The organism is Pseudomonas tremae (genome assembly GCF_001401155.1).
GTDB classification, from domain to species: domain Bacteria; phylum Pseudomonadota; class Gammaproteobacteria; order Pseudomonadales; family Pseudomonadaceae; genus Aquipseudomonas; species Aquipseudomonas tremae.
On sequence record NZ_LJRO01000041.1, the window covers coordinates 1 to 57,405 of the forward strand.

A 57,405-nucleotide genomic window follows, 5' to 3' on the forward strand; every position below is an offset into this window, starting at 1 on the left:
CTCACCGTCGGCGCTTCGGTCCCGCCGATACGATAATCCTCGCCTTCGGTGGGCACGCTGTCGATGAAAGAAGTTACCAGACCGTTTGGCATGACGCAGTGCGAATACGTCTGGAAAGGCTGCTCGGGCGGATTGCCAAGCACCAGGCCAGAAGCGTTCATTGGCCGGTAAGGACCGAACAAATGTTCGCCGACAAAACCGTACACCCCGTCTGGCCCTGTAACACCATCGGCATACGTAAACTTGTGGCTGATGGTGAACAAGTAATACTTGCCGTCTTGAAACACGTAATGCGGACGTTCGGTCTGATCGTTTACGCCGACCGCTGTTACCAACGGCGGAAGTAGTTCCCACTCTTCACCACTGAGATCCTTTGCGACCGCCAGACCGATACAGCCCACCTGGAATCTGGCACCCCCCACGTCTTCATAACCCGGTGGCACAGGGCCAAGTTCGGCAACCCCTACTGTATGCGAACCGCGTTCACCGGCGACATTGCCTTCGAACACCATGTACAACTTGCCGTCATTGGGATCAATAAACGGACTGGGGTCGCGAAAGTTCCAGGTCGAGTTCTGCGCTTCGGTTTGATAATACGTGCCGTCGGCGTCGAAAAGAATCTTGACGTCGGTAAAGTCTTTCAACTCCACGCCTTTATCAGAGGTAACAATACGACCGCGAACTTTGGCAATCGCTGCGCCAGGCGTGACGCATGTGTAATAAAGATCAATATCGCCCTTGTCATTCAACAGTATGGGTGTGCCCGCCCACTCTCGTGTTGTGGGCGATACACCCTCGGCCATTACACGGCCACCAAAGATCCAGTCCTTGCCAGTACGCGAGTACCAGTAGCACATGCGTGCGCGGCCATGTCGATCTTCCCAGTCGCGCTTGATGTCATAGCGACCGTCGGGCCCCAGGTACTGAGGGTCGTCAGGATGGCGGTCCGCCGTCAGGGTGATGATCACTGACCAGCCGTTGACCGAAACCACCGTGCCGTCGAGCTCTCGCAGCGGCATGGTATCCCAGATAAATACCGTATCACTCATGACCGGAAAGTCCGGGCTGACCAGTGGCTGCGTGGTGGTCGGGTCATTTTCATTGACCTTCAGCGCATCGGCACGGGACCAGACAGTGGGTGCGTAATTGATGTTACTCATGATGATGTATCCTTTATTGGCGCCTGTAATGAAGCGCGAAGAAGAGGACATCCCGACGTACATGGGCACTGCCGGGGTGCATCTGACATCGGCCTTTCAGTTCGTTAATAAGGAAAAGCCGAGATAAAGCGCGAGTATCCGATTACTTTTTTCAAAGTAAGCATTTATCGACATTGAACGACGGCCCGAAAGTAAAGACTGTCGCGGTGAAGAGCACAATCATCTGTTACGGATGAGCCGTTTCATCAGCGGCAGAACGGATGCTGTCAGAGATAACGCACAAAGTAAATTAAATATTTGAGACGTTATTAATGTATACCGTGATCCGACAGTGAATTAATAAATCTTCACATTTATTGATCACCTCTATTAACCGCATCATACAAAGACATCGAAACAGCATCACAATGACAGCACTTATTGTTTTAAATAGTGGCACACTAAATAAATACCGAATCTGTTGAACTTTAATACACCCTACAAGGACCCCACTCTCCAGCCGGGATCAATTCAAGGATATCGACCTGCACTAACCACAAAAACCCTGACTCGGCGACACGCCCTTTTTTGCAGCGTGCTGGCCGGCTATCGCTCGATTCAAGGTCATTTGGGCAGGTCTGTCGCAGCTATTGAAATGATTCAACCCCTTACACCGCGTGACGCCGAGCCGGTTGCAAGCGCATTGGCCCGCCTATTGCTATGTCTATCACACCGATAGCCAACGGCGGCTATCACGCTTACGACAAAGACGTTGCTCATCTCTTTCCGCTCCGGTGGACTGAGGGGCGACGTCTTTTGCGTTTTGGCCCCGGCGAAGGGGCCGGTGGAGTCGCCGTAAACCGGAACACTCCACCACAACGTCTGGAAAAAACGTGTCGTGGCCATGACCCGACTGACCCGCTGGCAGATGATGAGGTGCACACATGGATACAAACTTCTGGAAGGCCGGCCACAAACCGACCCTGTTCGCAGCCTTTCTGTATTTCGACCTGAGCTTCATGGTCTGGTACTTGCTCGGCCCGCTGGCGGTACAAATTGCCACTGACCTGCAGTTGACCACTCAGCAACGCGGCCTGATGGTGGCCACGCCTATTCTGGCAGGCGCCGTGCTGCGTTTCTTCATGGGCCTGCTGGCCGACCAGTTATCGCCCAAGACAGCTGGCATCATCGGACAGGTGATTGTCATCGGCGCTCTGTTCGCGGCCTGGCAATTGGGCATTCATACCTATGGCCAGGTGCTTTTGCTGGGCCTGTTCCTTGGCATGGCGGGCGCCTCATTCGCCGTCGCGTTGCCCTTGGCGTCGCAATGGTATCCGGCACAACATCAAGGCAAGGCAATGGGCATCGCCGGCGCAGGCAACTCGGGCACCGTGCTGGCCGCGCTGATTGCGCCGGTACTGGCCGCCAGTTTCGGCTGGGGAAATGTGTTCGGTCTGGCGTTGATCCCGTTGGTGCTGACCCTCATCGCATTCACCCTGATGGCACGCAACGCGCCGGAGCGCAGCAAGCCGAAGTCCATGGCGGACTACCTCAAGGCGCTGGGCGACCGTGACAGCTGGTGGTTCATGTTCTTCTACAGCGTCACGTTCGGGGGGTTCATTGGCCTGGCCAGCGCCCTGCCCGGCTACTTCAACGACCAATACGGACTGAGCCCGATTACCGCCGGGTACTACACCGCCGCCTGCGTGTTCGGTGGCAGTCTGATGCGCCCGCTGGGTGGCGCGCTGGCCGATCGCTTTGGCGGGATCCGCACACTGACCGTCATGTATGCAGTGGCTGCCATCGGCATTGCGGCAGTCGGTTTCAACCTGCCAAGTTCGTGGGCAGCACTGGCTTTGTTCGTCGCGGCTATGCTTGGACTGGGTGCCGGTAACGGCGCTGTCTTTCAGCTGGTGCCCCAGCGCTTTCGCAAGGAAATCGGCGTGATGACCGGCCTGATAGGCATGGCCGGCGGTATTGGCGGTTTCCTGCTGGCTGCCGGCCTGGGCACCATCAAACAGAACACCGGTGATTACCAACTGGGGCTGTGGCTGTTTGCGGGCCTGGCAGTGCTGGCCTGGTTTGGCCTTATGAACGTCAAGCGTCGCTGGAGAACCACCTGGGGTTCGGCTGCCGTGACAGCAGCTCGGGTCTGAACTGCCAATGACGCTGCAACTGCGGTGTGCCGAGTTCAGCGCCAGCGGTCCGCGAGCGGAGAATCAGGACGCCCTGCGCTTGGTCACTCCGGTTGCGGCGCTGGCGGCCAGCAAGGGCTATCTGTTTGCCCTCGCCGACGGCGTCAGCCAATGCGCCGATGGTGCGCTGGCCGCCCAGTCGACACTACAGGCGCTGGCACTCGATTATTATTCGACACCCGAAACATGGGGCGTGGCCCAATCGCTTGATCGCCTGCTGCTGGCGCAGAATCGCTGGTTGCTGGCCAACAGCCTGATGACGACGCTTAGCGCCCTGGTGCTGCGCGGGCGACGCTTCACCCTCGCCCACGTCGGTGACTGCCGGGCCTATCGCTGGCACGCGGGGTCGCTCAAGCGCATCAGTGAAGATCATGTCTGGGAGCAGCCCGACATGCAGCACGTGCTCAAGCGCGCGCTCGGCCTGGATCAGTATGTGGTGATGGATTATCTCGACGGCGAACTGTGCGAAGGCGAACGTCTGTTGCTGGTCAGCGATGGCGTCTGGGCGACACTCGGCGATGCCAGCATCCGCTCGATTCTTGGCGAGCAGGAAGACCTCGACGCAGCTGTGAAGACCCTGGTCAGTGCGGCACACCTGGCAGGTAGTCAGGACAATGCCAGCGCACTGCTGATTCAGGTCGACAGCCTGGGCGAAGATGACCTTGGCGATGCGTTGCTGCAGTTGCAACAGTGGCCGCTGCCGCCCGTGCTCAAGCCTGGCCAGCTGTTTGAAGGCTGGAGCGTTGCCAGCGTACTGGCGCAGTCCCGCCAATCGTTGCTGTATCGGGTACACGACATTCATGGCCAGCCTTGGTTGCTGAAAACCCTGCCCGCCAGCCGGCACGACGAAACCGGCGCCGGTCAGGGCCTGTTGCTTGAAGAGTGGTTCCTGCGCCGGGTTGCAGGACGCTTCTTTCCCGAACTTCACCCGCTTGCAGAGCGCCAGCATCTGTATTACGTGATGCGCGAGCACTGCGGGCGCACGCTGGCCGAGGTGTTTGCCGCCAGCGGCCCTGTGCCGCTGGCCCAATGGCAAGGTCTGGCGACCCGGCTGTTGCGGGCCACCGGCCTGCTGCACCGGCGCAATATCATTCATCGCGACATCAAACCGGAAAACCTGTTGTTGAGTGACGACGGTGAATTGCGCCTGCTGGATTTCGGCCTGGCATTCTGCCCCGGCCTTTCAGCTGCCAGCGCCGAAGATCTGCCTGGCACGCCGAGCTACATCGCGCCAGAAGCGTTCAATGGCGCAGAACCCGACCCGCGGCAGGATCTGTATGCCGTCGGCGTCACCTTGTATTACCTGCTGACAGGCCACTATCCCTACGGCGAGATCGAAGCGTTTCAGCATCGACGCTTCGGCCTGCCGATTCCCGCCGCTCGCTACCGGCCCGATCTGCCGCAATGGCTGAGCCAGAGCCTCGACAAGGCGCTGCAAGCCGACCCGGATCAGCGCTATGAAACCTCCGAGCAATGGCTGCTGGAACTGGAGCAGGCGGAACATCGCCCGGTCGTGGCGCGTCCACGCCCATTGCTCGAACGCGAACCGCTGAAGGTCTGGCGGACGCTGGCGCTAGTTTCGCTGCTGGTCAATCTGCTCGCAGCCATCTGGCTCATGCACCATCCTTGAATTGAATAAGGTGCCTTGATCCAGAAGCCGCCCTGCTTCTGTGCAACGCGCTTCAACCCAGTGCAAGAAATACCTGTCACGCTCGGCCAAAAACCCCAGCCCCACTAGCGCCCGATAGTTGGCACAAGCGCTGCATGGTCTTTTTTCAGATGATTTATAACGCGCAGCCTTCAACGATGAAGGATGCGTTTCCCGAGATAACGGGACCGGACAAAGGCGTCCCTGTCAGGCAACTGACGGGACGCCTTTTTTTGTTTGCGCACACTGTGTCGAGCGCGTTCTGGCGACTCGGAGGCAAGATGAAAAAACTCAAACTGGTGATGATTGGCAACGGCATGGCCGGCGTGCGCACCCTCGAAGAGCTACTGAAGTTGAGCGAAAACCTTTACGACATCACGGTCTTTGGCGCCGAACCGCACCCCAACTACAACCGTATCCTGTTGTCCCCGGTATTGGCAGGCGAGCAGAACTTCGAAGACATCGTGCTCAACGACCTGGACTGGTACGAAACCAATGGTATCCAGTTATTGCTCAACCGCCGGGTAGTGAAGATCGATCGCATAAAACGCCTGGTGATCGCCGACGATGGTACTGAAGCGCGTTACGACCGGCTGCTCATCGCCACCGGCTCGCGGCCTTTTATCCTGCCTATCCCCGGCAACACGCTGCAAGGCGTCATCGGTTACCGCGACATCAGCCATACCCGGCAGATGATCGACACCGCCGTCACGCACAGGCGTGCAGTGGTCATAGGCGGCGGCCTGCTCGGACTGGAAGCTGCCAACGGTCTGAGCCTGCGCGGCATGCAGGTTACGGTCATTCACAACGGGCAGACCCTGCTGGAACGCCAACTGGACAAGACCAGCGGGCTGATGCTTCAAGCAGCACTGCAACGGCGCGGCCTGAGCTTTCGCCTCGATGAGCAGACCGAGGCTTTGCTGGGTGACGATCAGGGCCGTGTGCGAGCGGTGCAGTTCAAGAACGGCGATGTGATAGATGCCGACCTGGTGGTCATGGCCGCAGGCATAAGGCCCAACACTGAACTGGCCGAACAGGCCGGGCTGCCTTGTAATCGGGGGATTCTGGTCAACGATACGTTGCAGACCTATGACCCGCGCATTTACGCGATTGGCGAGTGCGTCAGCCATCGCGGTATTGCCTATGGCCTGGTTGCCCCCTTGTTCGAACAGGCCCGAGTCTGCGCCAATCACCTGGCACAGCTGGGTTTTGCGCGCTATCCCGGTTCTGTCACCTCGACCAAGTTGAAAGTCACCGGGATTGATCTGTTTTCAGCCGGCGACTTTCTCGGCGGCGAAGGCACGGAAAGCATCACGCTCTCCGACCCCATCAGCGGTGTCTACAAAAAACTGGTGATCAAGAACGACATTCTGGTCGGCGCCTGCCTGTACGGTGACACTGCAGACGGCAGCTGGTACTTGCAGCAGATTCGCGATGGCCAGGGTATTGCAGCGATCCGCAACCACCTGATGTTCGGCCAGCCCGCCGCTACCGAGCCTGCTTGCGCATGACCAGCCTGGCCATTCCCTCCAGTCAGATCACAGCGTCCACGTGCTGCTATTGCGGGGTCGGCTGTGGCGTGCTGATCGAACATGACGGTCAGAAGATTCTCGCTGTCAGCGGCGACCCGACGCATCCGGCCAATTTCGGCAAACTGTGTAGCAAGGGCTCCAGCCTGCACCTGACAGGCGACATCGACGCGCGTGCGTTGTACCCGGAACTGCGCCTGAGCAAGGAACTGGCGCGCGGCGTGACTGACTGGGACACCGCACTGGATCACGCTGCCAGCGTGTTCGCAGAATGCATCCGCGAGCATGGCCCCGACAGCGTCGCGTTCTATATTTCGGGCCAGTTGCTGACCGAGGATTACTACGCCTTCAACAAGTTGGCCCGCGCGCTGATCGGCACCAACAACATCGACAGCAATTCGCGGCTGTGTATGTCGTCGGCAGTCGCCGGCTACAAACGCAGCTTGGGAGCCGACGCGCCCCCCTGCAATTACGAAGATATCGAACAGAGCGATTGCGTGATGATTGTCGGCAGTAACATGGCCTACGCGCACCCGGTCCTGTTCAGGCGCTTGGAAGAAGCGAAAAGCCGCCGACCGCACATGAAACTCATCGTCATCGACCCACGACGCACCGACACTTGCCAGCTCGCAGACCTGCACCTGGCCATTCAGCCGGGTACCGACGTCGCGCTGTTTCACGGCATCCTGCATGTGTTGATGAACGAGCGCCTGATCGACCCGAGCTTTATCGCCGCGCACACAGAAGGTTATGAGGCGTTGGCCACGCTGGCAGGTGAATACCCGCCCGACTACGTAGCGACTCTCTGCGGCATTACTCAGGACCAGCTGTATACCTGCGCACGCTGGATTGGCGAGTCGCCGAGCTTTTTATCGTTGTGGTGCATGGGCCTGAATCAATCCACCGCGGGCACTGCCAAGAACAGCGCGCTGATCAATCTGCACCTGGCAACCGGGCAGATTGGCCGTCCCGGCGCAGGCCCTTTCTCACTGACTGGTCAGCCGAATGCGATGGGCGGACGCGAAACCGGCAGCCTGTCCAATCTACTGCCTGGCCATCGCGACGCTGCCAACCCCGCCCATCGTGCCGAGGTTGCCGCGTACTGGGGCGTCGACAGCCTGCCGGCCAATCCCGGCCTGTCCGCCATCGAACTGTTCGAGCAACTGCAGAACGGCAAGATCAAGGCATTGTGGATTGCCTGCACCAACCCGGCACAATCTCTGCCCGATCAGAACAAAATCCGCCAGGCGTTGGAAACCTGTCCGTTCGTAGTGCTTCAGGAGGCGTTCAAGACCACCGAAACCGCGCGCTTTGCCGACCTGCTGCTGCCCGCAGCCAGCTGGGGCGAGAAAGAAGGCACCGTCACTAACTCGGAGCGACGCATTTCCAACGTGCGCAAAGCCATTCAAGCGCCCGGTGAAGCGCGCCCGGACTGGGCGATCACTGTAGATTTCGCTCAGCGCCTGCAGAAGCGCCTACAGCCAGACGCCCCTGCACTGTTTGATTTTCCGACCCCAAAAGCGTTGTTCGACGAGTTCAAAGGGCTGACTGTCGGGCGTGACCTGGACCTTTCAGGGATAAGCCGCGAACTGATCGACCAGCAAGGCCCGCAACAGTGGCCTTATCCGACGGGCGCCCGCGAGGGTACATCCCGGCTTTACACCGATGGCATTTTCCCGACCGCTTCGGGTCGTGCGCAATTTCTGTCAGAACCCTATGTCGCCGCCCGCGAGCTGCGCGACGCAGAATACCCGCTGACACTCAACACTGGCAGGCTGCGCGATCACTGGCACGGCATGAGCCGCACCGGCACCGCCGCCCGACTGTTTGGCCATGTCAGCGAAGCAACACTGGGCCTCAACCTGCAGGACATGCAAGATCATGAGGTGCAAACCGGTGATCTGGTCAGGCTTATCAGCCGCCGCGGCGAATTGTTGCTGCCAGTCAGTTGCGATGAAAACCTTTTGCCTGGGCAGGCCTTCTTACCCATGCACTGGGGTGACCGGTTCCTCAAGGGTGGCGTGAATATCCTCACCCAGCCAGCGTTCGACGCAGTTTCGAAACAACCGGAACTAAAACACTCCGGGGTGAGAATCGAAAAGGCCAGGCTACCCTGGCGGTTTTTCGCCCTGATCGAGGGCAATGTACAGCAGCGCATGGAACAACTGCGGCCGCTGTGCAATGGGTTCGCTTACCTGAGCATGAACCTGACGGGGCGCGATCGGCCTGCGCTGATCGTGAACGCCGCCAGCAGCGTAGCGCCAGACCCGATGCTGTTGCACGAAATCGATCGTGTGCTGGGCCTCGACGCCGGACCGGTCATGGCTTACGACGATCCTCGGCAGGCTATTGGCAAGCGGATAAGAATCGACGATCAGCGCATCACTGGCGTCCGTCTGGCCGGTGAAACACTTGCTCGACACTGGCTGCAGACACTTTGGCTGGAAGAGCGTGTAGACGACTCCGTGCGGCGCTGGCTGCTGGCACCATTGAGCAGCCAGCCTGGCAAAGACGCGTCGCAACATCGTGACAATACCTTGTGCAACTGCATGAACGTCAGCCAGCGCAGCGTGATGGGCGGCATCGCACGCGGCCTGGATCTCGACCAACTCAAGAAGCAATTGGGATGCGGAACCCAGTGCGGTTCGTGTGTCCCTGAAATAAAAAGACTGATTAACACCGTGGCAGTGACCGAATGAGGAAGACAGCATGAGCGCAAAAGTATGGCTGGTAGGCTCAGGCCCCGGAGACCCTGAATTGCTGACCCTCAAGGCAGTTAGGGCATTGCGTGAAGCCGACGTGGTATTGATCGACGACCTGGTCAATACCGACGTACTCGAGCACTGCCCTCAGGCGCGGGTGATCGCCGTTGGCAAACGGGGTGGTTGCCGTTCGACACCGCAGGCTTTCATTCATCGTCTGATGCTGCGTTACGTGCGTCAGGGCAAATGCGTCGTGCGCCTGAAAGGCGGTGACCCGTGCATCTTCGGGCGTGGCGGCGAAGAAGCGCAGTGGCTGCAAGCGCATGGCGTGGCGGTCGAGCTGGTCAACGGCATTACGGCGGGCCTTGCCGGTGCAACTCAGTGTGGTATTTCACTGACCCTGCGTGGGATCAGCCGTGGCGTGACACTGGTAACCGCCCATACTCAGGACGACAGCAGCCTGAACTGGCAGGCACTTGCCCAAGGCGGCACTACGCTGGTGATTTACATGGGCGTGGCAAAGCTTGCACAGATTCGCGAAAACCTGCTGAGAGGCGGAATGACCGGCGAGATGCCGGTAGCAATGATCGAGAACGCTTCACTGCCCTGGCAGCGCGAATGCCGCAGCACGTTGAGCGCCATGCAGGAAGATGCAGCCACCTTCGAGCTGAAAAGCCCTGCCATTCTGGTGATAGGCGCAGTCGCTGCCTGCAACAACGAAAGCTTGAATCAGACACTTGCGCAGCACCTCCCGCAACTGCAAACAGGCTGAGCCAGACGCAACACCTGCTCGAATCGCAGGCAAAGAAAAGCCCGGCCTAAGCCGGGCTTTTCAGTACAAGCGGGCTAATTACTTAGCTTGAGCTTCTACTTGTGCTTCTACGCGACGGTTAACTGCACGACCAGCTTCAGTTGCGTTATCAGCAACTGGGCGGGATTCGCCGTAACCAACCGAGTTTACGCGGCCAGCGCCAACACCGTACTGGTTAACCAGAACCTGTTTAACGGCGTTTGCACGACGCTCGGACAGTTTCTGGTTGTAAGCGTCAGGACCGACGGAGTCAGTGTGACCTTCAACAGTAGTGGTGGTGGATGGGTACTGCTGCATGAAATCAGCGAGGTTCTTGATGTCGCCGTAGCTGTTAGGCTTGACAACAGACTTGTTGAAGTCGAACTTCACGTCCAGCTCAACACGAACCACTTCAGCAACTGCCGGGCAGCCATCAGCATCAACAGTTACGTTGGCTGGGGTGTCTGGGCACTTGTCAACGTTGTCGCACACGCCGTCGTTGTCGCTGTCGGAGCACACTTCAGCTACTGGAGCTGGTGCGGCTTCTACTTTCTTGCTGCCACCGCCGAAGTTTACGCCGATACCGACGCTTGGCGCCCACTCGGTGTTGCCTTGGTCGATGTTGTACTGAGCTTCAACGCCTGCACGGGCATAGAAGTTGTCAGTGAAGTACAGCTTGGCGCCGCCGCCGATGTTGGCGAAGGTCGAACCGTCACGGCCGTTGCGAGCGTCTTGACCGATGCTTTGGTCAGAGAAACCGGCAGACAGGTAAGGACGCAGCATGTCACCTGGGTTGTTGAAGTGGTACAGAGCGTCCAGAGCGGTATCTGCGCCCTTGATGTTCTTGCCACTGTCGCTACGGACGTTGTGGACTTCGTCGTAGCCCAGACGCAGTTCAACGTCGTCTGTCAGGAAGTAACCAACGGAGCCGCCGAACAGGTTGCCGTCGTTTTTGAAATTACGATCGCTATCGTAATACTCTTTCTTGGCGAAGCCTTCGATTTCGACTGCGCCTTGGCCTTGAGCCAGAGCGCCGAACGAAGTTGCGGCAACAATAGTACCAATGGCCAAGCCCAAGGTGTTTTTCAGTTTCATCCGTTAAATCCCCATCTGTTGATTATTAAGCAGTCCCACACAGGGGGACAACTCGGCGGCTAGTCTACCAGACCTTGCCAGTTCGTAAGAGATATTTGCACCGTATTAAGTTTCGGCGATTCCCGCAAATTTCTCTCGTAATTTATCTAACGCCCGCTTGTAACGCATTTTCGTTGCGCTCAAGCCCATGTGCATGATGTCTGCGATCTCCTGGAATTCAAGTTCTGCGACGAATCTCAGCACCAGAATTTCCCGATCAATCGGGTTCACATACACAAGCCAGCGATCGAGTCCGCCCCGCTCTTCAGGTTTGGGCGTCTTGTCTTCCGACGCTTCCTCAAGTGGATCCAGACTCAGCGCGTCCATCAAGCGACGCTTACGCCGTTCCTTCCTGTACTGCGTGATGCACTCATTGTAGGTGATGCTGTACAGCCAGGTTTTAAATTTAGATTTACCTTCAAAATTTTTCAACCCATACAACACTTTAAGCATCACCTCCTGACAGACATCGTCAGCATCGCGATCGTTCCCTAAATACCGCGAACACACGTTAAAAAGTGTCCGTTGATAACGACGCATCAATTCTTCATACGCCCGCGTCACATTGAACAGCTCGACGTGGGCCCGCGCAACCAGCTCCTCATCGGAGAGTTCTCGGGGATCGTAGCGTGTCGAAAACGGTTGAGGTTTATTCAAAACAAATCTTGCCGACAGTCAGGTCAATGTCCGCCACAGCCCTGTATCGGCAGCGTGGCGGCATAGATTAGCAGGTTAGCCGCTTAACGGCTGCTCACTCTCTGCTCAAGCAGGAGACGGTTTGAAAACGAAACCAGCTCCCCTTCTTCTGTCAGCAGTATTGTCTTGACCGTACCGATCTCCTCGATCTGCCCTTCCGTATCCCCAATCTGCACCTGCTGGCCGACCTGAAACAGTTCGCGCACATAGATACCTGCAATGATCTGCCCGGCAATTTCCCGACTGCCGAGGCCCAGGGCAAGCGCCACTGTCAGACCAACGGTAATCAAGGCAATCACGATGACGTGGTTCAGCAGGTCGGTCTTGACCTCGAGCTGGCTGATCGCCACCGAGATACTGATGATTATGACCAGCCCCTGAGCAATTCGTCCCAAGCCTGCCGAATAATCTATTCCGACGCCTTCAGCGGCACCCCGGACCAGGCCGTTAACCAGCTGCGCCAACAGCACACCGACCAGCAACACCAGCGCGGCACCAAATACTTTAGGCAGATACAGCGCCAGCATGTCCAGCGTTGCGGAAACACGCTGCAAACCAAGCGATTCAGCAGCCGACACTAGAAAGATCAGTAACACAAACCAGTAGACGACTTTGCCGATAAGCGTCGACACAGGCACCTTGACGCCGGCGCGGCCGATCAGCTTGGTCAGGCCAGTGCCGCTTACCAGACGGTCGAGCCCCAGTTTGGCAAGCAGCTTGGAGAGCAGCGTGTCGAGCAGCTTGGCCACGACAAAACCCAGCAACACCACGACGAGGGCGCCGAAAAGGTTGGGGATGAAGTTGGCGACTTTGGTCCACAATGCGGTCATTGCAGCAAGAAGGCTCTGGGTCCAGAGATTCAATTCCATGCTCAATCAGCCTTATCGATATCGACAGAACGCGCACCGGCGACGGTGCGGCGAGAAACGGGAGAGACGTGCGCAGAGCCATTGTTGACAGCGATCATCAACGCCTCCGACCAACGCCCCAACAGCCCGAATAACACACCAGCACCGACCTGGCGGTTGGCGGTCTTCAGGACACGTCCCAGACATGCATCGTCATCCCGGCTGGAGGATGAAGAATTGAGCATGTCACGTAAAGATTCTTCAAACGGATCGTGCATCAGGCACCTCACGTAATGTCATTCAAAGACGCGACGCGAAAACAACAAGTCACACAGCCTCTGCAAAAAAGCACAAGGGCTGACCTTCATACCCAGCGTAAACGCCTGAACAACCACCACTGCCCCGCTGCCAGCGCGACGATGAGCAGGCACGCCACGAGAAACCCGTAGGCGCTGTCGGAACCTGGAATACCGCCCACATTGATGCCCAGCAAACCGGTGAGAAAACTCATCGGCAGGAAAATCCCGGTGATGATACCGAAACGGTACATCGTGCGGTTCATGTGCTCGCGCAGGCGCCGATCCTCAGACTCCAGCAGCAGCCCCACTCGTTCGCGGGTCAGTTCAAGCTCTTCCAGATAGCGGGTCAGGCTATTATTAAGCTCGTTCCAGTAATCGGCATCGTCGTGGGCGAACCAGGACAGCTTGATCCGCGAAAGCTGACCATAAATGTCACGCTGCGGCCCCAGAAAACGGCGCAGGCCTGCTGCGCGACGGCGAATATGCAACAACTTGCCATGTTCCGGGCTGTACCGTTCGTCGACATCTGACTTTTCTTCCTCTTCGTCGACAGACTCTGTCAACTCGCTGACCAAGTCCTGCACCTTGTCGGTCAGGTATTGCGCAAGGTAAAGAATCAGCTCCGAAGCGCTCTTCGGGCCTTTGCCCAGCTCCAGCAGTTCGATCAGTTCCTCCGTGGCGCGCAACGGGCGCAGGCGCAGCGAAATAACGCGTTGCGCTGCGGCAAATATGCGCACCGAAACCATGTCTTCAGGCTCGGCGCCAGGGTTCAGGTTCACCCCACGCAAAAACAGCAGCAGCTCCTGGTCGGCCAGCGGCAACAGGCGTGGTCGGGTGTTTTCTTCGAACAGCAAGTCGCAGGCAAACTCGCTCAGGCCGCTGGCAGTGCGTAGCCAGGTCTGGGTCTGCGGGTGGCTGCGATCCCAATGCAACCACAGGCTTTCCTGCGGCTGTAACTGGAGTGCCTGCAATTCGGTTCGAGCAATGAAACGCGCTCCGCCATTACCGTCCAGGACAAGGGCATGAACCAGCCCCCACTGCGCGTTTGCTTCATCGAACATGGATACTTCGCTTATTCCGGCATAGTCAGTGGAGAGGAGGAAATGATGATGCCATTGTTATCGGCGTACAGGTATTCCCCGGGGTGGAATGTCACACCGCCGAAGGTCACTGGCAGGTCAAGCTGCCCCTCGCCGCGCTTCTCTGATCGCTTCGGGTAACTGGCCAGTGCCTGAACGCCCAGATCGGTCTGGGCGAGCATGTCGACGTCGCGCACACAACCGTAGATCACCACGCCTTCCCAGCCATTCTTTGCGGCTTTTTCAGCGAGCATGTCACCCAACAAGGCGCATCGCAGTGAACCGCCACCATCGACCACCAGCACTTTGCCCTTGCCATCGAGTTCAACCTGCTGCTTGACGAAGGAATTGTCTTCGAAACATTTCAGGGTGACGATCTGGCCGCCAAACGAATCACGTCCGCCAAAGTTGCTGAACATCGGCTCGACAACCTGCACCTGTTCCGGGTATGCGTCGCACAGATCGGGGGTGATGTAATGCATAGGTCCAACTCCTGTAATTGGGCTCGGGCTCATGAATGTTTCTGGTCCGGCAGCGTGAGCCAGACACGACCGGCTGACCCTAACCATAGCGACTTTAACCGCTAACTGCCCACTGCGGCCTGAAACTCCACGACCTGTTCAGGAACCGCGCGCGCCTCCAGCCACTCGATGACACGAGGCCAGACCTGTTGTTGCGCGGTTTTGCTGATCAACATCTGCACATGATCGAAGTCTTCACTGAACCCGTGTTCGCGCCCCAGGCAGAGAAACTGCTTGAGCTGGCCCCCGCCAATCTGATCGAACAGCGTGCGGCAGGCCCATACCGGGTCCTGCAGATCGCCTGCCGCTGCGACAGCCAGCACCGGCACTTGCAGTGATTTGAGCCCTTCCCACCAGTTGTTGTCGCGCTCGCCAAAGCGTCCGAGAAACCCATGCCAGCGAAGACTCTCCAGCACCAGCCCGATCGGCTCGTCTTCAGGCCCGCGCTTGAAACGCGGCCCAGAAACATGCTCAAACGAGCGGAGCAACAGGCGCGCCGACCACTGCAGCGGAGGAATTTTCAGCGGCCAGTAACTGCGGCTGACCTGGCTGCCGAACAACGCCACCGACGCAGCTGTTTGCGGCCCCAGATACTGGCCACCCAACGCCGCTGCCAGGGTGATGCCCCCCAGCGAATGCCCTATCCAGTGCGGCGCCTGAGCGCTTTGCTCGACAACGAATGCGGCAATGGACGGCAGATCGAAACGGGCATAGTCCGCTACACAGTTGGACCGATAGCTCTGGTTACGCGACGAAAGCCCGTGCCCGCGCATCTCTGGGATCCACACGTCATAACCGGCACGGGCCAGATACGGCCCCAGACCGATGCCCTTGGGCGAATACCAGAAGCGTCGATTGGAAAAACTGCCGTGCAGCAGAATAACCGGTACGCCGCGCACAGCAGGCTGATCGACCAGCCCTAAGCGGGTCACTACAAGCTCGACACTGGGGTCAGGGCTGTTGGCAGGCTTGAGACGATAAACGTCCTCGACCAGATCACCACGACGTTCGGCACTGATCAAGGCAACGGGGAAAAGCTGGCTGCTGCTTTGCATATCACTCTTTATCGGGCTGGACAGACTGGATAACACCACGCATTCGGGCGCGTTCGTGGCACGCCATAAAAAAGGCGGCTTCCGAAGAAACCGCCTCTTTCAAACACCTGATGCACATGACGGCTCAGGCAGTTGACGCGTCACATCAGACCGGCGCCTGCGCCTCGGCCAGGAAGAACCAGGTCTCCAGCACAGAATCAGGGTTGAGCGATACGCTCTCGATACCTTGATCCATCAGCCAGCGCGCCAGATCCGGGTGGTCGGAAGGCCCTTGGCCGCAGATACCGATGTACTTGCCAGCCTTGTTACAGGCCTGAATGGCGTTGGACAGCAGCTTCTTGACCGCCGGGTTACGCTCGTCGAACAGATGAGCGATGACCCCGGAGTCACGATCCAGACCAAGTGTCAGCTGAGTCAGGTCGTTAGAGCCGATGGAGAAGCCATCGAAGTACTCGAGGAACTCTTCAGCCAGAATCGCATTGGACGGCAATTCACACATCATGATAATGCGCAGGCCGTTCTCGCCGCGTTTCAGGCCGTTGGCCGCCAGCAGGTCGATTACCTGACTCGCCTCACCCAGGGTGCGCACGAACGGCACCATGATTTCAACGTTGGTCAGGCCCATCTCTTCGCGTACACGCTTGAGCGCACGGCATTCCAGTTCGAAACAGTCGCGGAAGTTTTCGCTGATATAACGCGAAGCGCCACGGAAACCCAGCATCGGGTTTTCTTCCTCAGGCTCGTAAAGCTTGCCGCCGATCAGGTTGGCGTACTCGTTAGACTTGAAGTCCGACAGGCGCACGATGACCTTTTTCGGCGTAAAGGCGGCTGCCAGCGTGCTGATGCCCTCGACCAGTTTCTCAACGTAGAAACCGACCGGGTCATCGTAACCGGCAATGCGCTTGTCGACGCTGTCCTTGATTTCCGGGGGCAGCAGCGAGTAGTTCAGAAGTGCCTTGGGGTGCACGCCGATCATGCGGTTGATGATGAATTCAAGGCGCGCCAGGCCGACGCCGGCGTTGGGCAACTGAGCGAAATCGAAAGCCCGGTCCGGGTTGCCGACGTTCATCATGATCTTGAATGGGAGATCGGGCATGGCATCGACCGAATTGGTCTTGATGTCGAAACCCAGTTCGCCTTCGAAGATGTAACCGGTATCGCCTTCGGCGCACGAAACGGTCACGCCCTGGCCGTCCTGCAAGGTCTGAGTGGCATTGCCGCAACCCACGACTGCCGGAATGCCGAGCTCGCGGGCAATGATCGCGGCATGGCAGGTACGCCCGCCACGATTGGTGACAATTGCGCTTGCACGCTTCATGACAGGCTCCCAGTCCGGGTCGGTCATGTCCGACACCAGTACATCGCCGGGCTGGACCTTGTCCATTTCGGACACGTCCTTGATGATGCGCACCTTGCCTGCACCAATGCGCTGGCCGATCGCGCGGCCTTCGACGAGCACCTTGCCGGTCTCCTTGAGCAGGTAACGTTCCATGACATTGGCCGAGGCACGGCTCTTCACGGTTTCAGGGCGTGCCTGCACGATGTACAGCTTGCCATCGTCACCGTCTTTGGCCCATTCAATGTCCATCGGGCACTTGTAGTGCTTCTCGATGATCATCGCCTGCTTGGCCAGTTCGGACACTTCGGCATCGGTCAGGCAGAAACGCGCCCGATCGGCAGGCTCGACGTCGATCACCTTGACCGATCGCCCGGCCTTGGCTTCTTCGCCATAAATCATTTTGATGGCTTTGCTGCCCAGGTTGCGACGCAGAATCGCCGGACGGCCGGCAGCCAGCGTGTCTTTGTGGACGTAGAACTCGTCGGGGTTGACTGCGCCCTGTACAACGGTTTCGCCCAGGCCGTAGGCGCCGGTAATGAACACCACATCGCGGAAACCGGACTCGGTGTCCAGGGTGAACATCACGCCTGCCGTGCCGGTTTCAGAGCGCACCATGCGCTGTACACCCGCCGACAGCGCCACCAGTTTGTGGTCGAACCCCTGATGCACGCGGTAGGAAATAGCCCGGTCGTTGAACAGCGAAGCAAAGACTTCCTTGGCGGCACGAATCACGTTCTCGACGCCACGGATATTAAGGAAGGTTTCCTGCTGACCGGCAAAGGACGCGTCGGGCAGGTCTTCAGCAGTAGCGGACGAGCGCACTGCCACAGCCAGATTCGGGTTGCCTGCAGACAGTTCGGCGAAGGCGGTGCGGATCTCGGCGTTGAGCTTCTCGGGGAACTCGGCTTCCATGATCCACTGACGAATCTGCGCGCCGGTACGGGCCAAAGCGTTGACGTCATCGACATCAAGGGCATCAAGCGCCGCATGGATCTGATCATTCAGGCCGCTGAGTTCGAGAAAGTCACGATAAGCCTGGGCCGTAGTCGCGAAGCCACCGGGTACCGAAACACCAGCGCCCGCGAGGTTGCTGATCATCTCGCCGAGGGACGAGTTTTTGCCCCCCACATGCTCTACATCATGGACGCCGAGCTTATCGAGGGAAACTACGTACTCTACCAAGGTGATCTCTCCACTAACTATGTTTGTTGTTGGGAAAAGCTCATGCACCCGGGCCACGTGCATCGTGGCCTCGGGCGTGTCTGGTCGGGCGCAAGCCTGAACATTCAAAAAAGGTGCGCCTGCAGCCCTCAGGGCAGGCAAGCACGCCTATGATAGCCAGAATTCGTCAACTGCTTAAGGCCAGGGCAAAAATGAAACGATCTGCTTTCTTCATCTCGGACGGTACCGGTATCACTGCCGAAACCCTGGGGCAAAGCCTGTTGGCACAATTTGAAAACATTACATTCAACAAGTTCACCAGGCCCTATATCGACAGCGTCGAGAAGGCGCGAGCGATGGTACAACAAATCAACAACGCCGCCGACAAGGACGATGTCCGCCCGATCATCTTCGACACCATCGTCAATCAGGACATTCGCGAGATTCTGGCGACGTCGAACGGCTTCATGATTGATATCTTCTCGACCTTTTTGGCGCCGCTGGAGCAGGAGCTTAGTTCACACTCCTCGTATTCAGTGGGAAAATCGCACTCCATCGGGCATAACTCCAATTACATGGAGCGCATCGAAGCGGTCAATTTTGCGCTGGATAACGACGATGGCGCGCGTACGCATTATTACGACAAGGCCGACATCATCCTGGTGGGCGTTTCGCGCTGCGGCAAAACCCCGACCTGCCTGTACATGGCCATGCAGTTCGGCATTCGGGCGGCCAACTATCCGTTGACCGAGGACGACATGGAGCGGCTGCAACTGCCGGCGGCGCTCAAGCAACACCGCGAAAAGCTGTTTGGCCTGACCATCGACCCGGACCGTCTTACCGCGATCCGCCATGAGCGCAAGCCCAACAGTCGTTATTCAAGCTATGCACAGTGCGAATTCGAAGTGCGCGAGGTGGAAAGCCTGTTCCGCCGCGAGAACATTGCGCACATTAACTCCACGCACTTTTCGGTGGAAGAGATTTCCGCCAAGGTACTGGTCGAAAAAGGTGTCGAGCGACGCTTCAAATAAGTCGTTCATTCCCCCGCAGGAGGCACGCGTACCCAGCCTTCCATCAGCGTTCTGGCGCTGCGGCTCATGATCGCCTTGGTGACTTTCCACTCGCTGCCAACCTGTTGCGCCTGAGCGCCGACCCGCAGCGTGCCTGACGGGTGGCCGAAACGGACCGCATCACGCGCCTCGCCACCAGCGGCCAGGTTCACCAGAGTGCCGGGGATAGCCGCCGCAGTGCCGATCGCTACCGCCGCAGTGCCCATCATCGCGTGGTGCAGTTTGCCCATCGACACGGCACGCACCAGCAGGTCGATGTCCCGCGCTGCGACAGGCTTGCCACTGGAAGAGACGTAATCGGCCGGTGCCGCGACAAAAGCCACTTTGGGCGTGTGCTGGCGCGTGCCAGCTTCATCAAGCGTGCGAATCAGGCCCATACGCAAGGCACCGTGGGCACGAATGGTTTCCAGCCGGGCAAGCGCCAATGGGTCGCCATTGATATCGCCTTGCAACTCGATACCGGTGTAGCCGATATCTGCGGCATTGACGAAGATGGTCGGGATGCCTGCGTTGATCAGGGTTGCCTTGAGCGTACCGACCCCAGGCACCTGCAGGTCATCGACCAGATTGCCGGTAGGGAACATCGAGCCGCCCGCGCCCTCTTCATCCGCCGCCGGGTCGAGAAACTCAAGTTGCACCTCAGCCGCAGGGAAGGTCACGCCGTCCAGTTCGAAATCGCCGGTTTCCTGAACCTCACCCTTTCTGATCGGCACATGAGCAATAATGGTCTTGCTGATATTGGCCTGCCAGATACGCACGACAGCGATGCCGTCCTGCGGTACACGGCCAAGGTCAACCAGACCATTGGCGATGGCGAACGAACCCACAGCTGCCGACAGGTTGCCGCAATTGCCGCTCCAGTCGATGAAGGGCTTGTCGATGGAGACCTGACCAAACAGGTAGTCGACATCGTGATCAGGCTTGCTGCTGTGCGACACAATGACCGTTTTGCTGGTACTGGAAGTCGCCCCGCCCATGCCGTCGATCTGTTTTTCATAGGGGTCGGGGCTGCCGATCACCCGCAGCAACAGTGCATCACGAGCAGGGCCGGGCGTTTGTGCAGCTTGCGGCAGGTCGGCCAGCCTGAAGAAAACACCCTTGCTGGTGCCCCCGCGCATGTAGGTCGCAGGGATTCGGATCTGTGGTGAGTGAGGCATGAATTCGTTGTCCTGTTCGAAAAGCGCGTTGAGCGCTCAAAGTAGGACGCGGAGCGTCCAGAACTGCATGCCCATGCGGAGCATGGGCACGATAGTGTTTTTTCACGCCTATCGTTCCTCACACTCCAGCGCGGGAATGCCTTGCGTGACGCTGCGCGTCACAGATCTTGCGCTGCGCTGCACATTCAAGAGCGGACGCTGCGCATGAGGGACGATCAAGCCACGGTCGTAGCCTCCAGAAAATCCTGGGCAAAACGCTGCAACACGCCGCCAGCTTCGTAGATGGAAAGCTCTTCGGCGGTGTCAAGGCGGCAGGTAACCGGCACCTCGACGCGCTCACCATTCCTGCGCTGGATCACCAGCGTCAACGTCGCACGCGGCGTGCGCTGGCCGATCACGTCGTAAGTTTCGCTGCCATCGATGCCCAGTGTCAGGCGGTTGGTGCCCGGCTTGAACTCCAGCGGCAACACACCCATACCGACCAGATTGGTCCGGTGAATGCGTTCGAACCCTTCTGCTGCGATGGCCTCGACGCCCGCCAGCCTTACGCCCTTGGCGGCCCAGTCGCGGGATGAGCCCTGGCCGTAGTCGGCACCGGCAATGATGATCAGCGGTTGCTTGCGGGCCATGTAGGTTTCAATGGCCTCCCACATACGCGTGACCTGACCTTCCGGCTCGATGCGGGTCAGCGAGCCTTTTTTCACCTTGCCGTCGATCACGGCCATCTCGTTGACCAACTGCGGGTTGGCAAAGGTCGCACGCTGAGCGGTGAGATGATCGCCACGGTGGGTCGCGTAAGAGTTGAAATCCTCCTCCGGCAAGCCCATTTTCGCCAGGTATTCACCCGCTGCGCTGTCGAGCATGATCGCGTTGGACGGCGACAGGTGATCAGTGGTGATGTTGTCCGGCAGCACTGCCAGCGGGCGCATGCCTTTAAGTGTGCGCTCTCCGGCCAGCGCGCCCTCCCAATAGGGCGGACGACGAATGTAGGTGCTCATCGGACGCCAGTCATACAGCGGCGCAACCTTCGGCCCGGTGTGTTCGTCGATGGCGAACATCGGGATATACACCTGGCGAAATTGTTCCGGCTTGACCGACGCCTGCACCACTGCGTCGATTTCCTCGTCGCTCGGCCAGATATCCTTGAGGCGGATCTCTTTGCCATCGGCGACACCCAGCACGTCGTTTTCTATGTCAAAACGAATGGTGCCGGCGATGGCGTAAGCCACGACCAATGGCGGAGAAGCCAGAAACGCCTGATTGGCATAAGGGTGTATGCGCCCATCAAAGTTACGATTGCCGGACAACACCGCCGTGGCGTACAGGTCACGGTCAATGATTTCCTTCTGTATCAGAGGGTCAAGTGATCCGGACATACCGTTGCAGGTGGTGCAGGCAAATGCCACCACACCGAAACCCAACTGCTCCAGCTCAGAGGTCAGCCCGGCGGCATCCAGATACAGTGCAACGGTTTTCGAGCCGGGAGCCAGCGAGGATTTCACCCACGGTTTGCGGTTGAGCCTCAGCTGGTTGGCATTGCGCGCCAGCAGGCCCGCCGCAATCACATTGCGCGGGTTGCTGGTGTTGGTGCAACTGGTGATCGCAGCGATGATCACCGCGCCATCCGGCATCTGCCCTGGCACTTCTTCCCACTTCCCGGCAATACCCCTGGCGGCCAGATCAGCGGTGGCCACCCGCGCGTGCGGGTTGGACGGCCCGGCCATATTGCGTACCACACTGGACAGATCGAAGCTCAACACCCGCTCATATTCGACCTCGCTCAGGCTGTCCGACCATAGCCCCGTATGCCGGGCGTAGAGTTCGACCAGCTTGACCTGCTCGTCCTCACGGCCGGTAAGGCGCAGGTAATCGATGGTTTGCGAGTCGATGGAGAACATCGCCGCTGTTGCGCCATATTCCGGCGCCATGTTGGAAATCGTAGCCCGGTCGCCAAGGGTCAGGCTCGAGGCACCAGCACCGTAGAACTCAAGGTACGCGCCGACGACCTTCTGCTGGCGCAGGTATTCGGTCAGGGCCAGCACCACATCGGTAGCGGTAATGCCCGGCTGGCGGCGGCCCGTGAGTTCAACGCCAATGATGTCCGGCAGGCGCATCCACGAGGCGCGACCAAGCATCACGTTTTCGGCCTCGAGCCCACCGACGCCGATGGCGATTACGCCCAGTGCATCGACGTGCGGCGTGTGGCTGTCAGTGCCGACCAGCGTGTCGGGGAACGCCACGCCATCAAGCACCTGCACCACCGGGGACATTTTCTCCAGGTTGATCTGGTGCATGATGCCGTTGCCCGGCGGGATCACTTCAACGTTCTTGAACGCCAGTTTGGTCCAGTCAATGAAATGAAAACGGTCTTCGTTGCGACGATCCTCGATGGCGCGGTTCTTCGCCAGCGCTTGCGGGTCGTTGCCATCTGCCTCGACGGCCAGCGAATGATCGACGATCAGTTGAACCGGCACCACCGGGTTGACCAGCGCCGGATCACCGCCCTGGGAAGCAATCGCATCGCGCAACCCGGCGAGGTCCACCAGTGCGGTCTGGCCGAGAATGTCATGGCAGACCACTCTTGCTGGAAACCAGGGGAAATCCAGATCACGCTTGCGCTCGATAAGCTGAGTCAGTGAAGCGTTCAGCGTTGCAGGATCACAGCGGCGCACAAGGTTTTCAGCCAGCACGCGCGAGGTGTACGGCAATGTGGCATAGGCCCCGGGGCTGAGCGCTTCGACAGCCGCATGAGCGTCAAAGTAGTCCAGCCTGGTGCCAGGGAGCGGTTTGCGATATTCACTGTTCATTGCGGGGTCGCTCACGGAAAGTTCGGAATATGGGCGAGAAGCTCATCAGCGGCTCCCCTGCCCCTTTCAACGTTGTTCGATGGGTACGAAGCTGCGCTGCTCGACACCTATGTACTCGGCGCTCGGACGGATGATGCGGTTGTTCGCGCGTTGTTCGAACACGTGGGCGGCCCAGCCGGTCAGGCGTGAGCAAACGAAAATCGGGGTGAACAACTTGGTCGCAATGCCCATGAAGTGGTAGGCAGACGCATGATAGAAGTCGGCATTGGGAAACAGCTTCTTCTGCTCCCACATGACCTTGTCGATGGCCTCGGAAACCGGAAACAAAACGCTATCGCCCACTTCGTCGGCGAGTTTTTTCGACCAGCCCTTGATCACCTCGTTGCGCGGGTCTGACTCCTTGTAGATCGCATGACCGAAGCCCATGATCTTTTCCTTGCGCTCAAGCATGCCCAACGTCCCCTGGGTGGCGTCTTCGGCTGAAGAGAAACGCTGGATCATTTCCATCGCCGCTTCGTTGGCGCCACCGTGCAGCGGACCGCGCAGTGTGCCGATGGCTGCGGTAACGCAGGAAAACAGGTCCGACAGGGTCGAGGCGCACACGCGGGCGGTGAACGTCGAGGCATTGAACTCATGCTCGGCGTACAGAATCAGCGAAACATTCATGACCTTGCGATGCAGCTCGCTAGGCGCCTTGTCCAGCAGCAGGTGCAGAAAATGCCCGCCGATGGAGTCTTCGCGAGTATTGCAATCGATGCGCTTGCCGTCGTGGCTGAAGCGGTACCAGTAACACATGATCGCCGGGAACGCGGCCAGAAGGCGGTCAGTGGCGTCCAGCTGTTGATCGAAGCTGCGCTCGGGCTCAAGCGTGCCGAGCATCGATGCACCGGTGCGCATGACGTCCATCGGATGAGTGTCGGCCGGGATGCGCTCCAGCACGTCTTTCAGAGCCTGAGGCAGATCGCGCAGCCCCTTGAGTTTGTCCAGGTAAGCGGACAGCTGGCTCTGATTAGGCAGTTCGCCATACAGCAGCAGGTAGGCGACTTCCTCGAACTGCGCCTCTGCGGCCAGCTCACGCACGTCATAGCCGCGATAAGTCAGCCCGGCGCCGGCCATGCCGACTGTAGACAAAGCCGTCTGCCCGGCAACCTGCCCGCGTAGCCCGGCGCCACTCAACACTTTTGCTTCAGCCATGGTTTTCTCCAATTTTGTTTTTCTGTACCTGGACGCTGAGCGTCACCAGATGAATCGTCAGAACTATTGTCTTCGCGAACAAGTCCGCTCCCACGGCCTTCGGCCAGCATCAAAAGCAGATTTGAGTAAGCAGCGTGTTCTGTGACAATCAGCCCTTCTTCTGCGCAAACAGCGCGTCCAGCTTCTGTTCGAATACGTGGTAGTCGATGGCGTCGTACAGCTCCATGCGGGTCTGCATGCTGTCGATCACGTTTTTCTGGCTGCCATCACGGCGAATCGCGCCGTAGACGTTTTCCGCAGCCTTGTTCATGGCACGGAATGCAGAAAGCGGATACAGAACCAGCGAAACATCGGCATCACGCAGTTCGTCGACAGTAAACAGCGGCGTCGCACCAAATTCGGTGATGTTGGCCAGAATCGGCACTGCGGCGCGATTGGCGAACTGCTTGTACATCGCCAATTCGGTGATCGCTTCCGGGAACACCATGTCCGCGCCCGCCTCGATACAGGCCGCCGCGCGCTCCAGCGCCGACTCAAGCCCTTCGACCGCCAGCGCATCGGTACGCGCCATGATCACAAAACTGTCGTCGGTGCGCGCGTCGACGGCAGCCTTGATACGGTCGACCATTTCCTGCTGCGAAACGATTTCCTTGTTCGGGCGATGCCCGCAGCGCTTGGCGCCGACCTGGTCTTCGATATGAATCGCTGCGGCGCCGGCCTTGATCATCGAGCGCACGGTTCGCGCCACATTGAAGGCCGACGAACCGAACCCGGTGTCGACATCCACCAGCAACGGCAGATCACACACGTCGGTGATGCGACGAACATCGATCAGCACGTCCTCCAGCCCGGTGATGCCCAAGTCCGGAATACCCAGCGAACCTGCCGCCACACCGCCACCGGACAGGTAAATAGCCTTGAAACCTGCCCGTTTGGCGAGCAAAGCGTGATTGGCATTGATCGCGCCGACTACTTGCAGCGGCTTCTCGCTGGCCACTGCATCGCGAAAACGCTGGCCGGGAGTGCTGTTGTTGTAACTCATTGTTGACCTCGGTCAGTTGCTTGGGAAGAAGTCGCCTGATAGTGGCGCTCGATGTTGCGTCTGGACGCCCCGATATGTCGGCGCATCAACAATTCAGCCAGTTCGCCGTCACGCTCGGCGATAGCGTCGAGAATCCGGTGATGTTCGACAAAGGCCTGGCGGGGGCGGTTGGGCGTGGTGGAGAACTGGATACGGTACATGCGCACCAACTGGTAAAGCTCGCCACAGAGCATCTGGCTGAGGGTACGGTTGCCGCTGCCCTGAATGATCCGGTAATGGAAGTCGAAATCGCCTTCCTGCTGGTAATAGCCGATACCGGCCTGAAAGGCAGCGTCGCGCTCGTGAGTGTCGAGCACGCCGCGCAGCTCATCAATCTCGTCCTGGGTCATGCGCTCGGCTGCCAGCCTGCAAGCCATGCCCTCCAGCGATTCGCGGATTTCGTAGAGTTCGATCAGTTCGGCATGGCTCAGCGCAACAACCCGGGCGCCGACGTGAGGCACCCGCACCACCAGCCTCTGCCCTTCAAGCCGATGGATGGCCTCACGCAACGGACCACGACTGATACCGTAGGTACGGGCCAGCTCCGGCTCGGAGATTTTGCTGCCGGGGGCAATCTCACCCTTGACGATAGCCGACTGGATGCGCCGAAAGACGTTCTCGGAGAGGGTTTCAGAATCGTCTTCAGCCACCGACTGCTTTTCGATCACAACCGACATTGTCGACACCTTTTCTTTTAATAGCTGCAAATCTAGTCATAAACAGCCAATCAGTCAAAGAAAACTGATTGATTGTCGACAATCCATGCAACTGCCTGATATCACGTCTCAAGAGCAACCTGAACGGACACACAGGTAGATAACTGGCGCCCGCGGGCCTTCATGCTAGAATGCGCCTCGCGTCTGCACAGCACGCTCCATGGCGGAGCGGCTGCCTGCGACCTCCCTGCCTCACTGCCATCAGGTCCATTTAGCTTGCGCCCTGACCCTGAAGTTACCTGCTCATCGCGCCAGGATTTATGAGACTGACTACCTTCTTCACATTGTTGTGCCTCTTGTCTTTGCCGGGTCTTACCCTGGCCGCCAACAAGACGGTCTATGGCCTTAACGAGTACGCCAGACTCACCGACATCGACGTCGAAGTCGCCGCCAAGCTGGACACCGGCGCCAAGACTGCCTCGCTGAGCGCCCGCGACATCAAGCATTTCAAACGCAACGGCGAGAGCTGGGTGCGCTTCTATGTGGCCACCGACCGCAAGCATGTCCACCCTGTCGAACGACCGCTTGCCCGAGTCAGCAAGATCAAACGACGCGCCGACGATCTTGACCCGGATGACGACAACCGGTTTTCCTCACGACCGGTGATCACGCTGGATATCTGCATGGGTGAAGTTTTACGCACCATAGAAGTGAACTTGACTGACCGAAGTGCATTCCAATACCCGCTTTTGATCGGCTCCGAGGCGTTGAAACGCTTCGATGCGCTGGTCGATCCAAGTCTTAAATATGCGGCAGGAAAGCCCGTCTGCGCTTCCGTCGCTCAAAACGCAGAGTAAATCCATGCGCTCTCTTACACTCCATCTGAAGATCCTGATCACTGTCCTGGTGACCCTGGGCATTGCGATCACGGCCTACCAGATACTGGCGCTCGGCATACCGGTGTCCGAAGACGAAACCGATGACCTGTGGAACATCGACGCCAAGGTCGAGTTCGTTGCCAACCCCAAGGACTCGGTAAAAATCCAGATGTTCGTGCCGCCGCTGGCCCACGACTACATCAGCCTCAACGAAAGCTTTATCTCGAACAATTACGGCGTCAGCGTCAATCGCGCTGACGGCAATCGAAAAGTCACGTGGTCCGCACGACGTGCCACCGGCAACCAGACACTTTATTACCGACTGGTCCTGACCAAGCGCTACAGCGGCGAGAAGCCCAAGGTCAAAGGCCCGATCTTTCGCGACAGCATGACCCTCGAAGGCCCTGAAAAAGTGGCGGCCGAAGCACTGCTTGCGCCGATCCGGCAACACTCGGCCGACGTGGAAACCTTCATCACCGAGGCTATTAAACGCGTCAACAACCTCAATGACGACAACGTCAAGCTGCTGCTGGCAGGCGACACCTCGGCCTCCAACAAGGCCCGCATCACCGAGTTGCTGCTGTCGATTGCCCACGTGCCAATGGAAAAAGCCCACACCATTCGCCTGCAAGCCGACCAGCCACAAACGCCGGAACTCTGGCTGCGCAGCTTCAATGGCAAGGAATGGCTGTACTTCAACCCTGACACGGGTGAGGCCGGCATGCCGGAAGACCGTCTGCTGTGGTGGACTGGTGAAGAAAATCTGGTCTCCGTCGAGGGCGGCAAGAAGGTGCAGGTCACTTTCAGTCTCAACAACAGTGAGATGAATGCAATGCGTCTGGCCAAACTGACCGACGCCAGCACCGACTCGGACTTCCTCGCCTATTCGCTGTACGGCCTGCCGCTGCAGACTCAACAGACCTTCATGGTCATGGTGATGATCCCGATCGGCGTATTGGTCATCCTGATCCTGCGCAACCTGATCGGCCTGCAGACGCTGGGGACGTTCACGCCGGTACTGATTGCCCTGGCGTTCCGCGAGACTCAGCTGGGCTTCGGGATTGTCCTGTTTACCGTGATCACGGCCCTGGGCCTGTCACTGCGCTCATACCTGGAGCACCTGAAACTGCAGATGCTCCCGCGTCTCTCGGTGGTACTGACCTTCGTTGTGGTGCTGATTGCCGCCATCAGCCTGTTCAGCCACAAGCTGGGGCTGGAACGCGGCCTGTCGGTGGCACTGTTCCCGATGGTGATTTTGACCATGACCATTGAACGCCTGTCGATCACTTGGGAAGAGCGCGGCGGCAGCCATGCCATGAAAGTTGCAATCGGCACGCTGTTCGCGGCGTCTCTTGCACACCTGATCATGAGCGTGCCGGAACTGACCTATTTCGTCTTCACCTTCCCTGCCGTGCTGCTGATTCTGGTTGGCTTCATGCTGGCCATGGGCAGATACCGTGGCTACCGACTGACCGAGCTGGTGCGCTTCAAGGCATTCCTCAAAGAGGAAAAAGCCAAGTGATGGGCTGGTGGAAGACCTGGAAAGCACTGGAAGCCCGCGGCATCATGGGCATCAATCGGCGTAATGCCGACTTCGTGCTCAAGTACAACAAGCGCAGCCTGTACCCGATAGTCGATGACAAGATCATCACCAAGGAGCGGGCCATCGCTGCGGGCATTCACGTTCCGGAGATGTACGGGGTGATTTCCACGGAAAAGGAAATCGACCGGCTCGACGAGATCATCGGCGGCCACAACGACTTCGTGATAAAACCTGCCCAAGGCGCAGGCGGCGATGGCATTCTGGTTATTGCCGACCGCTTCGAGGATCGCTTTCGCACGGTTTCCGGGCGCATCATCAGCCACTCGGAAATCGAGCATCAGGTATCCAGCATCCTCACCGGCCTCTACTCGTTGGGCGGACACCGCGACCGGGCACTGATTGAATACCGGGTGGTCCCCGACTCGATCTTCAAGAGCATCAGCTATGAAGGTGTACCGGACATTCGCATCATCGTGCTGATGGGCTATCCGGTGATGGCCATGTTGCGCCTGCCGACTCGTCAATCAGGCGGCAAGGCAAATCTGCACCAGGGCGCCATCGGCGTCGGCGTCGATCTGGCCACCGGCGTGACACTGCAAGGCACGTGGCTGAACAACATCATCAGCAAGCACCCTGACACGACACACTCCGTAGACGGCGTACAACTGCCCAACTGGGACGGTTTCATGAAGCTTTCAGCCGAGTGCTACGAGCTGTGCGGCCTGGGCTATATCGGCGTCGATATGGTGCTGGATCAGGACAAGGGGCCGCTGATTCTGGAACTGAACGCACGCCCCGGCCTGAATATCCAGATCGCCAACGACACCGGCCTGACGCACCGCACCCAGGCGGTCGAAGCACGGCTGGAACAACTGGCCCTCGAAGGACGCCAGGAATCGCCTCAGGAACGGGTCGATTTTGCGCAGCAGCTGTTCGGCCATGTGCCCAACGCCTGAGTCATGCCTACGCCCGACATACTGCTAGGAGCGGCCGGACAGCAAGGCTACAATCGCCGGCCGCGCTCTCAAGACTGACGCTCGATAATGTCCACTTGCTCGATACACTCTCTACCCTACAGCGCTGACCCGGCCGTGTTTTTTTCACGCCTGCGTGAGGCGTCGGGCGCGGTACTGCTCGACAGCGGCAGACCGGTCGCCACGCGTGGCCGATATGACCTGCTCAGCGCCTGGCCAGTCGACACACTAGTGGTTGCAGAGGGTGAGACAGGCACGGCTTATCTTCAGCGGCTGCGCGACAGCCTGACTGCACTGGGAACGGCAACCCTGCCCGCAGGCTGCGAACTGCCGTTCACCGGCGGCCTGATAGGGTATCTGGGTTACGAGTTTGGTCGACGCCTCGAACCGCTGCCTGAGCAGGCCCGCAACGATCTGCAGTTGCCAGAGGCACGTCTGGGGCTCTATGCCTGGGCGCTGATCAGTGATCATAAGCGCGGCACCAGCCAACTGGTGTTTCACCCGTCATTGAGCGCGAGCGAGCGTGCACGTCTGATTGACCTGTTCAGCACCAGCACACTGTCGCAACGCACCCGTTTCGAGCTCGGCCAGGCGTTTCAGGCCAGCATCAGCGCAGATGACTATCGACAGGCTTTCGCGCGCATCCAGGCCTACATCCAGGCGGGCGATTGCTATCAGGTCAATTTCGCGCAACGCTTTCAGGCCCAGTGCTCAGGCGATCCATGGGCAGCCTACTGCGCGTTGCGGGCGGCTTGCCCTACCCCGTTTGCCGGTTATCTGGCATTGCCGGGAACTGACGCCATCCTGAGCCTTTCTCCTGAGCGCTTTGTCAGGGTCAGCTCACGGCAGGTGGAAACCCGCCCCATCAAAGGCACGCGGCCGCGCAGCGCAGATACTGCTCAGGACGCCGCTCTTGCCCTGGAATTGCTGGCCAGCGAGAAAGACCGCGCCGAAAACCTGATGATCGTCGACCTGCTGCGCAACGATCTGGGCCGCAGTTGCAGCATCGGTTCGGTGAAAGTCCCTGAACTGTTCAGCCTGGAAAGCTACCCCAATGTTCACCACCTGGTGAGCAGCGTGACCGGCGAACTGGCAGCCGGCAACGATGCACTGGACCTGATCGCCGGCAGCTTTCCCGGGGGCTCCATTACCGGCGCGCCGAAGATTCGTGCCATGCAGATCATCGACGAACTGGAACCGACCCGCCGCAGCCTGTACTGCGGCTCGCTGATGTATCTGGATGTTCGCGGCGAAATGGACAGCTCTATCGCCATCCGTAGCCTGCTGGTCAAAAACGGACAAATTTCCTGCTGGGGCGGCGGCGGTATCGTCGCCGATTCCGACTGCGAGGCCGAGTATCAGGAAACCTTCACCAAGGTCCGCGTGCTCATGGAGACGCTCGAAGCGCTTTGAGATCCAGCTTCTGTGGGGCGAGCCTGTTCGCAAATGCGTCGGTTCGGGCATCAGGATTTCGCCTATGCACAGCCCCTTTCGCGAACAAGCCAAGCGTCGCCCGGTTCGCGCTTGATTTACTTATGGCCGCTACAGGGCACGTTTCGCCTAAAGCAACAAATCCCGATTCGACGCCTTGATGAATTCTTTCTTCAAGTCCTCAAACGTATGCACCGCCGGGAACTGCGGGAATTCTCGGATCACGTTGTCAGGTGCGTGAAACAGGATACCCGCATCAGCTTCGCCCAGCATCGTGGTGTCGTTGTACGAATCGCCCGCTGCAATGATGCGGTAATAGAGACTCTTGAAGGCCAGTACCGACTGACGCTTCGGGTCTTTCTGGCGTAGTTGATAACTGACCACACGGTCGTTTTCATCAGTGATCAACCGATGACACAGCAGCGTCGGGAACCCCAACTGACGCATCAGCGGCTGGGAGAACTCGTAGAACGTGTCCGACAGAATCACCACTTGAAAACGCTCACGCAGCCAGTCGACAAACTCTGCAGCGCCCTCCAGCGGCCTGAGGGTGCTGATCACCTCTTGAATGTCCGCCAGCTTCAGACCGTGCTCATCCAGAATACGCAGGCGTTGGCTCATCAGTACGTCATAGTCAGGGATGTCCCGAGTGGTCGCACGCAATGACTCAATGTCGGTTTTTTCGGCAAAGGCGATCCAGATTTCCGGGACCAGCACACCCTCAAGGTCCAGACAGGCAATTTCCACAGCACACTCCTCAAGGGCTTTGCTATCAAACGGATAGCGGCACTCTAGTCGCTGGCACGGGCCATTGAACAGTGGATTTGTTACCATTGCCGGCATTACGAGCGCTTAAGCGCCACTCTTGAATTCAAGGAAGCCGCCTGATGAGCCAACCTTTCGACGTCGCTGAGCTGGCGACCACGTATGCCAACAAATCCGCGCAGGACATTCTGAAACTGGCTTTCGAGCACTTTGGCGACGAGCTGTGGATTTCGTTCAGCGGCGCCGAAGATGTCGTGCTGGTGGACATGGCGTGGAAACTGAACAAAAACGTCAAGGTTTTCAGTCTGGATACAGGCCGCCTGCACGCGGAAACCTATCGCTTCATCGAGCAGGTGCGTGATCACTACCAGATCGAGATCGAGATCATCTCGCCGGACCAGAGCAAGCTGGAGCCTTTCGTCAAGGAAAAGGGCCTGTTCAGTTTCTATCGGGACGGTCATGGCGAGTGCTGCGGCATTCGCAAGATCGAGCCGTTGCGCCGCAAATTGTCAGGGGTCAAGGCCTGGGCGACCGGTCAGCGCCGCGACCAGAGCCCCGGCACCCGCAGCGCCGTCGCTGCGCTGGAGATCGACAGCGCGTTCTCGACAGTCGAACGCACGCTGTACAAGTTCAACCCTTTGGCACAGATGAGCAGCGAGGAAATCTGGGGCTATATCCGTATGCTGGAGCTGCCTTACAACAGCCTGCACGAGCGCGGCTTCATAAGCATTGGCTGCGAACCCTGCACTCGCCCGGTACTGCCGAACCAGCATGAACGCGAAGGACGCTGGTGGTGGGAAGAGGCCACGCAAAAAGAATGCGGACTGCACGCAGGCAACCTGATAGCGCGCAGTTAATGTAGCGAGCAACGAGCGGCAAGCTACAAGTCAAAGCGTGAAGGCTCTGGCTTGCAGCTTGAGGCTCGAACTGCCTCTAGTGCACCGGCAGTTCGACGTTGGCAAACAGCTCTTCCATTTCCTGTTTGTTGTGGCACTGAATCGCCTTGGCCATGACCTCGCGGGTCAGGTGCGGAGCGAATTTCTCGATGAAATCGCACATGAAGCCACGCAGGAAAGTGCCGCGACGGAAGGCAATCTTGGTCACGCTGGACTCGAACAGGTCGCTGGCGTCGAGCACTACCAGATCGCTGTCAACTTCTTCATCCACCGCCATTCGCGCCACAATCCCAACGCCAAGATTCAGCCTGACGTAAGTCTTGATAACGTCAGCATCTGCCGCTGTGAACACGACTTTCGGCACCAGGCCGCGGTGGCTGAATGCTTCGTCCAGCTTGGAACGGCCTGTAAAACCGAAGACGTAAGTCACTATCGGGTATTCGGCGAGCAACTCCAGCGTCAGCTTCGGCACCTTGGTCAGGGGATGCCCCTGAGGCACCACAACGCAACGGTTCCAGCGATAGCAGGGCATCATCACCAGGTCGCTGAACTGCTCGAGCGCTTCGGTGGCGATAGCAAAATCAACCGTCCCGTCAGCCGCCATTTCGGCAATCTGCATCGGCGACCCCTGATGCATATGCAGCGCGACGTCAGGGTACTGCTTGATGAAATTGCTGATAACCGGGGGCAGTGCATAACGTGCTTGCGTGTGAGTGGTTGCGATCGACAGCGTGCCTTTCTTCTCGTTGGAGAATTCCTGGGCAATTTGCTTGATGCTCTCGACCTTGCGCAGGATTTCACCGGCCGTGGTGATGATTCGCTCTCCGGCTGGCGTCACGCGCGTCAGGTGCTTGCCGCTGCGGGCAAACACCTCGACGCCCAGCTCGTCTTCAAGCAGACGGATCTGCTTGCTGATCCCGGGCTGAGAGGTATAAAGGCTTTGGGCCGTCGCGGAAACGTTGAGGTCGTGGTGCGCCACTTCCCAAATGTAGCGCAATTGTTGGAGCTTCATATGTATCCCTCAAAGCAGATAAACCCGATGGGTATCAGCGACGGTATATAACTGGATTAATGGTGAGACGAATAATTCTAGAACTTTTTATCACCTTTGTAAGGTGATCGCACGCTCGATTTCATTAAAACCACCAAATGACGCTCACCCTACCCTCGCCCTTTTTTAAGCATGATTGGCACCATGTAGACGGGCACGTCGGAAAACTGCAAGACCCTGGACGCTGTTCGACCTGTCGATGCCCCCCCTTCCACCCGGCGGCTGTGGCTGCCGACTACCAGCAGGTCCACGTTCAGTTTGCGTGCCTGCTCGAGAATGATGCTGGCGGGCTCTCCCTGAATGACACGCACTGTGCGGATCAACGACAGATCAGAGTGACCCTCCCCGAGCTCCTCCCGATACCCGTCAAGCATCCGTTGCTCTATGCCCTCCAGAAACGCCTCCACACCTTTGCCGTGAAGCTCTCGCAGCGCATCCTGCCCAAGGTAAGTTTGCAGGACCGATTCGGCAAACAGCCCTAAGGGTTCGACAACATGGATAACGTACAGCCCGGCGTTGAACGTTCTTGCCAGCGCCAACGCGTGCTGCGTCACATACGGCGCAAACAGACCCAAGTCTGTGGCATACAGCATCGAACGCACCATACAACCTCCCGTACAACCAGAATGGCGGAGATTGACACAGCGTAGCAGTGCATCAGGCGCTGCGACGGCAGACTGCTCGGTACCCGTTCACGTCAGTGGCTTTATTTCGTTGCTGATACCGTGCGGAACATGACCTGTGGCAACTACGTCGCGAGCTTTTTCGCAGTGCCCTGGCTGATCGTCGAAAAACACATCGGCAGCGAACGCTTCAAGGAACGCCGACTTTTGCAAGCCACCGAGAAACAGCGACTCGTCCAGCCGGATATCCCATTCACGCAACGTACGGATCACTCGCTCGTGCGCAGGGGCCGATCGCGCAGTGACCAGCGCCGTACGAATCGGACAGCTTGCATCGGGAAATTCGCGCTGGAGCTTGTTTAGCGCAGCAAGAAACGGCTTGAACGGCCCGCCGCGCAAGGGCTCGCGGGCAGATTCACGTTCGCTGGCCTGAAAAGCGGCCAACCCGCCATTTTGATAAACCCGTTCCGACTCGTCGGAAAACAACACCGCATCGCCATCGAACGCGATACGCAGTTCGCCACTGGCGGCACGCCGCGCACCGCCGGACAGAATAGTCGCGGCGGCGAACCCGGCGTCCAGCGCGCTGCGCACATCTTCGGCGTGGGTCGACAGAAACAGATGGCAACCGAACGCCGCCAGATAAGGGTAAGGACTGCGCCCGCCAGCGAAAGCTGCGCGGCTGATATCGAGCCCGTAATGCTGAATCGAATTGAATACCCGCAGGCCGGTGTCGGCACTGTTGCGCGAGACCAGAACCACTTCGACCCGCGCCCTGCCCAGGCTGACGTTGAGGTTCAACAGTTTTTCTACCAGAGCAAAAGCATCGCCCTGCTCGAGGATGCCGTCCTCGTGCTCAATCTGATACTTGCGATAGGCCTCAATGCCATCCGCCATGTACACCGCGTGGCTGTCACGCAGGTCGAACAGCGCTCTGGATGAAATGGCCAGTACCAGTTTATCGTCATCATTCTCGATCATTACTCACTCCTCGCCTGATCGACGGTTGTCGCGATCAACAAATGCCAACGCCTGGTAAAGCGCCCGGACACGGACCATGTCAAAGCCGGCTGCAAGCGCGGCCGCCAGAGGCCGGGCATAAATGGCTTCCAGCTCTAGCGGACGCCGTTCGACACGATCGTGGTACATGCTTGGCCTGTAGTCGGGCATGGTTTCAGTGACCGAAAGCAGGTGCTGCGCGAACCCGGCAGGCAACACATGACCGCACGCCTCGGCGCCCAGCACCACTTCGTCCATCAATGCACGGATCAGCGCCTGACTGTCGGGGTCGCTCATCAAGCGGCCAGTCCCTGCCTGCAACAGAGCCGACAGCCCGTTGTAGGGCACATTCCAGACCAGTTTCTGCCAGCGGGCCTGGCGCAGATCGGCCATTACCGGAGCGTCGATCCCGGCAGCGACGAACAAGGCCGCGCACGCTTCGACGATGGTCAGACGGCTGGCCTCGTCGACAGCAGGGCCGCTGTGGTAACCGACACTGACCGCGCCGAACGCCTGATGGGTGATGACACCCGGCGAGGCCCGATGCAGACAAACGAAACACAGCCCGCCCAACAGGTGCAAGCCGTCAGGCAGCACCGCGCGCAGTTGATCTTCAACGGCGAGGCCGTTTTGCAACAGCAACACGCCCGCATTCGGTGCTGCAACCTGCCGGATGATCGGACCCAGCTCGGCATTACCGGTGCTCTTGGTGCCAATCAGCAACCAGTCACAACGCGGCATGTCGGCGGCCGAGCGATAAGCCTGGACAGGCTGCAGGTGCAAATCGCCATGTACCGCGCTACTGACCCGCAAACCATTGGACACCACCGCCTCAAACTCGCTGCGCAGCAGGAAATGCACGTCAAAGCCGGCGCGTGCCAGCATCAGCCCGTAAAATCCACCGATGGCACCGGTACCGATAATGCCGACCCGTGGCCGATGGGGAATGACACTCATAAGGACTCCCTTGGCTGTCCGGATATTTCTGGCCGTACACTATCCTTCTCGGCGGATTGTCTTGCAATACGAAGACACAACCCAGCTGGCAGCCTGCGAACCCGTGCGATACCTCGTTTACTTATTGTCGAACAACGCGATAACGCGCTAAGGTTCGGCTCCCCGCTGCGCTCAAACCTGCTGGGCACCGCCGCACGGGGGACCGTTGGCGGCCAGTACCCGCGACCTGATGAGTAACACGATGGCTGATTTACCGATTAATGACCTCAACGTTGCGTCCAATGAGACCCTGATCACCCCGGATCAGCTCAAGCGCGACATCCCGCTGACCGATGCTGCCCTGCGCACCGTCAGTCAGGGCCGTGAAGTGATTCGCAATATTCTCGACGGCAACGATCACCGTCTGTTCATTGTGATCGGCCCCTGCTCGATCCATGACCTGAAGGCCGCCAAGGAATATGCCGAGCGCCTGAAGACACTGGCTGCGGAAGTTTCCGACACGCTGTATCTGGTCATGCGCGTCTACTTCGAGAAGCCGCGCACCACGGTCGGCTGGAAAGGTCTGATCAACGATCCTTATCTCGATGATTCTTTCAAGATTCAGGACGGCCTGCACATTGGTCGCCAGTTGCTGCTGGACCTGGCTGAAATGGGTCTGCCGACGGCCACCGAAGCGCTTGACCCGATCTCTCCGCAATATCTGCAAGACCTGATCAGCTGGTCCGCCATTGGCGCACGCACCACTGAATCACAGACGCACCGCGAGATGGCTTCCGGCCTGTCTTCGGCAGTCGGCTTCAAGAACGGCACCGATGGCGGCCTGACCGTTGCCATCAACGCCTTGCAGTCGGTTTCCAGCCCGCATCGCTTCCTCGGCATCAACCAGGAAGGCGGCGTGTCGATCGTGACCACCAAGGGCAATGCCTATGGCCACGTCGTACTGCGCGGCGGCAATGGCAAGCCCAACTATGATTCGGTCAGCGTGGCACTCTGCGAACAGGCCCTGAACAAATCCGGCATTCGTCCGAACATCATGGTCGACTGCAGCCACGCCAACTCGAACAAGGACCCGGCGCTGCAGCCTCTGGTCATGGAGAACGTCGCCAACCAGATTCTGGAAGGCAACGAATCGATCATCGGCCTGATGGTCGAGAGCCACCTCAATTGGGGCTGTCAGTCGATCCCGAAAGACCTGTCGGAATTGCAATACGGCGTGTCCATTACCGACGCGTGCATCGACTGGGAAAGCACTGAGAAAACCTTGCGTAGCATGCATGCGAAACTCAAGGGTGTATTGCCTGCGCGCAAGCGCAAGTGATCTGACAGGTCGGTATTCAGCGAGCAGATACGCAGTGACGAAAACGCCGGGCAAATGCCCGGCGTTTTTCATGGTGACAGTCATTCGATCAGGTCAGAGCTTGGCAGCCTGCGACTGAAGGTCATGAAGTTCCATATAACGCTCCACATACGAGCAGGACGGTATGACGGAATAACCCATGCTGTCTGCGTAGTCGAGCGCCTCTTTGGTGAGGGCAGCCGCAATTCCACGCCCGCGCAAGGCATCGGGTACGAAGGTCCGGTAGAAATCGAGGGTCTGCTTCCCGAGATCCATGTAGGTCAGGTAGGCACGATGGCCGTCGATAATAATTTCGAAATGATGGCCGATTTCGTCATGGTGGATGGACAGCGCCTCGCTCATCGTTACTCCTAGCGGGTCTTGGAATTGGACCCCTACCTTACCGGTCTTTTTCAGGCGAAGGAACATCCACGCCACCAGTGTCTGTTCATGACACCGAAAACAACATTGCCGATATCGACAAACAGCACCCTGAGATAGTAGGCGCCATTGTTGAATATGCTCAAGCGCAGCAAGCGTAAATACACGTAAATATTCCAGCCTGTCGACCAGCCGTATGGCACGGCAACGCATGATCAGTGACCCGAATGCAAAAGCAGGATGCTCGCGAGCCCGCACTTGCCGCCTTCCAGTGGATAGTTTTTGTACAGAATGCGCGAGAAGTAACGCGGAACACTTTTAAAGCAGCTAAATTTAGCAGCTTCTTGCGCTGGGTCCGTTTACTTACTACAAACAATGGGTACTATGTACGCCGGTCGTTTTCTCATTTTCGAGAGATGACTAATTTGAAAAAATTCCTTTAAGGTGAACACGATGAACAACGTTCTGAAATTCTCTGCTCTGGCTCTGGCCGCAGTTCTGGCTACCGGTTGCAGCAGCGTATCCAAAGAAACCGAAGCTCGTCTGACAGCTACCGAAGACGCAGCAGCTCGTTCGCAAGCACGTGCCGACGAAGCCTACCGCAAGGCTGACGAAGCTATGGCTGCTGCTCAAAAAGCTCAGCAAACTGCTGACGAAGCCAACGAGCGCGCTCTGCGCATGTTGGACAAAGCTAGCCGCAAGTAATAATCCTCCGGGATTATTGAAAGCCGATCCGGCAACGGGTCGGCTTTTTTTTATGTTCTTTTGATTCTCGTTCCCACGCTGCGCGTGGTAATGCATTTCGTGACTCCCTGCGTCAGCAGGGTTCTGACGACGAATATCGTGCCAACGCTCCGCGCAGGCACGAGAATCACGCGGAACTTCACGAGACGGAATGACGACGCTTTACTGAAAAATTACCGGCTCTTCAGCACTCGAAGGCGCTTTACCCGGTTCTGCGATTTCCACCGGCATGCCATCTTCAGCGGCCACCACATCACGCACCAGATCCCAGTTCATGCGCAGGTTGTTGCCCAGATCGTCACGTTTGAGCAGCGCATTGATGACCGCCGTGTGTTTGTCGACCACTGACGGGTTACCCTGGTCATCGACCGGCGTGTGCGCCTCAAGGTAAACCTTGCCGCCACTGAGGCCGAATTTGTAAGGCTCGCTGATGATGCGCACAGTGGTGCCGACAGGGGCCATGTCAGCCAGTTCAAGCACGTTGTTATTGTACATGCGGAAGCAGCCATGGCTGGTGCGCATGCCAATGCCAAACTTCTTGTTCGAGCCGTGAATCAGATAGCCGGACATCCCCAGGCCGAACTTGAATGGCCCAAGCGGGTTGTCCGGACCGGCGGGCACGACGTCTGGCAGCGGATCGCCGTCAGCGGCATGTTCGGCCTTGATCGATGCAGGCGGCGTCCAGGTAGGGTTCGGCGTCTTGGCAATGACCTTGGTCACACCGATAGGCGAGCCCCAGCCTTCACGCCCTACCCCGAGTGGATAGGTGTGCACCACATTCTGCCCCTTGGGGTAGTAATACATGCGGTACTCGGCCAGGTTGATCACGATCCCTTCACGCGGGCCCGGTGGCAGGATGAAACGGGTCGGCAGCACGATGTCCTTGCCCGCGCCTGGCAACCACGGATCGACGCCAGGGTTGGCGGCGATCATTTCCAGATAGCCCAGATCATATTTCGTGCCCAGATCGGCGAAGGTATCTTCGTATTTGGCCTTGATGACCTGCACCTGGCCCACGATGTCCTCGCCAGGCGGCGGCAACGGGAACTCCAGAGCATGGACAGAGCTCACCGCGCACAGAGCAGCAAGTGACAGACAGCGGGTAACGGCTGGAATGCGCGACAACATCCGGGAAGATCCTTCGGTTCTACAAGGTAAATACAAAAAATGAAGTGTACACCTGGACTTGCCGGATCGGGGATATCCGGATCCGGCCATTGCGCTGCGCCGACAGCTAGAGTTCAGGCCAGATAGGGTTCATCCCTCTGCGCTGCGCATCAATGATGGCCTTGCACAAGGGGCACAGTCGCTCGTCGCGCATGACCTGCAGCTCGACCGGAGACATTTGCGGCCGGGCAGGCAACAACGTGCCACATAACGTTCGGTCGATTGAGCCGCCCAGCTCAAGTTGGCGCGCGATCAGATGCACCCGCACTTCCTGACAGGCGAACAGATCCAGCTGTTCATGAGGTTCAAGCATTTGATAGGCGTACAGGGACCAGGCGGGACGCGGCATGGGGGGCTCCAGATCGGGGGCGCCACATTAGCCGAAAGCCCCCGTGCAGGAAAGCCTCAAAGCAGCGGTTTCAGGCTCGGCCAGACATTTTCCAGCAACTTGTCCTGAGCCGCCGCCGCGGGATGCAGACCATCAGCCTGCATCAGCTCGGGCACGCCGCCTACGCCTTCCAGAAAGAAAGGCACGAACGGCACCTTTTTCTCATCAGCCAGATGGCTATATACCTCTTTGAACGCAGTGGTGTAACGCGGCCCGTAATTGGGCGGGATCTGCATGCCGAGCAGCAACACCTTGGCACCAGCTGCCCGAGCGCTGTCGATCATCGATGAAAGGTTTTGTTGCAATTGAGCAGGCTGCTGGCCGCGCAGCCCATCGTTGCCACCCAGCTCGAGAATAACCAGCTCGGGCTTATGCTCTGCAAGCAGCGCAGGCAGACGCGCTTGGCCTCCGGCGCTGGTGTCGCCGCTGATCGATGCATTGACCACCTTGTCGTCGTATCCCTCCTTCCTGAGCCGTTGCTCCAGCAGGCTGACCCACCCCACACGGGTATCCAGGCCGAAAGCCGCACTGATACTATCCCCAACGATCAACACCGTGCCCGCCATCGCGCCCTGTGACAACAACAGCAACCCCAGGCCAGCACTTAAAAACCACGCACGCATCGGATTCTCCATGAGTGAAAGTATTCTCAGTGCCCAAAGCCTCAGTAAAGTGGTCCCCAGCACCGAAGGTGACCTGACTATCCTGCACGAACTCTCCCTGGAACTAAACAAGGGCGACACGCTGGCCATCGTCGGCGCATCTGGTTCGGGTAAATCCACGCTACTCGGTCTGCTTGCCGGTCTGGACCTGCCCAGTGCCGGCTCGGTGATTCTTTCGGGGCGCAACCTCAGCGAGCTGGACGAAGACCAGCGCGCCAGGGTGCGCGCCGAGCACGTCGGGTTTGTGTTTCAGTCGTTTCAGTTGCTCGACAGCCTGAACGCGCTGGAAAACGTCATGCTGCCGATGGAGCTGGAGGGCCGCAAGAACGCTCGCGAGAAAGCCCGCCACCTGCTGGAACGTGTAGGGCTGGGCCAACGCCTGACTCACACCCCGCGCCAGCTGTCCGGCGGCGAGCAGCAGCGAGTCGCGATTGCCCGCGCCTTTGCCGCCAACCCGGACGTGCTGTTTGCCGACGAACCCACCGGCAACCTCGACAGCCACACCGGCGAGCGCATCAGCGACTTGCTGTTCGAGCTGAACAAAGAGCGTAATACCACACTGGTACTGGTCACTCACGATGAGCGTCTGGCCCACCGCTGCCACCGTTTGATCCGTCTTGAAGGGGGTCGAATGGTCGCCCCGCTGGAGCCTTGATGGCACGTTTGCCTTTTGCCCGACTGCTGAGCCTTGCCACCCGCCAACTGCTGCGCGACGCCCGTGCCGGTGAATTACGGGTCCTGTTCTTCGCCTTGCTGGTGGCAGTGGCGGCCAGCACCGCTATCGGTTACTTCGGCGCACGCCTGAACGGCGCAATGCTGTTGCGTGCAACCGAGTTCCTCGGCGCCGATCTGATTCTCGAAGGCTCCAGCCCCGCGCGCGTCGAGCAGATCGAGGAAGGCAAACGCCTGCAACTCAAACATGCGCAGATCGTGGTTTTTTCAAGCGTGATCGCCACTGACGCCGGTATCCAGCTGTCGAGCATCAAGGCAGTAGATGATGTGTACCCGCTGCGCGGCGAACTGAAAAGCGCACCGGACCTGTATCAGCCCGAGCAGCCCGGCAGTGGGCCGAACCCCGGCGAAGCCTGGGCGGAGGCGCGATTGTTTCCGGCTGTCGATCTGAAGGTGGGTGACGACATCGATGTCGGCTCCAAAACCTTGAAGCTGACTCGTGTGTTGACCTACGAGCCAGACCGGGCGGGGAATTTCTACAGCCTGACACCTCGGGTCATGATCAACCTGCAAGACCTGGCCGCGACCGGCGTGGTCCAGCCTGGCAGCCGGGTTACCTACCGGGAAATGTGGAGCGGGCCGCCCGAAGCGCTGGCGGCTTACCGCAAAGCGATCGAACCTGGCCTGGAGCCGCACCAGGAAATCAAGGACGCCCGTGACGGCAGTCAGCAGATTGGCGGCGCGCTGGGCAAGGCCGAACGTTATCTGAACATGGCAAGCCTGGTGGCGGTGCTGCTGGCGGGCGTTGCCGTCGCATTGTCTGCCTCCCGATTCGCTGCGCGGCGCTTCGATGCCAGCGCATTGCTTCGCTGCCTCGGCCTGTCGCGGGGCGAAACGATGGCGCTGTTCAGCCTGCAATTGGCAATCATCGGCCTGCTGGCCAGCCTGAGCGGCGCACTGCTGGGCTGGCTGGCACAGCTCGGGCTGTTCGCACTGCTGCAAAATCTGCTTCCGGCCACCGTACCTCCGGGCGGTCTTTTACCCGCGCTGGCCGGCATGGGCACCGGGCTCGTGGCACTGGCGGGCTTCGCGCTGCCGCCGCTGGCTGCCTTGGGACGTGTGCCGCCATTACGCGTATTGCGCCGGGACATGCTGCCTGTCCCTGCCAGCTCGTGGCTGGTGTATGGCGCTGCGTTATTGGCGCTGGGCCTGATCATGTGGCGCCTGAGCCTGGACCTGGTGCTGACCTTTGCCCTGCTGGGTGGTGGCGTGGTCGCTGCGCTGATACTGGGCAGCCTGTTGCTACTGGCACTCAACAGCCTGCGCCGCTTGCTGGCTGGGGCCTCGCTGCCGTGGCGACTGGGTCTGGGGCAACTGCTGCGTTACCCGCTGGCCGCTGCCGGGCAGTCACTGGCCTTCGGACTGATCCTGCTGTCGATGGGCTTGATCGCGCTGCTGCGTGGCGAGTTGCTCGACACCTGGCAGAACCAGTTACCCAAGGATGCACCCAACTATTTTGTACTCAACGTGCTGCCGTCAGACAAAGAGAACTTCGCTCAGACCCTGAGCAAGCTGTCCACTCACTATGCCCCGCTTTATCCGGTGGTGCCGGGGCGTTTGACCAGTATCAATGGCGAACCGGTCAGCAACTTTGTCACCAAAGACTCGCGTGGCGAAAACGCCACGCGCCGTGACCTGAGCCTGACCTGGGCCGCCGATTTGCCCGAGGGCAACGCATTGACCGCCGGCACCTGGTGGAAAGACCTGCCCACCACTGGCCAGAGCGATGCAACGCCGGGTGTGTCAATCGAGACCAAGCTGGCAGAAAGCCTGAAAATCAAACTGGGCGACCGCCTGAGCTTCATTGTCGGCGGCCTGACTCGCGAAGCAGTGGTCACCAGCCTGAGGACGGTGAACTGGGATACCTTCCAGCCCAACTTCTTCATGATCTTTCAGCCAGGTACGCTGGCCGACCTGCCGACCACCTACCTGACCAGTTTTTACCTGCCGCCGGGACAGGACAAACAGATCGTCGAGCTGTCGCGAACCTACCCGTCGATCAGCATTCTGGGCGTTGAAGCCCTGTTGGCGCAGGTGCGCAGCATTCTGGATCAAGTCACTCTGGCGGTGCAGTTCGTGCTGTTGTTCGTATTGGCGGCCGGCATTGCCGTGCTGTTCTCAGGGCTGCAGGCGACACTGGATGAACGCATTCGCCAGGGCGCCCTGTTGCGTGCGCTGGGTGCAGAGCGAGCGTTGCTGATCAAGTCACGACGAATCGAATTCGGTTTGCTGGGCGCTGCCAGTGGTGTGCTGGCAGCGCTGGGCTGTGAGCTGGTGAGTTTTGTGCTGTATCGCTACGCCTTTTCACTGGAATGGCAGCCGCACCCATGGTTGCTGCTGTTGCCGTTGATAGGCGCGCTGCTGGTCGGTGGTGCCGGTGTATTCGGCACCCGCCGTGCGCTGAACGTCAGCCCGTTGACCGTACTGCGTGAGGGGTGAGGCTGGGCCTGCGTGGGAGCCGGGCGGTTATCAAGATCGTCCCCACGCTCTGCGTGGCAATGCAGTTCGTGACGCTCCGCATCGGATGAACCATCGTGGCTTGACCAGCACCACAGAATCTCCCACTGCCCTCGGCCAGAATCATAAGCAGACTTGTGTATAAAGCCGAGCTGCGCGTGGGAATGCCCTTCCGGACCGCACAGCGTCCAGCCTCACTTCTCGTAAACGATCGAATTCACAAACCAGAGCTTCTCGCCCTCCGGGGTGTTGACCAGCACTTCATCGCCCACTTCCTTCTTCAACAAGGCGCGAGCCATAGGCGAGTCGATCGAGATGTAATCATTGCGACCATAGATCTCGTCGTAGCCCACGATACGAAACTTCTTCAGATCGCCCTCTTCATTTTCGATCTCGACCCACGCACCGAAAAACACCCGCCCTTCCTGTTCCGGCGAATACAGGACCACGCGCATGTCTTCAAGGCGCTTGCGCAGGTAGCGCACACGACGGTCGATCTCGCGCAGCAGTTTTTTGTTGTACTGATAATCCGCGTTCTCGCTGCGATCACCCAGCGACGCCGCCCAGGTAACTTTCCGGGTGATGTCGGGGCGGTGCTCTCGCCACAGATAATCGAGTTCTTTCTTCAGGGCTTCGTGCCCGTCCCTGGTGATGATCTTCGTGCTCAAGACGTTTCTCCGGCCCTGCAAAAATCAGTTCAAAGGGTGATAAACGTCACCGACGCGCTACCTCATGCTGGATACAGCCGTCGTAGTAAACCTTGCTGACCGCATCCGGTTTCAACCGTGACTCGCTGTCATACGTCTGCTCAGTGATGCGCAATGCCATGGGGCGCATCCATTGTTTGACGAACTTGCGCGCCTGCAGCTTCTGCCTTGCTCCATAGCGGGTAACGCCTGACAGTTTTGAAGCCTGCGCTCCGCCGGCAATGCTCGAACCCCAGCGACAAAGATAACGCTCGTTTTCCGTGGCGTTTCTGGCCTGAACGGAAAAAGCCAGGCCGGACAGCGCCAAGCACGCCAGAACACAATAAACCAAACGCATGCGAAGACCACCTAATCCTTTGATAAGGCGGCGATTTTGCCTGCGTGACAACATGCCGGGGGCCAGCAATATGCCTTCTATTGCCGTTGGCGACACACTTTCTCAGCCCAGCCTAATAAGCCCCTGACGAGCAATGCGCGTCAGATCACGAATAACCTGCCCGACGTCGTCCGCTCGAAGTGATTGCACCACTGCGAGGTCGAACTGGTCGTTGGCGAAATGGCTCAGCGACTGGTCGGTCTCGACAAACTGGATCAGAAACGCGCAGGAGCCACCGCGCCGACGAGGCCAGCCATCGAGATAACGCAACAGAGTGGGCTGATGGGCACCGCTCAGCAGGATTTTCGGGTTCTTGCGTGACAAGACCGTGCTGATCGGGGAAAGACGAATGAGGGGGCGCAGGTTGTTCATGGTTTTCTCAGCCTCGCAAGATCCGCTGGGCAGCGGTGAGAGGCAACACCGAACCAACGTTTTAGCGGTATTTAGACAAGACTCGAGCCTTGCCAGGCGCCCCGCAAGTAGTTGTTAAATCGGCGCTTGAGCATGCATCGTAGAGAAACGGCCACTTCGTTGTCAATCGCCATCCATGACGCTGGCCTGCAAACGCACGAGGCCCGCCAACAGGCGGGCCTCGCAAGACAAGCGTAGCCGGTTATCGCGCGATCAGGCGGTCCACCGACAGTTTTCCTGCACCCTCGATCAGAACTGCCAGAGCGCCACCGAGCAAAGCCAGTGCGTACTCATAGCCGTTGTTGGCCATGAAGAACCCGTTGTGAATGTGTACGGTAAAGATCGCCACCAGCAACAGCAGGATGACTACCACCGCGGCCGGACGAGCCAGCAGCCCCAGCAGCAGCCCCAGACCGCCAAAAAACTCCGCGCTGCCAGACATCAATGCCATCAGATATCCCGGTGTCAGGCCGAGGCTTTCCATGTAATGCGCTGTGCCTTCCAGGCCGTAGCCTCCGAAAGCACCAAACAGTTTCTGACTGCCGTGGGCGATAAAAGCTATGCCGACGATGATGCGCAGAACGGTCAGGCCGTAGCCGGCGCGTGTGGTAACGATCGAGCGGATGAAGGTGTTCATGTGGATGGCTTCCGAAAGTGATCAAGCTGGAGTGCCGCCATCATAATCGAATGAACTCATGTGAAAATTATAAATAACAGCACATAAGCATCGATAAAATCGATAATCAGCGTTTTGTGGTGGCAGCTTTGCTGCCTTTTTCCAGCGATTCGCGTTCACGGTCGAACGCCAGATAGTACTTGTTTACGCTGTTGACGAACGCGACCACATTCGCACCACCCTGCTCCATCGCCACACGCTCGGTCTGGAAGAACCACTGATTGGGGTTGAGCCCACGCCGCCGAGCTTCTTCGCGCATGCCTTGCACGCGCTCCGGCCCCAGGTTGTAGGCGGCCATCACAAACGCCATGCGCTCGCGCTCGTTGACCTTGTTACTGGAGAAGTATTTGCGCTGGATCAGCGCCATGTAACGCGAGCCTGCGCGGATATTGTCATCAGCGCTCTGAATATTCTGTACGCCAACGCGCTTGGCTGCCGATGGCGTGATCTGCAGCAGGCCTGTCGCACCGCCGCTGCCCTTGGCCGTCGGGTCGAGCTTCGACTCCTTGAACGCCAGCGCCGCGAGGTCCAGCCAGTCCATACCCTGCGCATCCGCATGACGTTGCAGCATGGGTCGCAGCTGCTCAAGACGTTGCAAGTTGTTGCGCACCAGAGGGTTGTTGACCTTGAAGGTGTTCCTGTAAGCGTTCTCGAAAGCCAGGTCATGCTGAGCCGATGGCTTATAGCCCTTGAGGAAGTCATCCACACTGGCGCGCAGCAGGGTCGCGTTGTCACGCACGAACCAGCTGATGTCACCATGAGTCTGCAGGGTCAGATCCCGGTTTATACGCAGCTTGGGCATGATCCTGGCCCAGCGCTCGGCAATGGGCTGTTCGACCAGCGTCATCGGGTAGATACCGGCCTGGACCATTTCCAGTACGTCTTCGACCGCCAGAGTAGGGTCGACCCATTCGATTTTCGCCAACGGCAGCTTGCGCAGTTCCAGTTGCCGATTGACCTGATGCAGCGCCTCATCGGCCGCGCTGCCGGTGGGCAGGCTCAGCGTTCGACCGGACAACTGATCGACCCGACGCAGGCTGCGCTGGCCGCGAACACTGACCAGGACCAGCGGCACGTCATGAATGATCGGGGCGCTGGCCTGAATGCCTTTTGCGTCGCTGATGTCGAGCAGTTCGCCGGGCGCGATCAGATCACCCTCACCACGCTGCAACGCACTCAGCAGTTGATTCTTGGCTTTGGGAATGACCTTGAAGGTGACCTTGCGGCCATCGCGGGCGTGACTGTTGAGATACTCTTCGAACGCTTCCAGACGATGGTATTCGACGCCTATCTCCTGCCCCTTGACGTCGCCCGAACTGTTGCGACTCTGGTTGACCAGTACCCGCAGGACTTTGCTGCTGCGAATGGCAGGCAGGTCACGCACCTGGGTCTTGTGTTGCACAGCTTCCGGGCCGGTCTGGCGCGCAGACGCGTGCAGGGGCAGCAGCGGCAAAAGGCACATGAAGGACACAAGCGCGGATCGAATCATTCGTTTACCCCGGGCAATGCCGGAAAAAAAACAGGAAAAAGAAAGTCTTTGCGTCACGCAGCGGCATCGAGCAGCTAAGAAATCAATGAGCGTTTGCGCCCAATGTCTTGAATACCCTGCCTTTTCTTGTTGTGACCGTAGCTCTGGTATGCTCGGCGGCCTTGAGGCGGAGGTAGCACCATGCAACTCATCGACATCGGCGTCAATCTGACCAACGCAAGCTTCGCGTCCCAGCGACAAGCGGTACTCGACCGAGCCTATGCCGCAGGCGTTTCGCAACTGGTGGTCACCGGCACCAGTATCGAGGGCAGTGAACAGGCCCTGCAGCTGTGTCACGACCTCGATGAACCAGCGCAACAGTTGTTCTGCACGGCGGGTATCCACCCGCACTCAGCGAGCGATTGGACCGGCGACAGCGAGAAACAGTTGCATGCGTTGCTCAAGGAAAATCGCGTTCGTGCTGTAGGTGAATGCGGACTGGACTTCAACCGCGACTTCTCGCCTCGCGCCCAGCAGGAAAAAGTCCTGGAGGCGCATCTGGCGATGGCCGTAGAGCTGCAACTGCCGGTGTTTCTGCATGAGCGCGACGCCAATCAGCGCCTGCTTGAAATCCTGCGCGACTATCGCGACCGTCTGCCCGCGGCAGTGGTGCATTGCTTTACGGGGGAACGCACAGCGCTGTTCAGCTATCTGGACATGGACCTGCACATCGGCATAACTGGCTGGATCTGCGACGAGCGACGCGGCACGCATCTGCATGCGCTGGTGGGCAACATCCCTCGTGGTCGGCTGATGCTCGAGAGCGACGCGCCCTATCTGCTGCCTCGCAGCCTGCGCCCGAAACCGAAAAATGGCCGCAACGAACCCGCCTTCCTGCCCGAAGTACTGCGTGAGGTGGCCCTGCACAGGGGTGAAAGCCAGGAAGACCTGGCGCGCCACAGCACAGCGTGCGCCCGGGCATTTTTCAGCTTGCCGACAGTAGAGCCGACAGCCGGTGAAAATCTGCAGCTTTCTTGACCCGTATCAACAGGGACTTCAATGAATGAGGCACTGTGATGGCACCTTGCTGCTACTTCACACGATCATCATAGAAGACCTCACATGGGCTCATGGCTTGGCAACCTTTCACTGAAATACAAATTCTGGGCCGTCAACGCGGTCGCCTTCGTCACCACGCTGTTGCTGGTGCTGTACGCCTTGCAGGTGGAACAGCAGGCGCGCGCGGAAACCTCACGCGAAGCCGCGCAATTGCAGGCTCGCCTGCTGGCTGTGTGGCCTGCTGAAACGCCGCTGCCTGCAAGCGACACGCTGCTGATCTACGACAAAGGGCAGGCCCCCGAGCTGAACTCGATCACCCTGCCGGAACTGGCCAACGCCAGTGACTGGGTAATGCTCGACAAGCGGCTGGGCGACCGAGTGCTGAGCGGCGCTCAGATCGTCTCTGCCCGCAATGGTCAGCACCTCGCGGTGCTGGCCTTCACTCCCACCTTCATGGAGACGCTTGAGGCTCGCTTCACGCATTACGCCGTCGCGGTTTTCGTGTTGATGATGCTGATGCTGTGTGCGTCGCAACTGCTGATCCGCTTTCTGCTCAGCCAGCTCAATGCGCTCAAGGACGTGATGCTGCATGTCGAGAAAACCGGCGACCTGGCGGCACGTGTCGCCAACCGTAGCGATGACGAGGTCGGGCAGATGGCCAAGGCATTCAACGCGATGCAGGCCGGGTATCAGCGGGTGGTCGATACCGTTTCGCAAACTGCCGGACGTCTGGATCTGGGCGCCGCCCAACTGGCGGCGGGCATGAAGGATGTGCGTCAGGGCATGCTGGGCCAGCAAAGCGAGACTGATCAAGTGGCGACCGCGATCAACGAAATGACGGCCACGGTTCATCACATCGCTCAGCACGCCAGCACCACCCGCGATCAGTCGCAGACCGCCGATGCGCTGGCAGGCAGCGGCAAGGCAGTGGTCGATCGCGTGCAGGTGTCTATTGCCGGGCTTTCCAGCGGCGTGCAGCAGACCGCCGAGATGATCAAGCGCATGGCCGAGGACAGCCAGAAGATCAATGGCGTGGTCAATGTGATCCACAGTATTGCCGAGCAGACCAACCTGCTGGCGTTGAACGCTGCCATCGAGGCGGCACGCGCCGGGGAAATGGGCCGGGGGTTTGCCGTGGTGGCCGATGAGGTGCGCAACCTGGCCAGACGGGTACAGACTTCGACCGACGAAATCACCACGATGGTCTCGACCTTGCAGAACGGCACCCGCGATGCGGTGGATTTTATGCAGGACAGCTCGTTCAAGGCGGATGAATGCGTGCAACAAGCCAAAGAGGCAGGCGAAGCGTTGGCAGCCATCGCAAGCGCTGTGGCGCAGATGCGCGAAAGCAATACGCAGATCGCCGTTGCGGCCCAGCAGCAGAGTCAGGTGGCCGAAGAAATGAATCGTGCGGTCGTGAGCATTCGCGACGTCACCGAGCGCACGGTAATCCAGACGGTGCAATCCGCCACCACCAGCGATGAACTCGCCACCCTGGCAGGCGAGCTGAATGCCGCTATCGGCCAGCTCAAGCTGTAACAGGCTATCGACGCGATAGACAGGCTTGCCTCGTCAGTCAATACACGCAGGCCTATTCTTCAGGCATTGATTGAACGATGCGTTGAAGAGGACAGCATGATGAACAAACCACTTTCCGGTGTGCAGATGAACCCATGGCGTGATACCAGCGCCGATCAGGTGCATTCGACCAGCGTGGCCCTGTACCTGATCGCCGTGCCGCTGTTCATTCTGGCGACACTGCTGATCTTGAACGGCCTGTTCTCCGAAAGCCTGTCGTCCGTCGCAATCGGCGTGATCGGGATGGTTGCGGCGCTGGCCTTCCAGCGAAAGGACGCTGCCCGGATCAGCCAAACACAGTCACGGTCTGACGACTGATCGCTATCAGCTCACCCTCCGGGCTCCACAATGCAGCAGCGGTGTGACCATAGCCGTCACGCGCGTGCTCGATGACTGCGCGATAGCTGCACCACTGTAAAGTGTCGAGCACCGGCTGCGGCTGCACGAACTCGATGGTCCAGGTCAGCGAACTGCCTGGCGCCGGTTTGTTCAGATGCGGCAGCACCGCTGGCGGCCAAGTATCGACCAACGCCAGGATGTGCGCCTCGCTCACAGGCTTTGCGTGTTCTTCACGAAACCGCACATAGCCGCCGATCGCAGGTGATTGCGTATTGCTGAAAGGCATGCCACCCAGCGCCCAGCGAATGTCCATGAAGCGTAGATAATCGGGCATCACGCCGCTGGCAAAAGGCAGCTCCGGACATTGATCGACAGGTTTCAGGTCTGGTGCAGGCTCGGCGGCGACGGTAATCATCGACTCGCGGGACGCACCGAAGCTGCCCTGTATCAGCGTCATCACCTGACCATTCTGCATCGCGCGGCCCAACACCTGACTGACGGCCTTGCCATGGCGCAGAATATCGACCTCGAATGAAACCGGCACACCTGGTTCGGCAGGCCCCACGAAGGTGATTGCCAGCGAGCGAATCGGTCGCCCTTCCGGCACTTGGGCACGCATGGCTTCATAGGTCAGAGCAGCCATGAGCCCACCGAAGCAGGCACGCCCCTGCGACCACTCGGCAGAAATGGTCACAGAGAGCGGGTTGTCACGGATTGCATCGATCAGTTCAGAAAAAGTCATGGTGGTTCCACCGGCTTGAAAGGCGATTGATGATAACCATCCTCTTACTGGCTGACAGGGTACATATCGGCCATTCTTGCGGCTTGATGTTGCGCCGCGCCCGCAAACAAGTGACAGGCACGTGGCGTCAGAAACACGCTTTGGCAAGTCGCTTGAGCGAGGCCTCTGCCTTGCGCTCGGCACGTACGATACCGATCTGCCAGCCAGGTATGCACGGTGCCAGATCCGACTGTTCTCCAGCCTGAGCAAGCCACTGCAGGTGATCGTGCCAGTCACCGAGTTCGCTCTGGGCAGACTTCAGCCGGGCCTGCATGTTTTTTGGCTGATGACTGAGTTCGGGATAGGCTTCGGCGGCATAACGCACGCGCTTGATCAGCAGACGCAGGTCGTGTCGATCATGGTCCGGTTCGGCTATGGCCACACGCAGCTTGCGCCATTGTTTGTCCATGCGCTTTTCAACGGTCTTGCGCAGCCCGCGCAACTGACCTTGGCGCTGTTGCAGGCGCAATGAGGCGGGAAAGCCATCGATCAGGCTCAGCAGCCGGCTCAGCTCACCTGATGTAGCCACCTTCGGACAGGCATCGGCCAAGTGCTGGCTGCGTTTGAAGGCGGCTTCGTTCAGCCCCTGTTCTTCCAGAAAAGAAGCCAGCACCTGCATGTCGCGCAAGGGCGTGGTCAACTGTCCTACGGCCTTGGCTGCCTCTTCCAGCGCAGCGGCAGCCGGTATTTCTCGCAAGGGCCGCAATACACTGCGCAGACGGCGCACAGTGGTGCGCAAATCATGCAACGCTTCGCTGTCTGTCGACACCGCCAGACGCGCCTGACAAGCAAGCAGCTTGACATCCAGCGCGAGTATTTCGGCGACCAGATGATTCACCATTGACGACATGCTGTTCCCCTTCGACAAAACCATTCATGAATGCCTGTCCGTGACGGCTGACAACCGCCAGGGCAGACGACGGCGCAACGTCCTCAACGCTTGTTTCAAACGACTCGCAGAGGCAAGTCGCCCAGCGTAACGTTGCGCCTGAAACTCCAGAACGAAGCCTTCGATGGCTTCGGCATGCTGCGGAAAGAACAGCGCCGCACGACTACCGAAAGCCGCTGCGCCCTCGCCTGGCATACGACGCAGACCGTGGCGAGCCAGCAAGCGTTCAAATGTGTTGAACAGACGAAGCTGCGCATCGCTCTCGCGCAGCCACGGCTTGAACAGCCAAAAGGCGATCAAGCCCAGCGAAAGCAAGGTTCCCAGCACAAAAACCGGCGCCTGAAAGCCCGAAAACCAGCGCCCGAGAATGTGTAACTGTTGTTGTCCCTGATAGCCAAGCACCCAACGCTGCCACCCGTAATTGAGGCTGTCCCAACTCAGACGCAAAGCATTGACCCAAGGCACATTGCGGTAACGCAACGCTGAAAGCGGCGAGTCTTGGAGGAACGCCTCGTCAGCCGCCAATGCCTGCTCCAGCCCTTGTTCAATGCGCTGTGGCGCAACCGCAGCGGTAGGGTCGACAGTGCGCCAGCCAACACCTGGCTGCCAATACTCGACCCAGGCGTGCGCGTCGAACTGGCGCACAGTCAGATACTGCCCGTCGGGGTTAAGCTCGCCGCCTTGATAGCCGGCCACCACCCGCGCCGGAATGCCTGCCGCACGCAGCACAAACGTCATGGCCCCGGCATAGTGGGCGCAGAAGCCTTGGCGGCTGACAAACAGGAACTCATCGATACTGTCACTGCCCAGCGGGGCCGGCTTGAGGGTGTAATGGAACGGTTGATCGCTGAAATACCCGAGCATTGCCTCGACCAGCGCATCAGGCTTGGCGTAACGGCGGCGCAGATCATCGGCCCATTGGCGGGCGCGATCGTTGCCTTTGGCAGGCAATTGCAGGTTCTGGCGCTGAACCTGCTCGTTTGGCTGAGGGTCGCGAATGCTCTGCGGCCACGAGCTGACTGCGTATAACAGCGACTGCTCTACGGGACGTCTGCGTTGCAGGCGGAAATCGCTCATCTGCCTTACGTCGGGCAAGGCAGTTTCGGCCACATCAAGGCCCAATAGCCAGGGTCGGCCGCTGGCTTCCATGACAACGCTGTAGGCCAGCGGATCGCCGCGTTTCTCCCACTGCGGGATCTGCACGGTCTGGGCACGTGCTGACTGTGACCAGCGGCGTCCGTCAAACTGCTCAAGGGTCAGACCACGCCAGTACAACTGATTACGCGCCGGTATCGGCCCGTCAAAACTGGCGCGAAACACCAGCGCAGGTGACTTGCTCAACTCGGCCATATCGCCGGGCGCCATGTTGTCGGACAGGCCGGTAACGCCCTTGTTGCTCGGCTGCGGCAATGACCATAGCGGATCCAGCCTGGGGAAGAACAGGAACAACAAGAGCATCAGCGGCACTGCCTGGGCCATCAGTTTGAAAGCCAGCTTCAACGTGTCGGATGATCTGCCCGCGAGATCGGACTGCTGCAGACCGATCAGCGCCGCCAGCAGCGCACCGACAGGCAGTACACTGAAGAGCGCCCACAACAGATTGTCTTCAAACAGATAACCAACTGCCACGCAAAAAAAACCGAGAAAAATCAACACCCGTGCGTCGCGACGATTGTTCATTTCGAGCATTTTCAGGACGAACGCTGCGACCAGCAGCGCAGCGCCCGCGTCCAGCCCCACCAGGCTGCCGCGCGCCAGGTACACGCCACCCGCAGTGCCCACCAGCAACCCCGACTTGACCCAGGTGCCAGGCAACCGCACGCGCATCCGCATGGCCTGGATTCGCCATAACGTGCAGCCCAGCCACAGGATGATGATGGAAGCGGGCACATGCAGCGCGAACGGCAACACCACCAGTGCCTGCGCCAGCAACAGCCAGACAAGACTGGCCCGGGGGATCGGCGCAATCGGCGGCGCAGCGCCTGCCTTGCCGCTCATGATCGGTAGCCGTACAGCGCCAGTGCGCGCAGGCAGGCTTCGCGGTGTGCGTCACCGCTGCCCATCGTCGAGAGGAAGCCCGGCAGTCGCAAGGCGAACGGCTGACAGCGCCGAGACAGCTCAAGTACCCAGTAACACAGCCGCGACAGCCGGTCTTCGATATTGCCGCCAAGCGCCATGAAATCCAGGCAAACGTCATGGCCGCTCAGATCGGTGAAATCCTTGACCAGCAGGCCCTGACCTCGCGAGTACGCTTTCCAGTGCAGACGATTGCGGTTATCGCCCGGCTGGTAGACGCGAAGGCCCTGGTAATCGTCTACACCCGCGCCTTGAGTCGCATGCCCCTCATCCTCGCTATGAGGCCGACCGCCCTTGAGCAGCGGCATGGCGCCAGCCAACGGCCGGGGATATATCAACGCACTCTGCTGCAGATCCAGCCAACTCCAGGCACGGAAGATGCCCAGCGGGAACACGCTTTCGACCCGCAACCTGGGCGCATGTAGCCAGCCACGTTTTTCGGCAGGCAGCGTCAGTTCCAGAGCAGTCAAGCCGCGCGGGAGTACGTCGCCCGGCTGCAGCGCAGTGGCGGTCCAGCCCAGACCTACTGCGTGATGAGCCTGGCCGGCGCTTTCCAGCCGCAAATGCAGCTGCACCGACTCGCCAACGAACACCGGGCGTGCGACACCTGCACTGAGAATCAAACCGCTGATGTTGCGGTAGGTATGCAAGATGGCCAGCACACCCACTGACAGCAGCAAGAACGTCAGACCGTAGGCCAGACTGTTCTGATAATTGATCGCCACCAGCAGCATCAGTATCAACACCAGCGCAAAGGTCATGCCGGTCCGCGTCGGCATGATGAAGATGCGCCGGTGATCAAGTGTAATTCGCGACGCCGCAGGGATGCGTTTCACCAGCCAGCGTTGCCAGAGCGGTTTGAACGGCTGGATCAAAGCGCAGGCACCTCGCGCAGCAGCCACTGCACCAGCGAACCACCGCCATGCCCGGTCGGGTCACTGCGCTCGCGCAACCGGTGTCCGACCACCGAGGGCAACACCGCCTGCACGTCCTCGGGAATCACGTAATCACGTCCCGACAACATGGCCCAGGCACGCGCCGCTGCCAGAATCGCCAGGCTCGCCCTGGGTGACAGGCCGTAGGCAAACTGCGGCTGGCTGCGTGTTGCATCAACCAGACGCAGCACATAATCGACCAGCGCATCACTGGCCCGCACCTGGCGTGACTGCGCCTGAAGCTCGCCCAGCAAGGCATGATTCAGAATCGGCTGCAGACGCGGCAACAGCTCGCGGCGCGACTCGCCGAGCAGCAAGGCTTTTTCGGCGGCTCTTGCGGGGTAGCCCATGGAAATGCGCATCAGGAACCTGTCCAGCTGCGACTCGGGCAAGGCAAAGGTGCCCCCGGAGCTGAAGGGGTTCTGGGTGGCGATCACAAAGAATGGATCAGGCAACAGACGGGTTGCGCCTTCGATGGACACCTGCCCCTCCTCCATGGCTTCCAGCAGGGCGCTCTGACTTTTGGGTGTGGCGCGATTGATTTCATCGGCCAGCACAAGCTCGGCGAAGATCGGCCCTGGGTGGAAGGTAAACTGCCCACTGTCCCGGTCAAACACCGAAGTGCCGAGGATGTCGCCCGGCAATAGGTCAGAGGTGAACTGAATTCGCTGATAGCTCAGGCCGAGAATTTTCGCCAGCGCATGGCTGAGGGTCGTCTTGCCCATACCCGGCAAGTCCTCGATCAGTAAATGCCCGCCGCCGATCAGGCACGTCATCGCCAGTCTTACCTGCGCTTCCTTGCCCAGCACCACCTCGTTGATGGCACTGAGGCACGCATCGAGTTTTCTACCCATCGAAAAGCCCCTTCCGGCAACTGCTTCATGACTATGGGACTGCAAGCGATGCCAAACGTCCGAACACTCTACGTTGAGAGTAGGCCGTTTCGCTAAAGTTGGAAGGGATTTGATGTGATGCTGGATGCTCTGCGTCCGCGATGAAAAGTACAGCGCGGACGCAGAATCAGCCATTAACGGCCAGCGCGGGATTCGCGGATGTAGAAGCGGGCTTTCTCGGCTTTCTGAGTGCAGCCTTCGAAAGCTTCGAACTGTTGCTGGGTCTTGGCGCCGGTCAGCAGCGACAGGGCTTTGGAGTAGCTGACGGTGCCGGCGAAGCCTTCGGCCTTGGCCAGATCAAGTTCGTGCCAGGCAGCGTCTATTTCAGTCGCGCAGCTGTCGCGATACCCGGTCTTGCCGGCACAACCTGCAAGAACCAAAACGAGCAATGGCAGACAGATCAGGGCTTTCATGGGGTGTTACCTCAAGAGTAAATACGGAGTGTGCGCCTTTGACGGTCCGGCGTATCAAAAGTGCCGTGCCACAAGGGCCGTAATCGTTGTTTTCATCTTCCAGCCGCTAGCCATCGGCGAGCAGTCTATACCCGATGCCTGCCTCGGTGATGATGAACCTCGGCGCGGTCGGATCATCGCCCAGTTTCTGACGCAAATGCCCGACTACGATACGCAGATAATGGCTGTCTTCGGTGTGGGTCGGGCCCCAGATGTCCTTGAGCAACTGCTGCTGGGTAATGACTCGCCCAGGGTGCCGCGACAATTGCGCCAACACGGCGTATTCCTTGCGGGTGAGTGCTACTTCCTGCTCATCGAGCAATACGCGGCGGTAAGCCAGGTCGACAGTCAACGGGCCGAAGCGCAAGGCGGCGTCGGGCTTTTCACCGCCCGAGACCTGCCTGAGCAACGCCCGGACCCTGGCCAGAAACTCCTGAATGCCGAAAGGTTTGGTCACATAATCGTTGGCCCCGGCATCCAGCGCCTGAACCTTCTGAGCCTCGCTGGCGCGCACCGAAAGTACCAAAACCGGCACAGCCGACCACTCTCGAAATTCGCTCAGCACCTGCTGGCCGTCCATGTCCGGCAGGCCGAGGTCGAGAACCAGCAAGTCCGGTTTGCCCAGTGCAGCCTGAGTCAAACCCTCCATACCGGTGGCTGCTTCGAGCACTTTGTAACCCT

The 57,405-nt window shown here is 59.0% G+C and carries 52 protein-coding genes and 1 pseudogene (1 of these 53 only partly in view); 18 read left to right on the forward strand and 35 right to left on the reverse strand.

Translation table 11 applies throughout. From position 1 onward, the window contains the following. On the reverse strand, window positions 1-1,160 hold a 1,160-nt coding region (locus tag ALO43_RS02360), incomplete at its 3' end, for a glycoside hydrolase family 68 protein (protein ID WP_147461975.1). A gap of 923 nt (window positions 1,161-2,083) precedes the next feature. Between ALO43_RS02360 and ALO43_RS02365 the strand changes: the two genes are divergently transcribed. The 5 genes and pseudogenes from ALO43_RS02365 (at window position 2,084) to cobA (ending at window position 9,985) form a co-directional block, all read left to right on the forward strand. Beyond that, the gene (locus tag ALO43_RS02365) at window positions 2,084-3,295 is read left to right on the forward strand and encodes a nitrate/nitrite transporter (protein ID WP_005897494.1); all 1,212 of its coding nucleotides are present in this window, start codon (window positions 2,084-2,086) and stop codon (window positions 3,293-3,295) included. Window positions 3,296-3,302: 7 nt separating this feature from the next. Beyond that, window positions 3,303-4,964 (forward strand): bifunctional protein-serine/threonine kinase/phosphatase, encoded by a 1,662-nt coding sequence (locus tag ALO43_RS02370; protein ID WP_024669781.1) that lies wholly within the window; start codon window positions 3,303-3,305, stop codon window positions 4,962-4,964. Between the two features lie 299 nt (window positions 4,965-5,263). Then, a pseudogene (locus tag ALO43_RS02375) lies at window positions 5,264-6,469 on the forward strand (NAD(P)/FAD-dependent oxidoreductase); the annotation flags it as partial. Window positions 6,470-6,489: 20 nt separating this feature from the next. After that, entirely contained in the window at window positions 6,490-9,210 is a 2,721-nt protein-coding gene (locus ALO43_RS02380) for a nitrate reductase (protein WP_054997051.1), read from the forward strand. A 10-nt stretch (window positions 9,211-9,220) separates the two neighbouring features. Further along, window positions 9,221-9,985, forward strand: coding sequence for a uroporphyrinogen-III C-methyltransferase (gene cobA, locus ALO43_RS02385; protein ID WP_054997052.1), 765 nt, complete (start codon window positions 9,221-9,223; stop codon window positions 9,983-9,985). 78 nt (window positions 9,986-10,063) lie between these two features. On the opposite strand, the gene ALO43_RS02390 is transcribed toward cobA, so the two are convergent. The 8 genes from ALO43_RS02390 to ppsA all read right to left on the reverse strand — a co-directional run bounded on the left by ALO43_RS02390 (window position 10,064) and on the right by ppsA (window position 18,156). Then, entirely contained in the window at window positions 10,064-11,098 is a 1,035-nt protein-coding gene (locus ALO43_RS02390; protein ID WP_005897479.1) for an OmpA family protein, read from the reverse strand. Window positions 11,099-11,203: 105 nt separating this feature from the next. Continuing rightward, window positions 11,204-11,794 (reverse strand): RNA polymerase sigma factor SigX, encoded by a 591-nt coding sequence (gene sigX, locus ALO43_RS02395; protein ID WP_005897476.1) that lies wholly within the window; start codon window positions 11,792-11,794, stop codon window positions 11,204-11,206. An 83-nt stretch (window positions 11,795-11,877) separates the two neighbouring features. Beyond that, entirely contained in the window at window positions 11,878-12,702 is an 825-nt protein-coding gene (locus tag ALO43_RS02400; protein ID WP_005897472.1) for a mechanosensitive ion channel family protein, read from the reverse strand. Window positions 12,703-12,704: 2 nt separating this feature from the next. Next, window positions 12,705-12,959, reverse strand: coding sequence for a hypothetical protein (locus ALO43_RS02405; protein WP_005897468.1), 255 nt, complete (start codon window positions 12,957-12,959; stop codon window positions 12,705-12,707). Window positions 12,960-13,045: 86 nt separating this feature from the next. Then, the gene (locus ALO43_RS02410) at window positions 13,046-14,041 is read right to left on the reverse strand and encodes a zinc transporter ZntB (protein WP_054997053.1); all 996 of its coding nucleotides are present in this window, start codon (window positions 14,039-14,041) and stop codon (window positions 13,046-13,048) included. Window positions 14,042-14,052: 11 nt separating this feature from the next. Further along, window positions 14,053-14,541, reverse strand: a complete 489-nt coding sequence (gene rraA / locus ALO43_RS02415) for a ribonuclease E activity regulator RraA (RefSeq protein ID WP_005897464.1) — start codon at window positions 14,539-14,541, stop codon at window positions 14,053-14,055. Between the two features lie 101 nt (window positions 14,542-14,642). Then, window positions 14,643-15,635: an alpha/beta fold hydrolase gene (locus ALO43_RS02420; RefSeq protein ID WP_005897462.1), complete on the reverse strand. Its 993-nt coding sequence runs from the start codon at window positions 15,633-15,635 to the stop codon at window positions 14,643-14,645. 145 nt (window positions 15,636-15,780) lie between these two features. Beyond that, on the reverse strand, window positions 15,781-18,156 hold the full coding sequence (gene ppsA / locus ALO43_RS02425) for a phosphoenolpyruvate synthase (protein ID WP_024669777.1): 2,376 nt from the start codon (window positions 18,154-18,156) through the stop codon (window positions 15,781-15,783). 191 nt (window positions 18,157-18,347) lie between these two features. Here ppsA and ppsR point away from each other — a divergent pair, with 191 nt between their 5' ends. After that, window positions 18,348-19,166, forward strand: a complete 819-nt coding sequence (gene ppsR / locus ALO43_RS02430) for a posphoenolpyruvate synthetase regulatory kinase/phosphorylase PpsR (protein ID WP_003347114.1) — start codon at window positions 18,348-18,350, stop codon at window positions 19,164-19,166. A 5-nt stretch (window positions 19,167-19,171) separates the two neighbouring features. Here the strand turns inward: ppsR and prpF are convergent, their stop codons facing one another. The 5 genes from prpF to ALO43_RS02455 form a co-directional block, all read right to left on the reverse strand. Continuing rightward, window positions 19,172-20,362 (reverse strand): 2-methylaconitate cis-trans isomerase PrpF, encoded by a 1,191-nt coding sequence (gene prpF / locus ALO43_RS02435; protein ID WP_054997054.1) that lies wholly within the window; start codon window positions 20,360-20,362, stop codon window positions 19,172-19,174. Window positions 20,363-20,577: 215 nt separating this feature from the next. Then, complete coding sequence (gene acnD / locus ALO43_RS02440; RefSeq protein ID WP_053481100.1) at window positions 20,578-23,169, reverse strand: Fe/S-dependent 2-methylisocitrate dehydratase AcnD; 2,592 nt, start codon at window positions 23,167-23,169, stop codon at window positions 20,578-20,580. Window positions 23,170-23,235: 66 nt separating this feature from the next. Further along, the gene (prpC, locus tag ALO43_RS02445) at window positions 23,236-24,363 is read right to left on the reverse strand and encodes a bifunctional 2-methylcitrate synthase/citrate synthase (RefSeq protein ID WP_005897450.1); all 1,128 of its coding nucleotides are present in this window, start codon (window positions 24,361-24,363) and stop codon (window positions 23,236-23,238) included. 148 nt (window positions 24,364-24,511) lie between these two features. Further along, complete coding sequence (gene prpB / locus ALO43_RS02450; RefSeq protein ID WP_005897448.1) at window positions 24,512-25,405, reverse strand: methylisocitrate lyase; 894 nt, start codon at window positions 25,403-25,405, stop codon at window positions 24,512-24,514. Then, window positions 25,402-26,121, reverse strand: a complete 720-nt coding sequence (locus tag ALO43_RS02455) for a GntR family transcriptional regulator (RefSeq protein ID WP_054997055.1) — start codon at window positions 26,119-26,121, stop codon at window positions 25,402-25,404. The genes prpB and ALO43_RS02455 overlap by 4 nt, the downstream gene beginning before the upstream one ends. Window positions 26,122-26,420: 299 nt before the next feature. Between ALO43_RS02455 and rloA the strand changes: the two genes are divergently transcribed. The 4 genes from rloA to pabB all read left to right on the forward strand — a co-directional run bounded on the left by rloA (window position 26,421) and on the right by pabB (window position 30,908). Next, window positions 26,421-26,957, forward strand: coding sequence for a retropepsin-like aspartic peptidase RloA (gene rloA / locus ALO43_RS02460; RefSeq protein ID WP_024669772.1), 537 nt, complete (start codon window positions 26,421-26,423; stop codon window positions 26,955-26,957). Between the two features lie 4 nt (window positions 26,958-26,961). Beyond that, window positions 26,962-28,500, forward strand: coding sequence for an osmotic stress tolerance membrane protein RloB (rloB, locus tag ALO43_RS02465; protein WP_005897442.1), 1,539 nt, complete (start codon window positions 26,962-26,964; stop codon window positions 28,498-28,500). Further along, window positions 28,500-29,477: an alpha-L-glutamate ligase-like protein gene (locus tag ALO43_RS02470; protein WP_162010131.1), complete on the forward strand. Its 978-nt coding sequence runs from the start codon at window positions 28,500-28,502 to the stop codon at window positions 29,475-29,477. The genes rloB and ALO43_RS02470 overlap by 1 nt, the downstream gene beginning before the upstream one ends. An 87-nt stretch (window positions 29,478-29,564) precedes the next feature. Further along, a complete protein-coding gene (pabB, locus tag ALO43_RS02475; protein ID WP_054997056.1) occupies window positions 29,565-30,908 on the forward strand; it encodes an aminodeoxychorismate synthase component I in 1,344 nt (447 codons plus the stop codon). Between the two features lie 147 nt (window positions 30,909-31,055). Here pabB and thrH read toward each other — a convergent pair whose 3' ends face one another. Further along, complete coding sequence (gene thrH / locus ALO43_RS02480) at window positions 31,056-31,673, reverse strand: bifunctional phosphoserine phosphatase/homoserine phosphotransferase ThrH (RefSeq protein ID WP_024669769.1); 618 nt, start codon at window positions 31,671-31,673, stop codon at window positions 31,056-31,058. A 140-nt stretch (window positions 31,674-31,813) separates the two neighbouring features. Here thrH and ALO43_RS02485 point away from each other — a divergent pair, with 140 nt between their 5' ends. Further along, entirely contained in the window at window positions 31,814-32,548 is a 735-nt protein-coding gene (locus ALO43_RS02485) for a phosphoadenylyl-sulfate reductase (RefSeq protein ID WP_024669768.1), read from the forward strand. 76 nt (window positions 32,549-32,624) lie between these two features. Here the strand turns inward: ALO43_RS02485 and cysB are convergent, their stop codons facing one another. The 4 genes from cysB to ALO43_RS02505 form a co-directional block, all read right to left on the reverse strand. Continuing rightward, window positions 32,625-33,599: an HTH-type transcriptional regulator CysB gene (gene cysB, locus ALO43_RS02490; protein WP_003382487.1), complete on the reverse strand. Its 975-nt coding sequence runs from the start codon at window positions 33,597-33,599 to the stop codon at window positions 32,625-32,627. A gap of 149 nt (window positions 33,600-33,748) precedes the next feature. Beyond that, entirely contained in the window at window positions 33,749-34,243 is a 495-nt protein-coding gene (locus ALO43_RS02495; protein ID WP_005897434.1) for a universal stress protein, read from the reverse strand. Between the two features lie 87 nt (window positions 34,244-34,330). Then, window positions 34,331-35,242, reverse strand: coding sequence for a 5'-nucleotidase (locus ALO43_RS02500; RefSeq protein ID WP_024691031.1), 912 nt, complete (start codon window positions 35,240-35,242; stop codon window positions 34,331-34,333). Between the two features lie 3 nt (window positions 35,243-35,245). Beyond that, a complete protein-coding gene (locus tag ALO43_RS02505; RefSeq protein ID WP_054997057.1) occupies window positions 35,246-36,217 on the reverse strand; it encodes a putative 2-dehydropantoate 2-reductase in 972 nt (323 codons plus the stop codon). A gap of 241 nt (window positions 36,218-36,458) precedes the next feature. Here ALO43_RS02505 and ALO43_RS02510 point away from each other — a divergent pair, with 241 nt between their 5' ends. Beyond that, window positions 36,459-37,535 (forward strand): 3-deoxy-7-phosphoheptulonate synthase, encoded by a 1,077-nt coding sequence (locus ALO43_RS02510; RefSeq protein WP_005897426.1) that lies wholly within the window; start codon window positions 36,459-36,461, stop codon window positions 37,533-37,535. 93 nt (window positions 37,536-37,628) lie between these two features. Here the strand turns inward: ALO43_RS02510 and ALO43_RS02515 are convergent, their stop codons facing one another. Continuing rightward, a complete protein-coding gene (locus tag ALO43_RS02515) occupies window positions 37,629-37,916 on the reverse strand; it encodes a GNAT family N-acetyltransferase (RefSeq protein ID WP_024669766.1) in 288 nt (95 codons plus the stop codon). A gap of 471 nt (window positions 37,917-38,387) precedes the next feature. Here ALO43_RS02515 and ALO43_RS02520 point away from each other — a divergent pair, with 471 nt between their 5' ends. Next, the gene (locus tag ALO43_RS02520; protein ID WP_003347084.1) at window positions 38,388-38,639 is read left to right on the forward strand and encodes an Lpp/OprI family alanine-zipper lipoprotein; all 252 of its coding nucleotides are present in this window, start codon (window positions 38,388-38,390) and stop codon (window positions 38,637-38,639) included. Between the two features lie 201 nt (window positions 38,640-38,840). Here ALO43_RS02520 and ALO43_RS02525 read toward each other — a convergent pair whose 3' ends face one another. From ALO43_RS02525 to ALO43_RS02535, 3 genes are all read right to left on the reverse strand, one after another. Further along, window positions 38,841-39,806 carry a L,D-transpeptidase family protein gene (locus ALO43_RS02525; protein WP_005897422.1) on the reverse strand — a complete coding sequence of 322 codons (966 nt, stop codon included), beginning with the start codon at window positions 39,804-39,806 and terminating at the stop codon, window positions 38,841-38,843. A gap of 106 nt (window positions 39,807-39,912) precedes the next feature. Next, window positions 39,913-40,194 (reverse strand): hypothetical protein, encoded by a 282-nt coding sequence (locus ALO43_RS02530; RefSeq protein WP_005897419.1) that lies wholly within the window; start codon window positions 40,192-40,194, stop codon window positions 39,913-39,915. A 56-nt stretch (window positions 40,195-40,250) separates the two neighbouring features. Beyond that, window positions 40,251-40,856 carry an arylesterase gene (locus tag ALO43_RS02535; protein ID WP_005897417.1) on the reverse strand — a complete coding sequence of 202 codons (606 nt, stop codon included), beginning with the start codon at window positions 40,854-40,856 and terminating at the stop codon, window positions 40,251-40,253. 10 nt (window positions 40,857-40,866) lie between these two features. Here ALO43_RS02535 and ALO43_RS02540 point away from each other — a divergent pair, with 10 nt between their 5' ends. Together ALO43_RS02540 and ALO43_RS02545 are read left to right on the forward strand one after the other, a co-directional pair. Further along, window positions 40,867-41,550 (forward strand): ABC transporter ATP-binding protein, encoded by a 684-nt coding sequence (locus ALO43_RS02540; RefSeq protein ID WP_024691223.1) that lies wholly within the window; start codon window positions 40,867-40,869, stop codon window positions 41,548-41,550. After that, window positions 41,550-44,066 (forward strand): ABC transporter permease, encoded by a 2,517-nt coding sequence (locus tag ALO43_RS02545; protein WP_054997058.1) that lies wholly within the window; start codon window positions 41,550-41,552, stop codon window positions 44,064-44,066. The genes ALO43_RS02540 and ALO43_RS02545 overlap by 1 nt, the downstream gene beginning before the upstream one ends. A 212-nt stretch (window positions 44,067-44,278) precedes the next feature. On the opposite strand, the gene greB is transcribed toward ALO43_RS02545, so the two are convergent. The 5 genes from greB to ALO43_RS02570 all read right to left on the reverse strand — a co-directional run bounded on the left by greB (window position 44,279) and on the right by ALO43_RS02570 (window position 47,743). Further along, entirely contained in the window at window positions 44,279-44,752 is a 474-nt protein-coding gene (gene greB, locus ALO43_RS02550; protein ID WP_005886592.1) for a transcription elongation factor GreB, read from the reverse strand. A 46-nt stretch (window positions 44,753-44,798) separates the two neighbouring features. Continuing rightward, the gene (locus ALO43_RS02555) at window positions 44,799-45,128 is read right to left on the reverse strand and encodes a hypothetical protein (RefSeq protein ID WP_005886594.1); all 330 of its coding nucleotides are present in this window, start codon (window positions 45,126-45,128) and stop codon (window positions 44,799-44,801) included. A gap of 102 nt (window positions 45,129-45,230) precedes the next feature. Continuing rightward, on the reverse strand, window positions 45,231-45,539 hold the full coding sequence (locus ALO43_RS02560) for a hypothetical protein (RefSeq protein ID WP_054997059.1): 309 nt from the start codon (window positions 45,537-45,539) through the stop codon (window positions 45,231-45,233). A gap of 241 nt (window positions 45,540-45,780) precedes the next feature. Next, window positions 45,781-46,215: a DoxX family protein gene (locus ALO43_RS02565; protein ID WP_005886598.1), complete on the reverse strand. Its 435-nt coding sequence runs from the start codon at window positions 46,213-46,215 to the stop codon at window positions 45,781-45,783. A 106-nt stretch (window positions 46,216-46,321) separates the two neighbouring features. Further along, window positions 46,322-47,743, reverse strand: coding sequence for an MltF family protein (locus ALO43_RS02570; protein WP_024691221.1), 1,422 nt, complete (start codon window positions 47,741-47,743; stop codon window positions 46,322-46,324). Window positions 47,744-47,923: 180 nt separating this feature from the next. Here ALO43_RS02570 and ALO43_RS02575 point away from each other — a divergent pair, with 180 nt between their 5' ends. The 3 genes from ALO43_RS02575 (at window position 47,924) to ALO43_RS02585 (ending at window position 50,677) form a co-directional block, all read left to right on the forward strand. Beyond that, window positions 47,924-48,760, forward strand: coding sequence for a TatD family hydrolase (locus ALO43_RS02575; RefSeq protein ID WP_005886602.1), 837 nt, complete (start codon window positions 47,924-47,926; stop codon window positions 48,758-48,760). A gap of 84 nt (window positions 48,761-48,844) precedes the next feature. Further along, window positions 48,845-50,320, forward strand: coding sequence for a methyl-accepting chemotaxis protein (locus tag ALO43_RS02580; RefSeq protein ID WP_054997060.1), 1,476 nt, complete (start codon window positions 48,845-48,847; stop codon window positions 50,318-50,320). A gap of 99 nt (window positions 50,321-50,419) precedes the next feature. Then, window positions 50,420-50,677: a hypothetical protein gene (locus ALO43_RS02585; protein WP_024669757.1), complete on the forward strand. Its 258-nt coding sequence runs from the start codon at window positions 50,420-50,422 to the stop codon at window positions 50,675-50,677. On the opposite strand, the gene ALO43_RS02590 is transcribed toward ALO43_RS02585, so the two are convergent. The 7 genes from ALO43_RS02590 to ALO43_RS02620 all read right to left on the reverse strand — a co-directional run. Further along, on the reverse strand, window positions 50,646-51,440 hold the full coding sequence (locus tag ALO43_RS02590) for an acyl-CoA thioesterase (RefSeq protein WP_053932152.1): 795 nt from the start codon (window positions 51,438-51,440) through the stop codon (window positions 50,646-50,648). The two genes, ALO43_RS02585 and ALO43_RS02590, sit on opposite strands and share 32 nt — an antisense overlap. A 127-nt stretch (window positions 51,441-51,567) precedes the next feature. Continuing rightward, on the reverse strand, window positions 51,568-52,320 hold the full coding sequence (locus ALO43_RS02595; protein ID WP_032619071.1) for a CHAD domain-containing protein: 753 nt from the start codon (window positions 52,318-52,320) through the stop codon (window positions 51,568-51,570). Window positions 52,321-52,353: 33 nt separating this feature from the next. After that, entirely contained in the window at window positions 52,354-54,366 is a 2,013-nt protein-coding gene (locus ALO43_RS02600) for a transglutaminase TgpA family protein (RefSeq protein WP_053932151.1), read from the reverse strand. Continuing rightward, the gene (locus ALO43_RS02605; protein ID WP_024691214.1) at window positions 54,363-55,346 is read right to left on the reverse strand and encodes a DUF58 domain-containing protein; all 984 of its coding nucleotides are present in this window, start codon (window positions 55,344-55,346) and stop codon (window positions 54,363-54,365) included. The genes ALO43_RS02600 and ALO43_RS02605 overlap by 4 nt, the downstream gene beginning before the upstream one ends. Then, a complete protein-coding gene (locus ALO43_RS02610; RefSeq protein WP_005886617.1) occupies window positions 55,316-56,233 on the reverse strand; it encodes an AAA family ATPase in 918 nt (305 codons plus the stop codon). Before ALO43_RS02610 ends, ALO43_RS02605 begins: the two co-directional genes overlap by 31 nt. 173 nt (window positions 56,234-56,406) lie before the next feature. Continuing rightward, the gene (locus ALO43_RS02615) at window positions 56,407-56,685 is read right to left on the reverse strand and encodes a hypothetical protein (RefSeq protein ID WP_024669754.1); all 279 of its coding nucleotides are present in this window, start codon (window positions 56,683-56,685) and stop codon (window positions 56,407-56,409) included. A 106-nt stretch (window positions 56,686-56,791) separates the two neighbouring features. Next, on the reverse strand, window positions 56,792-57,405 hold the 3' portion of the coding sequence (locus tag ALO43_RS02620) for a response regulator (RefSeq protein ID WP_053481112.1). The gene runs 79 nt beyond the window's last position; 614 of the gene's 693 nt are visible here — the last part of the coding sequence; its start codon lies off the right edge, out of view — the gene reads right to left on this strand; the stop codon is at window positions 56,792-56,794.

What these genes read in the sequence shown, in the direction of transcription:
- ALO43_RS02365 (WP_005897494.1), top strand. Translation starts at nt 2,084, where the DNA reads ATGGATACAAACTTCTGGAAGGCCGGCCACAAACCGACCCTGTTCGCA.
- ALO43_RS02370 (WP_024669781.1), top strand. Translation starts at nt 3,303, where the DNA reads ATGACGCTGCAACTGCGGTGTGCCGAGTTCAGCGCCAGCGGTCCGCGA.
- ALO43_RS02380 (WP_054997051.1), top strand. Translation starts at nt 6,490, where the DNA reads ATGACCAGCCTGGCCATTCCCTCCAGTCAGATCACAGCGTCCACGTGC.
- cobA (WP_054997052.1), top strand. Translation starts at nt 9,221, where the DNA reads ATGAGCGCAAAAGTATGGCTGGTAGGCTCAGGCCCCGGAGACCCTGAA.
- ALO43_RS02390 (WP_005897479.1), bottom strand. Translation starts at nt 11,098, where the DNA reads ATGAAACTGAAAAACACCTTGGGCTTGGCCATTGGTACTATTGTTGCC.
- ALO43_RS02400 (WP_005897472.1), bottom strand. Translation starts at nt 12,702, where the DNA reads ATGGAATTGAATCTCTGGACCCAGAGCCTTCTTGCTGCAATGACCGCA.
- ALO43_RS02405 (WP_005897468.1), bottom strand. Translation starts at nt 12,959, where the DNA reads ATGCACGATCCGTTTGAAGAATCTTTACGTGACATGCTCAATTCTTCA.
- ALO43_RS02410 (WP_054997053.1), bottom strand. Translation starts at nt 14,041, where the DNA reads ATGTTCGATGAAGCAAACGCGCAGTGGGGGCTGGTTCATGCCCTTGTC.
- rraA (WP_005897464.1), bottom strand. Translation starts at nt 14,541, where the DNA reads ATGCATTACATCACCCCCGATCTGTGCGACGCATACCCGGAACAGGTG.
- ALO43_RS02420 (WP_005897462.1), bottom strand. Translation starts at nt 15,635, where the DNA reads ATGCAAAGCAGCAGCCAGCTTTTCCCCGTTGCCTTGATCAGTGCCGAA.
- ppsR (WP_003347114.1), top strand. Translation starts at nt 18,348, where the DNA reads ATGAAACGATCTGCTTTCTTCATCTCGGACGGTACCGGTATCACTGCC.
- prpF (WP_054997054.1), bottom strand. Translation starts at nt 20,362, where the DNA reads ATGCCTCACTCACCACAGATCCGAATCCCTGCGACCTACATGCGCGGG.
- acnD (WP_053481100.1), bottom strand. Translation starts at nt 23,169, where the DNA reads ATGAACAGTGAATATCGCAAACCGCTCCCTGGCACCAGGCTGGACTAC.
- prpC (WP_005897450.1), bottom strand. Translation starts at nt 24,363, where the DNA reads ATGGCTGAAGCAAAAGTGTTGAGTGGCGCCGGGCTACGCGGGCAGGTT.
- prpB (WP_005897448.1), bottom strand. Translation starts at nt 25,405, where the DNA reads ATGAGTTACAACAACAGCACTCCCGGCCAGCGTTTTCGCGATGCAGTG.
- ALO43_RS02455 (WP_054997055.1), bottom strand. Translation starts at nt 26,121, where the DNA reads ATGTCGGTTGTGATCGAAAAGCAGTCGGTGGCTGAAGACGATTCTGAA.
- rloA (WP_024669772.1), top strand. Translation starts at nt 26,421, where the DNA reads ATGAGACTGACTACCTTCTTCACATTGTTGTGCCTCTTGTCTTTGCCG.
- rloB (WP_005897442.1), top strand. Translation starts at nt 26,962, where the DNA reads ATGCGCTCTCTTACACTCCATCTGAAGATCCTGATCACTGTCCTGGTG.
- ALO43_RS02470 (WP_162010131.1), top strand. Translation starts at nt 28,500, where the DNA reads ATGGGCTGGTGGAAGACCTGGAAAGCACTGGAAGCCCGCGGCATCATG.
- pabB (WP_054997056.1), top strand. Translation starts at nt 29,565, where the DNA reads ATGTCCACTTGCTCGATACACTCTCTACCCTACAGCGCTGACCCGGCC.
- ALO43_RS02485 (WP_024669768.1), top strand. Translation starts at nt 31,814, where the DNA reads ATGAGCCAACCTTTCGACGTCGCTGAGCTGGCGACCACGTATGCCAAC.
- cysB (WP_003382487.1), bottom strand. Translation starts at nt 33,599, where the DNA reads ATGAAGCTCCAACAATTGCGCTACATTTGGGAAGTGGCGCACCACGAC.
- ALO43_RS02495 (WP_005897434.1), bottom strand. Translation starts at nt 34,243, where the DNA reads ATGGTGCGTTCGATGCTGTATGCCACAGACTTGGGTCTGTTTGCGCCG.
- ALO43_RS02500 (WP_024691031.1), bottom strand. Translation starts at nt 35,242, where the DNA reads ATGATCGAGAATGATGACGATAAACTGGTACTGGCCATTTCATCCAGA.
- ALO43_RS02505 (WP_054997057.1), bottom strand. Translation starts at nt 36,217, where the DNA reads ATGAGTGTCATTCCCCATCGGCCACGGGTCGGCATTATCGGTACCGGT.
- ALO43_RS02510 (WP_005897426.1), top strand. Translation starts at nt 36,459, where the DNA reads ATGGCTGATTTACCGATTAATGACCTCAACGTTGCGTCCAATGAGACC.
- ALO43_RS02515 (WP_024669766.1), bottom strand. Translation starts at nt 37,916, where the DNA reads ATGAGCGAGGCGCTGTCCATCCACCATGACGAAATCGGCCATCATTTC.
- ALO43_RS02520 (WP_003347084.1), top strand. Translation starts at nt 38,388, where the DNA reads ATGAACAACGTTCTGAAATTCTCTGCTCTGGCTCTGGCCGCAGTTCTG.
- ALO43_RS02525 (WP_005897422.1), bottom strand. Translation starts at nt 39,806, where the DNA reads ATGTTGTCGCGCATTCCAGCCGTTACCCGCTGTCTGTCACTTGCTGCT.
- ALO43_RS02530 (WP_005897419.1), bottom strand. Translation starts at nt 40,194, where the DNA reads ATGCCGCGTCCCGCCTGGTCCCTGTACGCCTATCAAATGCTTGAACCT.
- ALO43_RS02535 (WP_005897417.1), bottom strand. Translation starts at nt 40,856, where the DNA reads ATGCGTGCGTGGTTTTTAAGTGCTGGCCTGGGGTTGCTGTTGTTGTCA.
- ALO43_RS02540 (WP_024691223.1), top strand. Translation starts at nt 40,867, where the DNA reads ATGAGTGAAAGTATTCTCAGTGCCCAAAGCCTCAGTAAAGTGGTCCCC.
- ALO43_RS02545 (WP_054997058.1), top strand. Translation starts at nt 41,550, where the DNA reads ATGGCACGTTTGCCTTTTGCCCGACTGCTGAGCCTTGCCACCCGCCAA.
- ALO43_RS02555 (WP_005886594.1), bottom strand. Translation starts at nt 45,128, where the DNA reads ATGCGTTTGGTTTATTGTGTTCTGGCGTGCTTGGCGCTGTCCGGCCTG.
- ALO43_RS02560 (WP_054997059.1), bottom strand. Translation starts at nt 45,539, where the DNA reads ATGAACAACCTGCGCCCCCTCATTCGTCTTTCCCCGATCAGCACGGTC.
- ALO43_RS02565 (WP_005886598.1), bottom strand. Translation starts at nt 46,215, where the DNA reads ATGAACACCTTCATCCGCTCGATCGTTACCACACGCGCCGGCTACGGC.
- ALO43_RS02570 (WP_024691221.1), bottom strand. Translation starts at nt 47,743, where the DNA reads ATGATTCGATCCGCGCTTGTGTCCTTCATGTGCCTTTTGCCGCTGCTG.
- ALO43_RS02575 (WP_005886602.1), top strand. Translation starts at nt 47,924, where the DNA reads ATGCAACTCATCGACATCGGCGTCAATCTGACCAACGCAAGCTTCGCG.
- ALO43_RS02580 (WP_054997060.1), top strand. Translation starts at nt 48,845, where the DNA reads ATGGGCTCATGGCTTGGCAACCTTTCACTGAAATACAAATTCTGGGCC.
- ALO43_RS02585 (WP_024669757.1), top strand. Translation starts at nt 50,420, where the DNA reads ATGAACAAACCACTTTCCGGTGTGCAGATGAACCCATGGCGTGATACC.
- ALO43_RS02590 (WP_053932152.1), bottom strand. Translation starts at nt 51,440, where the DNA reads ATGACTTTTTCTGAACTGATCGATGCAATCCGTGACAACCCGCTCTCT.
- ALO43_RS02595 (WP_032619071.1), bottom strand. Translation starts at nt 52,320, where the DNA reads ATGGTGAATCATCTGGTCGCCGAAATACTCGCGCTGGATGTCAAGCTG.
- ALO43_RS02600 (WP_053932151.1), bottom strand. Translation starts at nt 54,366, where the DNA reads ATGAGCGGCAAGGCAGGCGCTGCGCCGCCGATTGCGCCGATCCCCCGG.
- ALO43_RS02610 (WP_005886617.1), bottom strand. Translation starts at nt 56,233, where the DNA reads ATGGGTAGAAAACTCGATGCGTGCCTCAGTGCCATCAACGAGGTGGTG.
- ALO43_RS02615 (WP_024669754.1), bottom strand. Translation starts at nt 56,685, where the DNA reads ATGAAAGCCCTGATCTGTCTGCCATTGCTCGTTTTGGTTCTTGCAGGT.